56 protein-coding genes (2 of these 56 running past the window's edge) are annotated in these 57,671 nt (G+C 39.4%); 32 read left to right on the top strand and 24 right to left on the bottom strand.

Features of this window, described 5'->3' with window-relative positions:
- From GJ691_RS08620 to GJ691_RS08575, 10 genes are all read left to right on the top strand, one after another.
- Positions 1-29, top strand: the 3' end of a protein-coding gene (locus GJ691_RS08620; protein ID WP_154365877.1) for a HesB/IscA family protein. The gene continues 301 nt to the left of window position 1, outside the view; the window shows 29 of its 330 coding nt (coding positions 302-330); its start codon lies beyond the left edge, outside the window; it ends in the stop codon at positions 27-29.
- 57 nt (positions 30-86) lie between these two features.
- A complete protein-coding gene (locus GJ691_RS08615; protein ID WP_154365875.1) occupies positions 87-455 on the top strand; it encodes a four helix bundle protein in 369 nt (122 codons plus the stop codon).
- A 76-nt stretch (positions 456-531) separates the two neighbouring features.
- A complete protein-coding gene (gene sufB / locus GJ691_RS08610; protein ID WP_154365873.1) occupies positions 532-1,977 on the top strand; it encodes a Fe-S cluster assembly protein SufB in 1,446 nt (481 codons plus the stop codon).
- An 18-nt stretch (positions 1,978-1,995) separates the two neighbouring features.
- Positions 1,996-2,748 carry a Fe-S cluster assembly ATPase SufC gene (gene sufC, locus GJ691_RS08605; protein ID WP_154365871.1) on the top strand — a complete coding sequence of 251 codons (753 nt, stop codon included), beginning with the start codon at positions 1,996-1,998 and terminating at the stop codon, positions 2,746-2,748.
- A gap of 71 nt (positions 2,749-2,819) precedes the next feature.
- Positions 2,820-4,136, top strand: coding sequence for a Fe-S cluster assembly protein SufD (sufD, locus tag GJ691_RS08600; RefSeq protein WP_154365868.1), 1,317 nt, complete (start codon positions 2,820-2,822; stop codon positions 4,134-4,136).
- Between the two features lies 1 nt (position 4,137).
- Positions 4,138-5,364 (top strand): aminotransferase class V-fold PLP-dependent enzyme, encoded by a 1,227-nt coding sequence (locus tag GJ691_RS08595; RefSeq protein WP_154365865.1) that lies wholly within the window; start codon positions 4,138-4,140, stop codon positions 5,362-5,364.
- Positions 5,365-5,434: 70 nt separating this feature from the next.
- Positions 5,435-5,857 carry a SufE family protein gene (locus GJ691_RS08590; protein WP_154365863.1) on the top strand — a complete coding sequence of 141 codons (423 nt, stop codon included), beginning with the start codon at positions 5,435-5,437 and terminating at the stop codon, positions 5,855-5,857.
- 11 nt (positions 5,858-5,868) lie between these two features.
- On the top strand, positions 5,869-6,195 hold the full coding sequence (locus tag GJ691_RS08585; protein ID WP_154365861.1) for a DUF59 domain-containing protein: 327 nt from the start codon (positions 5,869-5,871) through the stop codon (positions 6,193-6,195).
- A 97-nt stretch (positions 6,196-6,292) separates the two neighbouring features.
- Positions 6,293-6,799, top strand: coding sequence for a DUF2480 family protein (locus GJ691_RS08580; protein WP_154365859.1), 507 nt, complete (start codon positions 6,293-6,295; stop codon positions 6,797-6,799).
- Positions 6,800-6,875: 76 nt separating this feature from the next.
- Positions 6,876-7,805 (top strand): DUF3078 domain-containing protein, encoded by a 930-nt coding sequence (locus GJ691_RS08575; protein ID WP_154365857.1) that lies wholly within the window; start codon positions 6,876-6,878, stop codon positions 7,803-7,805.
- 917 nt (positions 7,806-8,722) lie between these two features.
- On the opposite strand, the gene hflX is transcribed toward GJ691_RS08575, so the two are convergent.
- A complete protein-coding gene (hflX, locus tag GJ691_RS08570; RefSeq protein WP_154365855.1) occupies positions 8,723-9,934 on the bottom strand; it encodes a GTPase HflX in 1,212 nt (403 codons plus the stop codon).
- Between the two features lie 77 nt (positions 9,935-10,011).
- Between hflX and GJ691_RS08565 the strand changes: the two genes are divergently transcribed.
- The gene (locus tag GJ691_RS08565) at positions 10,012-10,986 is read left to right on the top strand and encodes an endonuclease/exonuclease/phosphatase family protein (RefSeq protein WP_154365853.1); all 975 of its coding nucleotides are present in this window, start codon (positions 10,012-10,014) and stop codon (positions 10,984-10,986) included.
- Here GJ691_RS08565 and GJ691_RS08560 read toward each other — a convergent pair.
- The 5 genes from GJ691_RS08560 to hemB all read right to left on the bottom strand — a co-directional run bounded on the left by GJ691_RS08560 (position 10,983) and on the right by hemB (position 15,964).
- Positions 10,983-11,696 carry a 3'-5' exonuclease gene (locus GJ691_RS08560; protein WP_154365851.1) on the bottom strand — a complete coding sequence of 238 codons (714 nt, stop codon included), beginning with the start codon at positions 11,694-11,696 and terminating at the stop codon, positions 10,983-10,985. The genes GJ691_RS08565 and GJ691_RS08560 overlap by 4 nt on opposite strands.
- 249 nt (positions 11,697-11,945) lie before the next feature.
- Positions 11,946-12,419: a methylated-DNA--[protein]-cysteine S-methyltransferase gene (locus GJ691_RS08555; protein ID WP_154365849.1), complete on the bottom strand. Its 474-nt coding sequence runs from the start codon at positions 12,417-12,419 to the stop codon at positions 11,946-11,948.
- Positions 12,419-13,540, bottom strand: a complete 1,122-nt coding sequence (locus GJ691_RS08550) for a CNNM domain-containing protein (protein WP_154365847.1) — start codon at positions 13,538-13,540, stop codon at positions 12,419-12,421. The genes GJ691_RS08555 and GJ691_RS08550 overlap by 1 nt, the downstream gene beginning before the upstream one ends.
- A 39-nt stretch (positions 13,541-13,579) precedes the next feature.
- Positions 13,580-14,908, bottom strand: a complete 1,329-nt coding sequence (locus GJ691_RS08545) for a serine hydrolase domain-containing protein (protein ID WP_343033470.1) — start codon at positions 14,906-14,908, stop codon at positions 13,580-13,582.
- Positions 14,909-14,974: 66 nt separating this feature from the next.
- The gene (gene hemB / locus GJ691_RS08540; RefSeq protein ID WP_154365845.1) at positions 14,975-15,964 is read right to left on the bottom strand and encodes a porphobilinogen synthase; all 990 of its coding nucleotides are present in this window, start codon (positions 15,962-15,964) and stop codon (positions 14,975-14,977) included.
- 180 nt (positions 15,965-16,144) lie between these two features.
- Between hemB and GJ691_RS08535 the strand changes: the two genes are divergently transcribed.
- Both GJ691_RS08535 and GJ691_RS08530 read left to right on the top strand, forming a co-directional pair.
- The gene (locus tag GJ691_RS08535; RefSeq protein ID WP_154365843.1) at positions 16,145-16,519 is read left to right on the top strand and encodes a DEAD/DEAH box helicase family protein; all 375 of its coding nucleotides are present in this window, start codon (positions 16,145-16,147) and stop codon (positions 16,517-16,519) included.
- A gap of 22 nt (positions 16,520-16,541) precedes the next feature.
- Positions 16,542-18,782, top strand: coding sequence for a hypothetical protein (locus tag GJ691_RS08530; RefSeq protein ID WP_154365841.1), 2,241 nt, complete (start codon positions 16,542-16,544; stop codon positions 18,780-18,782).
- Here the strand turns inward: GJ691_RS08530 and GJ691_RS08525 are convergent.
- From GJ691_RS08525 to hemA, 9 genes are read right to left on the bottom strand one after another with little or no spacing between them, the layout of a single operon-like run.
- Positions 18,779-19,567, bottom strand: coding sequence for a PhzF family phenazine biosynthesis protein (locus GJ691_RS08525; protein WP_154365839.1), 789 nt, complete (start codon positions 19,565-19,567; stop codon positions 18,779-18,781). The two genes, GJ691_RS08530 and GJ691_RS08525, sit on opposite strands and share 4 nt — an antisense overlap.
- A gap of 39 nt (positions 19,568-19,606) precedes the next feature.
- Positions 19,607-20,206: a hypothetical protein gene (locus GJ691_RS08520; protein WP_154365837.1), complete on the bottom strand. Its 600-nt coding sequence runs from the start codon at positions 20,204-20,206 to the stop codon at positions 19,607-19,609.
- 1 nt (position 20,207) lies between these two features.
- Complete coding sequence (locus GJ691_RS19500) at positions 20,208-20,366, bottom strand: hypothetical protein (protein ID WP_179955068.1); 159 nt, start codon at positions 20,364-20,366, stop codon at positions 20,208-20,210.
- Between the two features lie 9 nt (positions 20,367-20,375).
- Entirely contained in the window at positions 20,376-21,278 is a 903-nt protein-coding gene (gene hemF, locus GJ691_RS08515) for an oxygen-dependent coproporphyrinogen oxidase (RefSeq protein WP_154365835.1), read from the bottom strand.
- A complete protein-coding gene (locus GJ691_RS08510) occupies positions 21,268-22,119 on the bottom strand; it encodes a sulfurtransferase (protein ID WP_154365834.1) in 852 nt (283 codons plus the stop codon). The genes hemF and GJ691_RS08510 overlap by 11 nt, the downstream gene beginning before the upstream one ends.
- Positions 22,120-22,123: 4 nt before the next feature.
- Entirely contained in the window at positions 22,124-22,669 is a 546-nt protein-coding gene (locus GJ691_RS08505) for a GNAT family N-acetyltransferase (protein ID WP_154365832.1), read from the bottom strand.
- Positions 22,670-22,690: 21 nt separating this feature from the next.
- On the bottom strand, positions 22,691-23,722 hold the full coding sequence (gene hemE / locus GJ691_RS08500) for a uroporphyrinogen decarboxylase (protein WP_154365829.1): 1,032 nt from the start codon (positions 23,720-23,722) through the stop codon (positions 22,691-22,693).
- Positions 23,723-23,758: 36 nt separating this feature from the next.
- The gene (hemC, locus tag GJ691_RS08495) at positions 23,759-25,339 is read right to left on the bottom strand and encodes a hydroxymethylbilane synthase (RefSeq protein ID WP_154365827.1); all 1,581 of its coding nucleotides are present in this window, start codon (positions 25,337-25,339) and stop codon (positions 23,759-23,761) included.
- Positions 25,336-26,592, bottom strand: coding sequence for a glutamyl-tRNA reductase (hemA, locus tag GJ691_RS08490; protein ID WP_154365825.1), 1,257 nt, complete (start codon positions 26,590-26,592; stop codon positions 25,336-25,338). Before hemA ends, hemC begins: the two co-directional genes overlap by 4 nt.
- 200 nt (positions 26,593-26,792) lie before the next feature.
- On the opposite strand from hemA, the gene GJ691_RS08485 reads away from it, so the two are divergent.
- Positions 26,793-27,683, top strand: coding sequence for an AraC family transcriptional regulator (locus GJ691_RS08485; protein ID WP_154365823.1), 891 nt, complete (start codon positions 26,793-26,795; stop codon positions 27,681-27,683).
- A 209-nt stretch (positions 27,684-27,892) separates the two neighbouring features.
- On the opposite strand, the gene GJ691_RS08480 is transcribed toward GJ691_RS08485, so the two are convergent.
- Positions 27,893-28,738 carry an N-acetylmuramoyl-L-alanine amidase-like domain-containing protein gene (locus tag GJ691_RS08480; protein ID WP_154365821.1) on the bottom strand — a complete coding sequence of 282 codons (846 nt, stop codon included), beginning with the start codon at positions 28,736-28,738 and terminating at the stop codon, positions 27,893-27,895.
- Positions 28,739-28,779: 41 nt separating this feature from the next.
- The gene (locus GJ691_RS08475; RefSeq protein ID WP_154365819.1) at positions 28,780-29,853 is read right to left on the bottom strand and encodes a mechanosensitive ion channel family protein; all 1,074 of its coding nucleotides are present in this window, start codon (positions 29,851-29,853) and stop codon (positions 28,780-28,782) included.
- Between the two features lie 282 nt (positions 29,854-30,135).
- Here GJ691_RS08475 and hemH point away from each other — a divergent pair, with 282 nt between their 5' ends.
- From hemH to GJ691_RS08425, 10 genes are all read left to right on the top strand, one after another.
- On the top strand, positions 30,136-31,167 hold the full coding sequence (gene hemH / locus GJ691_RS08470) for a ferrochelatase (RefSeq protein ID WP_154365817.1): 1,032 nt from the start codon (positions 30,136-30,138) through the stop codon (positions 31,165-31,167).
- A gap of 150 nt (positions 31,168-31,317) precedes the next feature.
- Positions 31,318-32,697 carry an MATE family efflux transporter gene (locus GJ691_RS08465; protein ID WP_154365815.1) on the top strand — a complete coding sequence of 460 codons (1,380 nt, stop codon included), beginning with the start codon at positions 31,318-31,320 and terminating at the stop codon, positions 32,695-32,697.
- 52 nt (positions 32,698-32,749) lie between these two features.
- Positions 32,750-33,853 carry a lactonase family protein gene (locus GJ691_RS08460; RefSeq protein ID WP_154365813.1) on the top strand — a complete coding sequence of 368 codons (1,104 nt, stop codon included), beginning with the start codon at positions 32,750-32,752 and terminating at the stop codon, positions 33,851-33,853.
- Between the two features lie 103 nt (positions 33,854-33,956).
- Entirely contained in the window at positions 33,957-37,097 is a 3,141-nt protein-coding gene (locus tag GJ691_RS08455) for a WD40/YVTN/BNR-like repeat-containing protein (protein WP_154365811.1), read from the top strand.
- A 63-nt stretch (positions 37,098-37,160) separates the two neighbouring features.
- Positions 37,161-40,289 carry a WD40/YVTN/BNR-like repeat-containing protein gene (locus GJ691_RS08450; RefSeq protein WP_154365808.1) on the top strand — a complete coding sequence of 1,043 codons (3,129 nt, stop codon included), beginning with the start codon at positions 37,161-37,163 and terminating at the stop codon, positions 40,287-40,289.
- Entirely contained in the window at positions 40,290-40,838 is a 549-nt protein-coding gene (locus GJ691_RS08445; RefSeq protein ID WP_154365807.1) for a CopD family protein, read from the top strand.
- A gap of 174 nt (positions 40,839-41,012) precedes the next feature.
- The gene (locus GJ691_RS08440) at positions 41,013-42,452 is read left to right on the top strand and encodes a sensor histidine kinase (protein ID WP_154366196.1); all 1,440 of its coding nucleotides are present in this window, start codon (positions 41,013-41,015) and stop codon (positions 42,450-42,452) included.
- Positions 42,449-43,231, top strand: coding sequence for an enoyl-CoA hydratase/isomerase family protein (locus GJ691_RS08435; protein WP_154365804.1), 783 nt, complete (start codon positions 42,449-42,451; stop codon positions 43,229-43,231). Before GJ691_RS08440 ends, GJ691_RS08435 begins: the two co-directional genes overlap by 4 nt.
- Positions 43,232-43,249: 18 nt before the next feature.
- A complete protein-coding gene (locus tag GJ691_RS08430) occupies positions 43,250-44,806 on the top strand; it encodes a hypothetical protein (RefSeq protein ID WP_246200150.1) in 1,557 nt (518 codons plus the stop codon).
- Positions 44,807-45,000: 194 nt separating this feature from the next.
- Positions 45,001-46,074, top strand: coding sequence for a PA0069 family radical SAM protein (locus GJ691_RS08425; RefSeq protein WP_154365802.1), 1,074 nt, complete (start codon positions 45,001-45,003; stop codon positions 46,072-46,074).
- 22 nt (positions 46,075-46,096) lie between these two features.
- Here the strand turns inward: GJ691_RS08425 and GJ691_RS08420 are convergent, their stop codons facing one another.
- The 3 genes from GJ691_RS08420 to GJ691_RS08410 form a co-directional block, all read right to left on the bottom strand.
- A complete protein-coding gene (locus GJ691_RS08420) occupies positions 46,097-46,759 on the bottom strand; it encodes an HD domain-containing protein (RefSeq protein WP_154365800.1) in 663 nt (220 codons plus the stop codon).
- Entirely contained in the window at positions 46,756-47,493 is a 738-nt protein-coding gene (locus GJ691_RS08415) for a lysophospholipid acyltransferase family protein (RefSeq protein ID WP_154365798.1), read from the bottom strand. The genes GJ691_RS08420 and GJ691_RS08415 overlap by 4 nt, the downstream gene beginning before the upstream one ends.
- Positions 47,494-47,599: 106 nt before the next feature.
- Complete coding sequence (locus GJ691_RS08410; RefSeq protein ID WP_154365796.1) at positions 47,600-48,010, bottom strand: BrxA/BrxB family bacilliredoxin; 411 nt, start codon at positions 48,008-48,010, stop codon at positions 47,600-47,602.
- Between the two features lie 131 nt (positions 48,011-48,141).
- On the opposite strand from GJ691_RS08410, the gene GJ691_RS08405 reads away from it, so the two are divergent.
- The 4 genes from GJ691_RS08405 (at position 48,142) to GJ691_RS08390 (ending at position 51,645) form a co-directional block, all read left to right on the top strand.
- Positions 48,142-48,876 (top strand): TerB family tellurite resistance protein, encoded by a 735-nt coding sequence (locus GJ691_RS08405; protein ID WP_154365794.1) that lies wholly within the window; start codon positions 48,142-48,144, stop codon positions 48,874-48,876.
- A 12-nt stretch (positions 48,877-48,888) separates the two neighbouring features.
- Positions 48,889-49,473, top strand: a complete 585-nt coding sequence (locus tag GJ691_RS08400) for a HupE/UreJ family protein (RefSeq protein WP_154365791.1) — start codon at positions 48,889-48,891, stop codon at positions 49,471-49,473.
- An 89-nt stretch (positions 49,474-49,562) separates the two neighbouring features.
- The gene (locus GJ691_RS08395; protein WP_154365789.1) at positions 49,563-50,003 is read left to right on the top strand and encodes a deoxycytidylate deaminase; all 441 of its coding nucleotides are present in this window, start codon (positions 49,563-49,565) and stop codon (positions 50,001-50,003) included.
- 16 nt (positions 50,004-50,019) lie between these two features.
- Positions 50,020-51,645: a S41 family peptidase gene (locus GJ691_RS08390; RefSeq protein ID WP_154366192.1), complete on the top strand. Its 1,626-nt coding sequence runs from the start codon at positions 50,020-50,022 to the stop codon at positions 51,643-51,645.
- Here GJ691_RS08390 and GJ691_RS08385 read toward each other — a convergent pair.
- Both GJ691_RS08385 and GJ691_RS08380 read right to left on the bottom strand, forming a co-directional pair.
- Complete coding sequence (locus GJ691_RS08385) at positions 51,642-51,845, bottom strand: hypothetical protein (RefSeq protein WP_154365788.1); 204 nt, start codon at positions 51,843-51,845, stop codon at positions 51,642-51,644. The two genes, GJ691_RS08390 and GJ691_RS08385, sit on opposite strands and share 4 nt — an antisense overlap.
- A gap of 2 nt (positions 51,846-51,847) precedes the next feature.
- Positions 51,848-52,426 (bottom strand): MarC family protein, encoded by a 579-nt coding sequence (locus tag GJ691_RS08380; RefSeq protein WP_154365785.1) that lies wholly within the window; start codon positions 52,424-52,426, stop codon positions 51,848-51,850.
- A gap of 122 nt (positions 52,427-52,548) precedes the next feature.
- On the opposite strand from GJ691_RS08380, the gene GJ691_RS08375 reads away from it, so the two are divergent.
- On the top strand, positions 52,549-53,121 hold the full coding sequence (locus GJ691_RS08375; protein WP_154365783.1) for a DUF3109 family protein: 573 nt from the start codon (positions 52,549-52,551) through the stop codon (positions 53,119-53,121).
- On the opposite strand, the gene GJ691_RS08370 is transcribed toward GJ691_RS08375, so the two are convergent.
- Together GJ691_RS08370 and GJ691_RS08365 are read right to left on the bottom strand one after the other, a co-directional pair.
- Positions 53,111-55,036, bottom strand: coding sequence for a tetratricopeptide repeat protein (locus GJ691_RS08370; protein WP_154365780.1), 1,926 nt, complete (start codon positions 55,034-55,036; stop codon positions 53,111-53,113). The genes GJ691_RS08375 and GJ691_RS08370 overlap by 11 nt on opposite strands.
- 51 nt (positions 55,037-55,087) lie before the next feature.
- Positions 55,088-55,822, bottom strand: coding sequence for a LytR/AlgR family response regulator transcription factor (locus GJ691_RS08365; RefSeq protein WP_154365778.1), 735 nt, complete (start codon positions 55,820-55,822; stop codon positions 55,088-55,090).
- A 329-nt stretch (positions 55,823-56,151) separates the two neighbouring features.
- Here GJ691_RS08365 and GJ691_RS08360 point away from each other — a divergent pair, with 329 nt between their 5' ends.
- From GJ691_RS08360 to GJ691_RS08350, 3 genes are all read left to right on the top strand, one after another.
- Entirely contained in the window at positions 56,152-56,292 is a 141-nt protein-coding gene (locus tag GJ691_RS08360; RefSeq protein ID WP_154365776.1) for a hypothetical protein, read from the top strand.
- A gap of 60 nt (positions 56,293-56,352) precedes the next feature.
- Entirely contained in the window at positions 56,353-56,883 is a 531-nt protein-coding gene (locus tag GJ691_RS08355; protein WP_154365774.1) for a hypothetical protein, read from the top strand.
- Positions 56,884-57,602: 719 nt separating this feature from the next.
- A protein-coding gene (locus GJ691_RS08350; RefSeq protein WP_154365772.1) for a ribonucleotide-diphosphate reductase subunit beta crosses the window boundary here: on the top strand, positions 57,603-57,671 show its beginning. It continues 918 nt past the right edge of the window; the window shows 69 of its 987 coding nt (coding positions 1-69); it begins with the start codon at positions 57,603-57,605; the stop codon falls past the right edge of the window.

Below are 57,671 nucleotides of genomic sequence, written 5' to 3'. Positions count from 1 at the left end.
GTGGGTGCGGTGAGAGCTTTTCACTATAAGGGAATTGGGGTTGCGAAAAAAAGCTAAAAAGTAAAAAAGAAAAGGGTTAAGCAAAAATGGGCAAATTCACTTCATTTGAAGATTTGGAAGTCTATAAATTAACCTTAAGTTTTACTATAAAGATTTTTAGATTATTGAATGAAGCACAATTGAGTAGGGAATTTGCCTTTGCAGATCAGTTAAAAAGGGCAACTCTCTCAATTTCTAATAATATTGCTGAAGGTTTTGAAAGGGAAACGGACAATGAGTTATTACGTTTCTTATATTTTTCAAAAGGTTCTGCAGGAGAGGTGAGAAATATATTAAACGTATTGGAAGCTGTAAAGTTGATTGAAGCTGAGAAGTATAGTGAGTTAAAGAATGATGTAGTAATTATTTCAAAACAGCTTTCGAATTATATTAAATATGTTAAAAAGAGAAGTTGAATTATGCTTTGGTTTTGGGTATTCATTTGAATTTCCAACCTTACCTTTTTTCTTTTTAACTAATTAACCAAGTAGTATGGCATATACCGAAGAGGAATTAAAAAAGGAACTTGAGAACAAGGAGTATGAGTACGGGTTCTATACGGATATTGAATCGGATACCTTCCCTGTCGGATTGAATGAGGAAATCGTTATTGCAATTTCCAAAAAGAAAGAAGAACCGGCTTGGATGACCGAATGGCGTTTGGAGGCTTTTAAAGCTTGGAAACAAATGGAGGAGCCAGATTGGGCCAATATAACCTATAAGAAGCCTGATTTTCAGGCAATATCCTATTATTCGGCACCGAACAGTAAGCCCAAATACGATAGTTTGGATGAAGTTGACCCAGAATTGTTGGATACCTTCAAAAAACTGGGAATATCCTTGGATGAACAAAAGAAATTGGCAGGTGTTGCCGTGGATATTGTTATGGACTCTGTTTCGGTGGCGACGACCTTTAAAAAGACGTTGGCCGAAAAAGGAATCATTTTCTGTTCCATTTCAGAAGCGATTAAAGAACATCCTGAATTGGTACGAAAGTATATTGGCACTGTTGTTCCGCAAAAAGATAACTTTTATGCAGCTTTGAATTCTGCCGTTTTTTCCGATGGCTCTTTCTGCTATATTCCAAAAGGCGTTCGCTGCCCCATGGAATTGTCAACCTATTTTAGGATAAACCAAGCAGGTACAGGTCAGTTCGAAAGAACATTGGTCATTGCGGACGAGGGTAGTTATGTTAGTTATTTGGAAGGTTGTACGGCCCCTTCAAGGGATGAGAACCAGCTTCATGCAGCGGTAGTAGAGCTTATTGCTTTGGATGATGCCGAGATAAAATACTCAACGGTACAAAATTGGTTCCCTGGTGATAAAGAAGGTAAAGGCGGGGTTTTCAACTTCGTTACCAAAAGGGGGATTTGCCACAAGAATTCAAAAATATCATGGACACAGGTTGAGACTGGATCCGCCGTTACCTGGAAATACCCTTCCTGTATTTTAAAAGGGGATAACTCTATCGGCGAGTTTTATTCCATAGCCGTAACCAACAATTACCAACAGGCCGATACCGGGACTAAAATGGTCCATATTGGTAAAAACACCAGAAGTACCATCATATCAAAAGGGATCTCTGCCGGTAAATCGCAGAATAGTTATCGCGGACTGGTACAGGTGAACAGTAGGGCCGAGAATGCCAGGAACTTTTCACAATGCGATTCTTTGTTAATGGGGAACGAATGTGGGGCACATACATTTCCGTATATCGAAGCCAAGAATAAATCGGCTCAAATTGAGCACGAGGCTACTACCAGTAAAATTGGTGAAGATCAGATTTTTTACTGTAATCAACGAGGTATCGATACAGAAAAGGCGATTGCTTTAATCGTAAACGGATTCAGTAAAGAGGTATTGAACAAATTGCCTATGGAATTTGCCGTAGAAGCACAAAAACTATTGGAAATAAGCCTTGAAGGCTCAGTCGGATAATATTTTAAAAAACATAAGATGTTAAAAATTAGCAACCTGCATGCAGGTATAGAAAATAACGAAATACTCAAAGGAATAAATCTTGAGGTAAAAGCTGGTGAAGTACATGCCATTATGGGTCCAAATGGATCTGGTAAGAGTACCTTGGCCTCTGTTATTGCAGGTAAAGAGGAATATGAGGTAACGGAAGGCAGTGTGGTTCTCGATGGTGAGGACCTAGAAGATGCCGCACCTGAAGAAAGGGCCCACAAGGGTATCTTCCTTTCTTTTCAATATCCCGTTGAAATTCCCGGGGTATCTGTTACCAATTTCATGAAAACAGCCATTAATGAAGGGCGAAAAGCCAGAGGTCTTGAGGATATGCCGGCCAAGGATATGTTGAAATTGATACGGGAAAAAGCCGAGTTATTGGAAATTGACCGTAAGTTTTTATCGCGTTCCCTGAATGAAGGTTTTTCAGGTGGTGAAAAGAAAAGGAACGAGATTTTTCAAATGGCAATGTTAGAGCCTAAATTGGCTATTTTGGATGAAACCGATTCTGGTTTGGATATTGATGCACTTCGTATCGTGGCCAATGGGGTGAATAAATTAAAGAGTAAGGATAATGCGGTTATCGTAATTACCCACTATCAGCGTTTACTTGATTATATAGTTCCTGATTTTGTACATGTATTGCATCAAGGGAAAATCGTGAAATCCGGTACCAAGGAATTGGCCCACGAACTAGAGGACAAGGGCTACGATTGGATCAAGCAAGAAACGGCGATATAAATACAGTGAACAGTAGCGGTTGGGCAGTAAAAATTGCCAACTGAAAACTGTTGACTACCAACAGAATTAATATGGATTTAAAAGATAAATTGATTTCTTCTTTCATGGCATTCGAGAACAAAATCGATGTCGAACATCCGGTACATGATATTCGTTCAGAGGCCTTTAAGAATTTTGAGGAAAAAGGGTTTCCTACCAAGAAAGAGGAAGCTTGGAAATATACTTCATTGAAGGCTCTTCAGAAGATCGATTTCAGTATTTTTCCAAAAGAGGTAGATGCCCTGGAAAACAAACAGGTAAAGAAATATTTTTTACAGGAAATAGATACGTACAAAATTGTCTTTGTCGATGGTATTTATTCTTCATTTCTTTCTGAAACCACCCATGATGGGGTAGATATTTGTTTAATGAGCGCGGCTTTGACCAAACCCATGTACAAACAGTATATAGATGTATATTTTAATAAAGTGGCTTCCAAGGATGATTCTTTGACCACTTTGAACACTGCATTCAGTAGGGAAGGGGCCTTTATTTATATCCCAAAGAACAAAATGCCCAAAAAACCGGTAGAAATAGTACATTTTTCCACTGGGAATGAGGCATCCTTGATGTTGCAGCCTAGAAACCTTATCGTGGCGGAGGAAAATGCCGAGCTTCAGGTTATAGAAAGGCATCAAAGTTTAACCTCACATGAGGTTCTGACCAATGTGGTGACCGAGATATTTGCCGCTGAAAGTGCCATTGTAGATTATTATAAAATTCAAAATGATGAGAAAACCGCTTCTTTGATCGACAATACCTACATCAATCAAAAAAGCAAAAGTGTGGTTAAGGTCCATACCTTTTCATTCGGCGGAAAACTTATAAGGAATAACTTGAATTTCTACCAAAATGGAGAATATATAGACTCTACGATGAAAGGGGTCACCATTTTAGGCGATAAACAACATGTAGACCATCATACTTTGGTTCACCATATTGAACCTAATTGTGAAAGCCACCAGGATTATAAAGGCATTTATGGGGAGAATTCAACAGGGGTGTTCAATGGTAAGATCATTGTAGAAAAGATCGCGCAGAAGACCAATGCCTTTCAACAGAACAATAATATCCTGATCAGTGATAAGGCAACTATAAACACTAAACCGCAATTGGAGATTTTTGCTGATGATGTTAAGTGTTCCCATGGCTGTACCATTGGTCAATTGGATGAAGATGCATTGTTTTATCTTCAATCACGGGGTATTCCTAAAAAAGAAGCCCGGGCTTTGTTGATGTATGCTTTTGCCAATAATGTTTTGGAAAGTGTTCGAATTTCCGAATTGAAAACAAGCATAAACCGTCTTATAGCGGAAAAGCTTGGGGTTCGTTTGGGTTTTGATCTTTAAAATGGAGAAAACTACCTTCAATCCAACAGTTATCCGAAAAGATTTTCCAATACTCAATCGTGAGGTCAATGGTAAGCCATTGGTCTATTTCGATAATGCCGCTACTTCGCAGACACCACGGCAAGTTATAGATGTCATAGTAGATTATTACAGTAATTATAATGCCAATATACATCGTGGTGTTCATACACTTTCACAAGAGGCAACCGATAAATATGAGCAGGCTCGTATAAAGATCCAAAAGCATTTTAATGCAGCAAAGTCCCACGAGATCATTTTCACTTCTGGGACAACCCATAGTATAAATCTTGTGGCTAATGGTTTCACATCTATTTTAAAGGCTGGTGATGAACTTATAGTTTCGGCCATGGAACATCATTCCAACATTGTGCCCTGGCAAATGTTGTGCGAGCGTACCGGGGCAACCTTAAAGGTTATCCCTATGAATGAGGAAGGGGAATTGATTTTGGAAGAATACCTGGAATTATTATCCGATAAGACAAAATTGGTGTTCTGTAACCATGTGTCCAACGCTTTGGGAACGGTAAACCCGGTTAAAACGATAATCGATGCTGCGCATAAAGTAGGGGCTGCGGTATTGATAGACGGGGCTCAAGCTGCCCCACATATAAAAGCGGATGTACAAGAATTGAATGTTGACTTTTATACGGTTTCTGCACATAAAATGTGTGGCCCTACTGGAGTAGGCATGTTATACGGCAAGGAAGAATGGCTGAACATATTGCCACCCTATCAAGGTGGAGGTGAAATGATCGCCGAAGTTACTTTTGAAAAAACCACATATGCTGATTTACCGCATAAGTTTGAGGCAGGAACACCGAATATTTGTGGTGGAATAGCTTTTGGTGCTGCCTTGGATTATATGAATGCCATAGGTTTTGATGAAATTGCAGCTTATGAAAATGAGCTTCTTGAATATGCAACCGAAAGATTGTTGGCCATAGAGGGGTTACGTATTTATGGCACCTCGGAAAATAAAACATCCGTTATTTCCTTTAATATAGAGGGGGTCCACCCTTATGATATGGGTTCTATCCTCGATAAATTGGGAATAGCCGTACGTACAGGTCACCATTGTGCCCAACCGATCATGGACTTCTATAAGATTCCCGGAACGGTAAGAGCCAGTTTTAGTTTTTACAATACCAAGGAGGAAATCGATATTTTGGTGGAAGGTGTAGAAAAGGCCAAAGCAATGCTTCTTTGAGCTTTTCAACCCCAAATCCAATAAATTGAAAACCTATGATACTTATTGTATTTTTGTATAAAATGAGTTTATGGGAATAAAAGAGATTCAGGAGGAAATCGTTGATGAGTTCTCAATGTTCGAGGATTGGATGCAACGTTATGAATATATGATAGAGTTGGGTAAATCACTTCCGTTAATAGATGAGAAGTACAAAACCGATGATAACATCATAAAAGGTTGCCAAAGTAAAGTATGGGTACATGCTGAATTAGATGGGGATAAATTGGTATTTACGGCAGACAGTGATGCCATAATCACTAAAGGGATCATTGCTATTTTAATTCGTACGTTCAGCAACCAGAAACCCCAGGATATTATTGATGCGGATACCGATTTTATAGATGAGATCGGGTTAAAGGAACATTTGTCGCCGACCCGGGCCAATGGTTTGGTAAGTATGGTGAAACAATTGAAGATGTATGCTATTGCATACCAGACACAATTGAACTAAAGCTAAGAAAAATGAGTGAAGAAGTTATAAATACGCAAGAATTAGGCGAAAAGATAGTACAGGTCCTAAAGACGATATATGATCCTGAGATTCCTGTAGATATCTATGAACTGGGATTGATCTATGATGTTTTTGTCAATGAAGTAAGGGATGTGAAGATTTTAATGACCCTAACATCTCCTAATTGCCCTGTTGCGGAAACCCTACCGGTTGAGGTAGAAGAGAAGGTGAAATCTTTGAACGCCGTTAAAGATGCCATCGTAGAAATCACTTTTGACCCACCTTGGACGCAAGATCTAATGAGTGAGGAGGCAAAACTGGAATTGGGCATGCTTTAGCTGTTCAATGATGTTATTCCCTAGCTTTTATGAACCCTCATAGTAAATAGGTCAACGGCGATTATCCATTTACATTTAATCAGATATCTTTTACTTTATGCAAAACGAAATCATAAACCGTGTAGCCCAAAGTCAATTGAAAACCATTGATTTGGAAGATTTTTATCCTAACGGGGAGCGTGTTTTCTTGGATATCAAAGATTGGCTTTTTGAAGGTTTTGTTCTTAGGGAAAAGGAATTCAGGACAACCATAGCAGCGCATGATTGGAGTCAATATCAAGATAAATATGTAGCAGTCGATTGTACAACGGATGCCATCATCCCAGGATGGGCCTTCATGCTTATTAGTACTAAATTACAGCCTTATGCCAAAAAAGTGGTTCAGGGTAATATGGAGGTTATGGAGACTTCACTCTATCAATCCATTATAGAAGACCTTGACGTTTCAGAGTTTAAGGATAAACCTGTTATAATCAAAGGATGCGGTAACAAACCCGTTCCGCAAAATGCATATTTGTGGATAACTATCAAATTGTTGCCCGTCGCAAAGAGCGTAATGTACGGCGAAGCATGCTCCTCCGTGCCATTATACAAAAAAGTATAATTGTTGATAACTGTAATTGTTTATAGTTAACAATACTTACTTTTGCACTTCATAACAAAATTTAAACACTAACATTATGAGAAATTTAGTTTTAACAGTTACTGCGTTTTTGGCACTATCAGCTACATACGCACAGACCGCGGATGAATTGAAGGCCTTACAAGGTCCTAAGAAAGATTCGATTGCGGCCATTCAAGGTAGGGTAGATGCCCTACAAGCACAAATTGATGCCCTTCCAGGATGGAAGAAAGGGGCGTTCGGTACCATTGGGGCCAACTTATCCGGTTTCGATAATTGGTATTCAAAAGATGCAGCTAATTCCAGTGCAGGTAATATTGGGGTTACTGTAAATGGATTTGCCAACCTTAATCAAGAAAAGTTTTTCTGGAGAAACTCGGGAAACATCAACCTTGGTTGGGTAAAGTTCGATGACAAGGATGATCCAACAGATGACGATAGCTTTCAACAGGCTACGGATGTTTTCTCCATTTCATCGCTTTATGGGCGTAAAATAAGTGAGAAGTTCGCTATATCTGCCTTAGGGGAATATAGGACTACGATATTGAGCAACTTCAACGATCCAGGTTATTTGGATTTAGGTATTGGTGCCACATGGACACCAATTACAGATTTGGTTGTAGTCATCCACCCTTTGAACTATAACTTTGTTTTCAGTAGTGAGGATGATATTTTTGAATCCTCAATGGGTGCAAAGATCGTAGCCGATTATACCCGTAAAATCGGTAAGGTTAATTTTAAGACCAACCTTTCGATGTTCCAAAGTTATAAATCTTCAGACCTGTCGAATTGGACATGGATCAACTCTTTTGGATATACGATCTGGAAAGGTATTGGGCTTGGCTTTGAATTTGGTTTAAGGGATAATAAGCAAGAAGCGCTTAATTACGCGTTGAACGGACCAACACCTGATGCCACCGCCACTTTCGATAATATTGACAATGATTTACAGACCTATTGGTTATTTGGCCTTAACTATGCCTTCTAAACCAATTTTAATTATAAAAAAAAGCCCTGTCAGTCATGCCAGGGCTTTTTTATTTATTGAATTAGTCAGTTATGTATTGTGTCCAAGTTTTCAATTTTGAACTGAGTAATTCCAAATACTTATCCGTAGGTTAATTTATGATTCTTTTGGGATTCAATACTAAATCATAAATACAGGACTAAGGTAATCTTAGGCAGCATAAATTGTAAATATTTGTTGTGTATAACAGACTTTTTGTGGTGTAAATGGTAAAAAAATATAGGGATGTTACGAACCTCTTCTTTTATTAAAGTTCGGTATAGGTCATTAAAAAAGGCCCTTTTGGGAAAGGGCCTTTTTTTAAGTAGGTTTAAATTACAGTCCTGATAAAATTCAGGTAGCTTTTTATAGGTTTAGTGCTCGTTTGGGGCTTGCACTATTATAGGTTAAGTTCATGATAAGATTTGGGGTCTATACGATCACTTAATTACAATGTAAAGATAAGGTGGAACAGAGGAAAGGTCACAAAATATGTTGTGAACCCATCCTTAATTGTGGTGTAAAAATTAACGGTACGATTTTCCCGATGAACGGCATACTTTATATCGGCTGAAGGGTTCTGAACGATATAGGAAAATAAAAAACGCCCTTTGAAAAAAGAGCGTTTTTTAGTTCAGTAGGTTTTGTAAAATTTGGTCCGAAAAGAATTCGGATAGCATTATTTGGTTAAGTAAAGGTTTTGGGGAAACCTTTAGTTTTTTTGGTCAAGTTCATGAATTGATTTGGGGTCAATACGATCACTTAATTACAAGGTAAAGATAAGTTGTACCAGAGGAAAGATCACAAAATATGTTGTGAACGCATCCTTAATTGTGGTGAAAAAATTAACGGTATGGTTTTCCCGATGAACGGCACATTTTCTTCCTGTTTTAGACCAATTAATATTGGTCTAAATGTTCAGGATACAGGAAGTTGTTATAAGGAAAACGGGTTACATGTATATCTCTGACAACATCATAGACCCTTTTACGGAATTCATCAAGGTTTTCTTTGTTCAATGCGGATATGAACAAGGCATTTTCGCCCATCCGTTGCATCCAGGTGCGTTTCCAATCTTCGATGGTAAAATGTATCGAAGATCTTTCGGTAACCAAGTCGTCTTCATCAATGGTTTGATGGTGGTATTGGTCTATTTTATTGAAAACCATGATCGTTTTCTTATCGGCACTGTCTATTTCATCCAATATTTTGTTGACCGATGCTATATGCTCTTCAAAATTAGGATGGGAAATATCAACTACATGCAATAATAGGTCTGCTTCACGAACTTCATCTAGTGTGCTTTTAAAGCTCTCTACCAATTGTGTAGGTAGTTTACGAATGAAACCTACGGTATCACTGAGTAAAAAAGGAAGGTTTCCTATTACGACTTTGCGAACGGTTGTGTCAAGGGTAGCGAAAAGCTTGTTTTCTGCGAAGACATCACTTTTACTGATGACATTCATCAGGGTTGACTTCCCAACATTGGTGTATCCTACGAGTGCTACCCGCACAAGTGCTCCCCTATTTCCTCTTTGGGTTTCCATTTGCCGATCTATCTTCAAAAGTTTTTTCTTCAACAATGAAATACGGTCACGCACGATACGTCTATCGGTTTCAATCTCGGTTTCACCGGGTCCGCGCATACCAATACCCCCTTTTTGTCGCTCTAAGTGTGTCCATAACCCTGTAAGCCTGGGTAGAAGATATTCGTACTGGGCCAATTCCACTTGGGTTCGGGAATAACTGGTCTGTGCACGTTGGGCGAATATATCGAGGATAAGACTCGTTCGGTCCAAAATCTTACATCGCAATTGTTTTTCAATGTTACGTTGTTGTCCTGGGGAAAGCTCATCATCGAAGATAACCGACCCGACCTCGTGTTCTTCCACAAAACTTTCTACCTCTTGCATCTTTCCACTGCCGATCAAGGTTTTAGGGTTGGGTACATCTACACGCTGTACGAAACGTTTTACCACTTCACCACCTGCGGTGTAGGTCAGAAACTCCAGTTCATCAAGGTATTCGTTCACCTTTTCCTGATCCTGTTCCTTATTGATAACACCAATTAGGACGACTTTTTCGTATTCTATGGCTTTCTTTTCTAACATAGTCTTGTTTAATATGCAAATTTACACAATACTGGCCAAGCTATTTTTGTAAATTTGTATCCTTCTAAACTAATTACATGGTATTTTCATTTTTCAAGAAAAAAAAGAAAAAAAGTCTTCACACAATTGCCTTCTACAATCTTGAGAATCTTTTTGATACCGTTGATGATCCAGACACCTTGGATGATGATTTTACACCTAAAGGTTTCAAAAAATGGACCCCAAAGCGATATAAGAAGAAAATCTTTAAACTGGCGAACACCATCTCTAAGATCGGTCTTGAATCTGCCGAACGTGCCCCTGCACTTGTAGGTATTGCAGAAGTGGAAAATGCCTCGGTAATAGAGGACCTGATAAATGCAGACCCTTTAAAAGATACCGATTATGGTTATGTGCATTACGATTCCCCTGATGAGCGGGGAATAGATACCGGATTATTGTACCAAAAGGAGTTTTTCGAGGTTCTTTTTTCCGAACCTATACCTTTATTGGTTTATAACGAAGAAGGAATCAGGGATACAACGAGGGATATTTTATATGTATACGGAAAACTTAACGGAGAAACTGTTCATGTTTTTGTTAATCATTGGCCGTCGCGTAGGGACGGGGAAGTTAAAACCGATTATAAGAGGATAGAGGCAGCCAAGACCATAAGGTTAAAAATGGCCGAGATCGAAAAGGAATACCATGACCCCAATTACATTATAATGGGCGATTTTAATGACAACCCCGATTCCAAAAGTATTCAAAGCTTAATCAATGATTCCGGTTTGTATAATCCTATGGAAAAATTGAGGTCCCCCCAAAGGGGAAGTGCCAATTACAGGAGAAGCTGGAGTATGTTCGACCAGATCATTGTTTCCCATAACTTCTTTAATTATGAAAAAGGGACGCATAGTTTCGCACATGCCAATATATTTGATGCGCATTTATTGACCGAATGGAAGGGAAAATATAAGGGCACACCTTATAGAACTTATTTGGGCCGAAAGTATGTCGGGGGATATAGCGATCACTTTCCCGTATATATACAATTGAAGTATATTGATTAAACCTTCTTGATCTCGTTATTTTGTAATAGATCGTCATTACGCAGTCGAAGAAGTACTTGCGCAGTGGTGACCACATCCAATTCACAATAGGTCACGATACGGTCTAAATTCCCTTCCTTATAATATACGTCACGAACCATACTGCCGTCTATATCCTCTTTAGGAGAAGGAATGCCTAGAATATGGGACATAAGTTTTAAGGAAGTGTAATGTTTGTAATCCCCGAATTTCCAAAGTTCCAAAGTATCCAAATGAGGTACTTCCCAAGGTTTTTTCCCAAAAAGGTCCAATTTATAAGGTAAGCTTATCCCATTGATAATCATACGCCTTGCTATATAGGGGAAATCGAATTCTTTTCCATTGTGGGCACAAAGTAAATTCTTTGGGTATTTAAAATGCGTGTTCAATAAGGTTTTGAAATCTTTGAGCAATTTAGGTTCCTCACCATAAAAACTGGTGACCCGAAATTCCCTTATATCCCCTTTTGTGTGAAAATACCCTACGGAAATACATATGATCTTCCCGAATTCGGCCCAGATGCCCGCCCGGTCATAAAATTCCTCTGCCGTAATTTCATCTTTACGCTGGTACTGCGTTTTATGTTCCCAGAGTTCTTTGGTCACATCATCCAATTCCTCGTAATCGGCTGCTTCGGGAACCGTTTCTATATCCAAAAAAAGGATGTTTTCTAAATGGAGTTTGTAAAGCATAAACTAAATATACGAACAAAATGGAATATGGATTTTGATGTAAACGCATTGATTGTGGTAAAATCCTTGGATATAAGAAGAAAAAGGTAGATTAGTCAAGAACCGACCGATCAGTTTGTGATTGGGGGCATTTTAAGGCCCTGTGAAGCGCTTTAATCACATTTAAGGCGTAGATAGTTCGATGAAATGCACAAATTGCCAAGATTCGCTTGTAAAAAAAAGTATAACAGACCGGTTGGTCGGTAATGTTCAAAATAAAGATTGTTGTTTTGCCGGGCTCTCATGGGCTAACAACCATTTTTTACGATGGATTCCGCCCGCATAGCCTGTTAAGGAACCATCACTCCCGATAACCCTATGACAAGGGATTACGATCCATAACGGATTTTTTCCATTGGCGGAGGCTACCGCCCTTATGGCTTTGGGATCCCCCAATGTTTTCGACAATTGTAAATAAGAAATGGTTTTTCCAAAGGGGATCTGCAATAACGCATCCCAGACTTTTTTCTGAAAATCGGTTCCTTCAGGGTTCAACGTTAAACTGAAAGCTTGCCGTTTTCCTTCAAAATATTCTTGTAGCTGATAAACGGCATCATCAAGTACTTCGGGAATCACATCACTTGGTGGAATATCCCCATCAATAACCGTGATAGAGGAAACACCATTTTCATCACCTTCCAGTTTTGCAATGCCCAAGGGAGTATGTAGAAACGCCGATTCCATTATTCAAATGGGACATTATCATCGATCAATCCAAGGCGTTTTGCCCGTACTTTCCAATTTTCTCGGGCCAAGTGTTGAAGATCGTCCACATTATCGCTTTCATCCATTATTTCGAGCCCTAGAAGGGTTTCAATAACATCTTCCATCGAAACCAAACCACTAACAGAGCCATATTCATCTACGACAAGGGCAATATGTTGTTTTTTAGATATGAATGTTTCAAAGAGATCAGGTATCGGTTTGTCGCGATTTACTACTAGAATTTCCCTCTTTATGGTCGATAAAGGACAATCCCCGTTTTCATTGATCATTTCTTCGAGTACGGTATCCTTCAGAACAAAGCCAGTGATATTATCGACCTTATCTTTATATATCGGAATCCGTGAAAAACGAAGTTTGGGGTTTTCATCAAAAAACTCCTTGATCGTTTTATTCTCCGGGGCGATTTTCATGACCGTTCTTGGGGTCATCACATCCTTGGCAAGAATCTCATCGAATTTCAATAGGTTTTTGATTACGATGGATTCCGACTCCTGAAAAACGCCTTCTTCATGGGCAATATCCGCCATGGCCGTAAAATCTTCCCTGCTAAGTACACTGCCATGATGCCCTTTACCCCCAACCAATTTGGTGAAAAGTTGAAGAATCCATAATAACCCGGTCCACTTTAATGCCAAGACCATTATATTAAGGGCTTTGGCCGTAAAATTTGATAATTTCTTCCAATAGGTGGCACCGATGGTCTTCGGTATAATCTCCGAGGCAACCAATATTAATATGGTCATAATGGTCGAAACGACGCCGACCATAAGGTCTTCGGTAAATTCAATTCCCAGAATGGACCGTTGTGTGCTCCCGTAAAGTTCAGAATAGGCGACTTTTGCCTGCACACCCACCAATATTGCCCCTACCGTATGGGCAATCGTATTTAGGGTTAGTATCGCGATCAATGGCTTATCCACATCCTTTTTAAGGGTTTCCAAGGTTTCGGCATACGACTTACCCTCTTTTTTCTTAAGATTGATGAATGTTGGTGTAATACTCAACAATACCGCCTCGAGTATAGAGCAGAGAAAGGAGAAGAAAATAGATACAAAAGCGTAAAATATCAGTAATCCCATAGGTTTTGTTTATCTGACTAAAATAGTAATAATTGTATGTTAATCGGACATAATCGATTGATAAAACACTTCTTGCAAGGCGCCCCTGATATTTAAGGTGTATAGATTCCTATTTTCCCTTGTTGGAAAAACACGGTTACTCATAAAAATAAATACCAATTGGTTTTCAGGATCTGCCCACACGAAAGTGCCTGTAAATCCCGCATGTCCGAAACTTTTTGGACTAACTTCAGGGGCGGGGTATGCGGCTGCTATGTCCAAGGTGTCATTTCCTAGCAATGGTTTGTCAAAGCCTAAACCACGACGGTTATCATTATCCGGATATTGTACTTGGGTAAATTCCCTTATCGTTTTTTCAGAGATGTATCTATGGCCATTCAGCATGCCGTAGTTTTGATACATCTGCATTAGAATGGCTAAGTCGGTGGCCGTACCGAACAATCCTGCATTGCCTGAAATTCCGCCTAAAAGAGAAGCATTCTCGTCATGTACCCAACCTTGGGTAAGGGCATGCCTAAAGATCGTATCCATTTCAGTAGGTACGATTTTATTTGGAAAATGCTTTGTTTTGGGTTTAAAGCCCAAAGTAGTTGTCCCCAAAGGCCGGTAAAATTCATCGGTTACATATTCCTCATAGGTTTTACCGGTCAATCGTTTTATGAGTTCTGGAAAAATCAGAAAGGTAAGACCGGAATATTTATATTTTTTTTCATTACTGACCTTTGACCTCTTGATTATGCGATATATTTTGCGATTAAAACGATTTTTTACGTATAAACCGTCAAAGGCTTGCTCGTTGAACCTTGAATTTGATTCGGTATGGATGAATCGTTTTTTCAAATGACCATTTTTCTTTATCACTTTCCCTAGAAAAACAATATAAGGTGTTAGTCCGGCCTGGTGGGTCAATATTTCCCTAAGGGTAAGGTCCTTTTTGTCCTTTCTATGTTTCCAATTGGTCCAATAGGTACTAAAAGGAATATCCAAATCAAGTTTACCTTCATCTACCAATTTCATTATGGCAGGTAAAGGCCCCGTGATTTTGGTTACCGAAGCCAGATCATAGATGTCATTTTTTGAAACGGGTTGAATACTGTCGTAGGTGTGAAAACCATAGGCCTCATGAAATACGATATTACCGTTTTTGGCCACCAATACTTGTGCCCCTGGAAAGGCATTATTTTTTATACCGTTTGTTATTATTGAATCGATTCTCGGGTAAACAAAGGCCGAATCCATTCCCATTTCATTAATGGGTCTTTGAGGCAGTCCTTTTTCAATATTTATGCGCAAAGGAACGTCCGAACCCTCTTGTGCTTGGGTAATGGCAATGAATAAACCAATTAATATAAATATGGACTTTTTCACTGGGTTTTAAATCAAATCTATTATTAAGGTATTTATTTTTAATACATATTACAGGAAATTAAGGGGCTAATTGATCAGCCTAATGACATCTTTGGCAAAATAACTGGCAATGATATTGGCCCCCGCCCTTTTTATGGCCAAAAGTTGTTCCATCATTACCGCATCATGGTCTAACCAACCTTTTTCAGCGGCTGCTTTTACCATGGCATATTCACCGGAAACTTGATACACGGCCACGGGCACTTCAACTTCATTTCGTATTTCACGTACAATATCCAAATAAGCGAGTCCCGGTTTTACCATTACGATATCGGCACCCTCATCAATATCCAGTTGGGTTTCACGAATGGCCTCAAACCTATTGGCGAAGTCCATCTGATATGTTTTTTTGTCCTTGGGCACGTCTTTTATGTCTACAGGAGCAGAATCCAAAGCATCTCTGAACGGACCATAAAAAGCACTGGCATATTTGGCACTGTAACTCATGATCCCAGTATTGAAAAAGCCTTCATCTTCCAATGCTTCCCGCATAGAAAGAATACGGCCGTCCATCATATCACTAGGGGCGAGGAAATCCGCACCGGCCTGGGCATGGGATAGACCCATCTCGGTCAAAATCTCCACACTTTCGTCGTTCAAAATCTGTCCGTCCGTAACCACTCCATCATGACCATAGGAGGAATAGGGGTCAAGGGCCACATCGGTCATAACCAACATTTCGGGTACGGCATTTTTGATGGTTTTTATCGCACGTTGCATCAGTCCTTCAGGATTTATGGCCTCAGTCCCTTTATTATCCTTTAAATTATCGGGGACCTTAACGAAAAGTAGCACCGAGCACAGTCCCATTTTCCAAAGTTCTTTTACTTCCTTTTCAAGATTGTCCAAACTATAACGAAAGTAATTGGGCATAGAAGGAATTTCCTCTTTTACGTTCTTACCCTCGACCACGAATAAAGGAACCAGAAAATCATCAGGGGTAATTATCGTTTCACGAACCAATCTTCTGATAGATTCCGATGCGCGCAGTCTTCTATTTCTAATAATAGGATACATAATCAGTTTTTTGAAATAAAATTAATCGAATAGTGTATTGCGAATGAGGCCATTTGTAACTATATGGCCTAAATATTATACAAAGTAAAGAAAATGTGTTTTAGAAAACGCCCTTACTCCAATAAAATAAATGCTTCCACGTTGAATTATTACCTTTATCAAAATTAATATCCCGGTTATTTGGTAACAAGTTTCAGCAATTTAAAATTCAGGTTTCCCTGGCGGAGTTATCAAGGACGTTTCTTAGTGAATCTTCCCGTTCATATGGCCGACAACCACCTTCATGTGATTGCCCCACCTGGATCGGGTAAAACCCTATTGGGATTGGAGATTTTAAGGCAGATTGGTAATAAAACCTTGGTTTTGGCACCGACACTGACCATTAGAAACCAGTGGGAAGAAAGACTGCAGCAATATTTTACCGAAAACATGAACTTCGGAAAAATATCATTTGCAATTGACAATCCCTCGGACATTACATTAAGTACCTATCAAGGGTTGCACGCTTTTTATAAACGACAAACCTCTGAATCGGAATTTCTAGTTTTTTTTTAAAAATAACGGAATCAAGACCATTGTGCTTGATGAAGCGCATCACCTAAAAAATGAATGGTGGAAATGTTTGTTCGCCCTAAAACAAGAGCAAGAGCTTACCGTTGTGGCATTAACGGCCACACCTCCTTTTGATAGTAGCAAGGCCGAGGTAAAAAGATATTTCGACCTTTGTGGAGAAGTAGATGATGAAATAGCTATTCCCAATTTAGTTAAGGAAGGCGATTTATGCCCCCATCAAGATTTTGTGCACTTTTCACTTCCCGATCAGCTGACCATTGATCATATCGTAGCCTTTAGGCTCAAGGTTGCCGAATTGATTCGAAATTTGAAAAGCGATATCTGGTTTATTGATTTGCTTAGGAACCATCGGTTTTATACAGAGACAGAAACTTCTTTGGAAGAAATATACCAACACCCTTCATTTTTTTCGGCTTTATTGATATTCTTAAATGCCTGTGATATTAAAATCCCAAGGGAAAAATTGGAAGTATTGGGTTTTGATAAGAGGGATAGGATTGAATTCCCGTCTTTCACCCATGATTGGGCAACGGTACTTTTAAACCATATGCTATTCGAGGGACGGGATCAATTAATCACAAGTGAAACGGAGGTTAAAATATTTGAAAAGAGACTGAGAAAAATAGGTGTTCTAAAAACCCATCGGGTAGATCTTATCGGTAATGATTCTTTTTATCGAACGCTTTCGAACAGCCCTGGCAAGTTAAATAGTATTGTACAGGTTTTAACCGCTGCCGAAATAGAATTGGAGAAGCAATTACGGGCAGTGGTATTAACCGATTACATCCGGAAAGAGTATCTCGACACTCCGGACAACAAGATCTCAGGGATTGGCAAATTAGGTGTTCTGCCCATATTTCATCGATTAAGGACCACTCTTCAAGATTCTTCCTCACTTGCGGTTCTTACAGGTAGTTTGGTTATTGTAAATGTTGCAGTGTATGATTTGGTTTGTGATAAATTCGGTGCCACTAATTTTACATATGAAGACATTCCTTCGGCTACAGATTTTGTAGTGTTAAAAACTAAGAATAGAATATCACCTTCATTGGTTGAGGTCATTACCGATTGTTTTCAAAATGGTACCATTCGAACATTGATAGGTACGAAATCCCTTTTAGGGGAAGGTTGGGACGCCCCGGCAATCAATACCTTGGTTCTAGCGTCTGCAGTTGGGTCATTTGTAACCTCAAACCAGATGCGGGGAAGGGCAATAAGAAGTTTTGCGCCAAACCCGGATAAAACGGCCGTTATCTGGCATTTGGTTTGTTTGGATCCCACGGATGAAGGGGGAGGAAAAGACCTTGAAACTTTAAACAGAAGATTTTCCGCCTTTATGGGTATTACCAATGCAGAGCCATTGCGAATAGAAAATGGTATGGATCGGTTGCGTATAACTATTCCAACGAATAATACGGAAGTCGAAAAAATAAATCAGGAAAGTGCTGATGGCGCTAAGAATAGGGTCAGCATAAGGGAGAACTGGAAAAAGGCAATCGGCGGAGGAACTGGATTGGTTAAAGAACTAAAATCATTTTACCAAGGACATATTCCGTATCAAGCACAAAAAAGATTGCATTATCGTGATATGGTCTTGTTCGGATGTATAGAGTTGTCAATGGTTTTAGCCTATTTTGTGCCGGAATTCATCTTAAAGAACCTGAATATCTTACTACAAGGTGGATGGGTAAATTTTATGTATTTATTTATTTCCGCCTTGGTATTCGGTTTTGGTGTTAAGTCCTTTAAAGTGTTTAAATTATACGTTAACCATGGTCGTTTACATAAAGATGTTCAAAAAATGGGATGGACAGTCCTTTACACCATGAAGGACCTTGGGTTTTTAGGTGGTAACATGACCGATATGGATATTGTTGTTTCTATTGATGGAAGGGGAACCGTTTCTTGTGTACCTAAGGGTTTGTCAAATTATGAAAGTACCGTTTTCATCAATGCATTGGAACAGATTATCGCACCCGTAGAAAACCCTCGTTATTTACTATTGAGAAAAGAATGGTTCAGGAAATTGATTGGGGTACAACGCTATTTGGTGGTCCCTGATCGTTTCGGGGAAAACAAGAAACACGCCTTGATATTCTTAAAACACTGGAAAAACAATGTTGGGAATGCTAAATTGCTTTACACTAGACATTTAGTAGGCAGAAAAGCCCTGCTAAAGGCACGTATGTTTCATGTCTCCAATACGGATGAAGAAAGGACGAAAAAAAGGGTGGTATGGAATTAAACTTCGATTTCCCCTATTAAATAAGAAACTGCTTTTCCCTTTATTTTTATACGTTCCCCAAGGTTTTCACATATAAGTTCTCCCCCTCTTTTAGATAATTGTTTGGCAGTTAATCTGTCCTTGCCTAAAATTTTTGACCAATAGGGGGTAAGGCTCGTATGGGCCGATCCCGTGACCGGATCTTCATTGATTCCCGCTTGGGGAGCAAAAAAGCGTGATACGAAATCTACATCCTCACCTTTTGCCGTAACGATTATGCCTCTAGCTTCTACTTGGTTCAATAAGAAGAAATTGGGACTAATTTGTATAATTTCATCTTGATTTTTATAAACCAATAGGTAATCGGTTTTTCCTTTAAAGATATGTTCAGGGGTTGAGCCCAGTGCTTCATATAATTTTGGCATTGGGTTGCAAAGTGCCAAATCATCGACCGGAAAGTTCAAGGTAAGATACCCTTCATCTTCTTTCTCGACCCATAAAGAACCACTTCGGGAGGAAAAGAACGCTATATTTTTTTCGTTGGGGATATAATAAGTGAATAAAACAAAGGCAGTGGCCAAGGTTGCGTGCCCGCAAAGATCTACTTCAATCTCTGGGGTAAACCATCGAATATCATACTGATTGTTATTTTTTACGACAAATGCGGTCTCAGCTAGATTGTTCTCAGCGGCTATTTGTTGCATTACCGCATCCTTTAACCAGAAATCAAGAACACAAACAGCAGCGGGGTTGCCCGAAAATACGCGCTCAGCAAAGGCGTCAATCTGATACATTTTTAGTTTCATAGTTGAGGTGTTTATAAACTAAAAATACTATTATTTATGCTATTTTGATTCTTTGGCACATTCAATAATTTGGCTCAGGTTTTCATCCAAGCCGACTTTTTCCCAAAGTTGTAGGTCCTTTGTCAGTTTTAATGCGTTTTGATCAGCATCAATGTATTTTTTAATAGAACTTATTAGAGGGTCGTCAAATGAATCAATTTTTAAAATTGATTTGTCTCCGGGAATACTTAGGTCATTTTCATAATCGTAACAGATAACAAGTACTTGGTCATCTTTCTTTAAATCTAATCCATCGAAACAATCGGAAACAAAGAATTGTTGATTGGCATAGGTGTTATGTGCCAAGTCTTTTATTTTATAGACTTGGTTAATTTGGATGTATCCTTTTTGTGAATTATATAGAGGTCCGGCCTCATCCGTAGTAGGTAAAATATCTGTAATGGTGCCACTGAAAACCAATGCCAGTTCTTCTCCACACTGTCCAACAAAAGGCCCTGATTCCGGCCACCAATAGGTGTATCCTACTTCCAATGTGTCTTGGGTGAATTCGATGTCTATATCGCTTTTTGTGTTCTTCTTGTTGTTACAGGCAGAACAGGTAAATAGTAAACTTATTATGATGGGATAATATTTGTTCAAATTAGTCTGACTTTTTACTTTCTTGATATAATTTAACAATTGCCTTTAATCTTTCTTTACGAGTCTCTTTCTCTTTTTTAAGCTTGTTCTTTTTTCTATTCAAAAGCTTGGTATGTTTAGCCTTATTTACTGTATTTTTCTCTTTTCCTTTTTTTGCCATACCAATGTTTTAGACCCATTCTTTCGGGTGTTGTAAAACGTAGATTAACCTTTCTTCATCACTACCTTTCTCAGGGTGATGGTCGTATCGCCATTGTACATGAGGAGGTAAGCTCATCAGTATACTTTCAATTCGCCCGTTGGTCTTTAAGCCAAAAAGAGTGCCTTTGTCATGTACCAAATTGAATTCTACATAGCGTCCCCGTCGAATTTCCTGCCAATCTCGTTGTGCCTTACTGTAATCTAGGTCTTTTCTTTTTGTAACGATAGGTATATAAGCATCTAGAAAGCTGTCACCTACCTCTGAAACAAAATTATACCAATCGTTCATGCCCATGTCCCCATCTGCTTTACAATAATCGAAAAAGAGTCCGCCAATACCACGGGCTTCTTTCCTATGGGTATTCCAAAAGTAATCATCGCATTTCTTTTTATACCTTGGATAAAACTCTGGATTGTGTTGATCACAAGCTTTTTTACATACCGAATGAAAATGGGTGGCATCTTCTTCAAATAGATAATATGGAGTAAGATCTTGGCCACCACCAAACCATTGATCCACGATCTTCCCATTTTTATCATACATTTCAAAATAGCGCCAATTAGCGTGCACGGTCGGTACCATGGGGCTTTTGGGATGAAGGACCAAACTCAGGCCGCAGGCGAAAAAATCGGCATCTTTTACCCCGAAATAGTTTTGCATGCTCTCTGGTAGTGCGCCATGGACAGCGGATATATTAACGCCTCCTTTTTCAAAAACAGCACCATTTTCGATGACACGGGTACGTCCGCCACCTCCTTCAGGGCGGTTCCATAGATCTTCCTGAAATTTCGCGACCCCATCAATGTCCTCCAATTTTGAGGTGATGGTATCCTGGAGTTGAAGTATGTATTTGTAGAATTTATCTTTCATTGGTCTTTATCGGTTTGTCATTTCGGCTCCATTCACTCCATGATCCCACATAAAGTTTGGGAATCGGTAATCCTGCATAGCTGATGGCCAATAGGGTATGACAGGCCGTAACACCGGAACCGCAATGTACTATGGTATGTTCCTGATCGGTATTTCCCAAAGCTTTTATATATTTCTCGCGTAATTTCACTGGAGGAAGGAAAGAGCCGTTTGCATCCAGATTGGTGGTAAGGGGTATGTTCAAGGCCCCGGGAATATGTCCGGCAATTAAATCAATAGGTTCATATTCCCCTAGATAACGGGCCGGTTCCCGAACATCAATAATCAGGTAATCTTTGTTTTCAGTTGCTTTTTCAACCTCTTCCATTGTTGCTATGGGCAGTTTCCAATCTTCAACAGGGTATACCTTAACCGGTTCTGTTTTTTCAAAACCTGAGGCCATTGGAAAATTTATTTTTTTGGCCTCTTGAATCCCTCCGTTAAGGACTTGTATCTTATCATGGCCCATTGATTTCATCATCCACCAAAAACGGGAGGCGGAATTGGCGCATTTGTTATTATCATAGACAATAACATGACTTTGGGGAGAAATACCCATTTCGGACAATGTTTTTGAAAAATCCTCTATTTTAGGTAATGGATGCCTTCCTCCTTTGGCTACATCCTCTTCTATATGGGACAGTTGGGAATTTAAGTCAATATGTAGGGCACCTTTTATATGTTCTTTAATGTAATTCGATTTTGCATTTGGCCCATTGGTAGCGTCGATCAATAGTACACTTTTGGATTTGACCAAAGGTAGGGCCTCTTCAACCTGAATAATGGGGACGATATTTTTCATAAACTTATCTGGTTTTTTGCTTTGATAATACATATAGTTCCATGTCCAATGCCTCTTCACCGGGTGGGGTATGTTCTTTTGGCAATGTTTTTTGCCATGTATAACCGTTGTTCCTAGCAACTTTTACACTTCCCAAGTTAGTTTTATGAGCGATGATTTGCAAGCTCAATAAGCCTAAATGTTCAAAAGCGTAGGCTGAAAGTGCCTTGATGGATTGTGTAATATAACCTTTTCCTTCGTGTTGATATCCAATACAATAAGCTAATTCGGCCCGTTTATTATTCCAATCGGTTTCTTTAATGTAAACCAGTCCTATGATTGTACGATTTTCCTTTTCCTTTAGTTTGAACAGGAATTCTTCCTTGCCCGAATATTGCTTTATTTTCTTATCCACGAAAACCTGGGAAAGGGTCGGGTTTAGATTTTGTTCAAGGGTTTTAGGGAAATATCTTTTTAGTCGTTCGGCATTGGAAACAACAAAGTCACAGAGCTTCCAAGCATCATTAGCAGCTATGGGTTCTATGTAATAATTGCCAAAATCAAAAAGCATTAAACCAAATAGTATATTTTGTTATACAGGACTTTTATATTCCTTTACCGCGTCGATAAAGGCCTTGGCATTTTCCAAAGGTATGTTGGGTAGAATGCCATGTCCAAGATTGGCAATGTACCTGTCCTTGCCAAATTCATTGATCATTTGGGTTACCATTTTTTTGATTTCGGAAGGAGGTGATAATAATCTTGCCGGATCAAAATTTCCTTGAAGGGTGATGTTCCCTCCAGTCAGATAACGTGCATTTTTCGGAGAGCATGTCCAATCAACACCTAAGGCTGCAGCTCCTGATTTTGCCATATCCCCTAGTGCAAACCAACATCCTTTACCAAATACGATAACCGGTGCTTCATCTTTCAGGGCATCGATAATCTGTTGAATGTATTTCCATGAGAACTCTTGGTAATCGGTAGGTGAAAGCATGCCTCCCCAAGAATCGAAAACCTGAACCGCGTTAACACCGGCTTTCACCTTTGCCTTCAGATAGGCGATGGTCGTATCGGTTATTTTTTGCAGAAGCTGATGGGCGGCAAGGGGTTGTGTAAAACAGAATTCCTTGGCCTTATCAAAAGTTTTACTGCCTTGTCCTTGAACACAATAACAAAGTATGGTCCATGGGGAACCAGCGAACCCGATTAAAGGTACCTCATTGTTCAATTTTTCCTTGGTCATGGTAATGGCTTGCATTACATAGTCAAGTTCAATAGCCACATCAGGGACAATCACGTTATCAACGGCCTCTTGGGATTGTATAGGGTTGGGTAAATAAGGTCCGAAATTGGGTTTCATCTGCACTTCAATGTTCATGGCCTGCGGAATGACCAGAATATCGCTGAACAATATTGCGGCATCCATTCCGTACCTGCGAATGGGTTGAACCGTTATTTCCGAGGCTAGTTCAGGGGTTTGACAGCGAGTGAAGAAATCGTATTTCTTTCGAATCTCGATAAATTCGGGTAAATAACGCCCTGCTTGGCGCATCATCCATACCGGTGGTCTGTCAACGGTTTCGCCTTTTAAAGCTCTAAGGAATAGGTCGTTTTTCAACATATCTGTTCTTTTGGGATTCCAGTAAAAATAGGAATGCTAATTTTTATAATTGTCATTTACCAAATCAACAACACTTTCAACACTCGGTATTTTGGCTACCAGTACCTGAGAAAAATGTTTTCTAGCCTCTTTTGCGGTACTTTCCCCAATGCAATAGGCTTGTTTGTCGGGTGTGTTCAGTTCTAGATAGCTTTCTATGGTAGACGGACTGAAAAACAGCACGGCTTTTACATTTTCAGGAACCGCTACAGGAGTGAATTTGGTTTTGTAAGCTTCTATTTCGTTGACAGTGATTCCGCTATTGGTTAAAATATCCGGCACATCGTCCATACGCATATTACTGCAGAAAAAGGTCACTTCGGTCCCTTCCAAATGGTCCACCATATGTTCGGCCAGTTTTTTAGCATTTTTTTCAAAATGTTTCACTTTGCCTATACGGTCTTCGATCAATCGTCTGGTTCGTCTGCCCACACAATATATATTTTCGAATTGAAGTTCCTGTGCGCTTACATTGGTCAACAAGGCTTCAACGGCATTTTGACTTGTAATGATGACATTTTGCATTTTGGCCTTCAATACCTTGGCCGGAATGCGGTTTGGACTCGTTTTAACGAAATCCTCCGAATCTACTTGAAGTTCATTTTTAAATAAGAAACGCTGATCTTGGGTCAGTTTTTTTGTAGAGAAAATCTCGATACTCGCTGAATCCCGTTGTATTTCACCCATCAGGTTTTTACCGCCCCTACTTAAAATACTATTGGCGCAATCCCGCCCTAGGTTTTCATGTTGCCCAAGAGGTGCCGAAAATTCAGCTTCTAACTTCTTGGTTCCGTCAATGGCCAATAATACACCTTTCATAGTAACCTCGTCCTCATTGTTGATATATGCCAAGGCTCCTATCGGGGCACTACATCCACCTTCCAATAATCTAAGGAACTCCCGCTCCAGTTGGGTACAAGTTGCAGTGGGTTCATGGTTTAATTCCGCACAAGCTTCACGCACAAAGTCGTCATCTTCCAAAGCAACCACCATGATTGCACCCTGTGCCGGTGCAGGTAGCATCCAAGTAAGGCCGATCGTATGCTCATGTTCCAGTCCAATCCGATCTAAACCGGCTGCGGCGAAAATCGCCCCGTTCCAATCATTATCGTTCAACTTTTGCATGCGACTGTTCACGTTGCCACGTATATCCACGACGGTATGTGTCGGATATCTATTCAGCCATTGTGCTTTTCTTCTTAGACTACCGGTGGCTATTACGGCATCCCTACTTCCAAGAAATTCCTCATTGTCTTTAAAGGCAAGGATATCAAGATAATTGGCCCTTTTCAATACTGCGGCTTGTACAATGCCTTTAGGTAAGGCTGTCGGTACATCTTTCATCGAATGTACCGCAATATCTATGTCACCGTTAAGCATGGCCACATCAAGGGTCTTGGTGAAAATGCCCGTAATCCCCATTTCATAAAGGGGCTTGTTCAGTACTAGGTCGCCTGTGGATTTAACAGGTACAAGTGCGGTTTGGTAGCCTAATTCTTCTAATTTGTCCTTAACGGTATTTGCCTGCCATAATGCCAATTCACTATCGCGGGTACCTATTCTTATGATTTTGCTCATTGGGAATTTATTTCTAGCTGAAAAACTTTTTGGATCAGCTCAAGACTATCGTCGGCATCCCCATTTGCATCTTTAAGATGATTGGCAAACTGTTTGGTTATTTTTTGAATGATACGATCGGAAATAACATCGGCCTGCTCGGTATTGAAGTCGGATATTTTTTTGGACTGATAATCCAACTCCTCTTCTTTCATGGTGTTCAATCTCTTTTTTAAGGCCTTGATTACAGGAGCGAATTTTCGTGTTTCCAGCCATTTTACGAAATCCCTCTTAATTTCTTCGATAATATGTTCAGCTTGTGGAATAAACTCTTTTCTGCGTTCCAAGGTCTTATCGGTAATCTGGGATAAATGATCCAAATGGATCACTGTAACATGCTCTAATTCGGAAACATTGTCAGAAACATTCTTTGGAATGGACAGGTCCAAGATCAATAATGGTTTCTTGTTGTGAATCAATTCTTTGGAGATAGTTGGGGATTGGGCCCCAGTTGCAACGACCAAAACATCGGTATTCCGTATTTCGGTCTGTAAATCGCCATGATCCTTAACCACAAGATTAAATTTGCCGGCAATTTTTTCGGCCTTAGTCTTTGTTCGGTTGATCAAGGTTATTTTTGAATTCTGTGTGTGCTTAATCAGATTTTCACAGGTGTTCCTTCCAATTTTACCAGTGCCGAAAAGCAAAACACTTTTATTGGAAATATCGTCAACGTTCTGAAGTATATATTGGACCGATGCGAATGCTACGGAGGTAGCTCCTGAGGAGAGCTCCGTTTCATTTTTAATGCGCTTACTGGCCTGAATCACTGAATTGGTAAGTCTTTCAATAAACGGATTGGCGATATCAAGCTTCTTGGAACGGTTGAAACTTTGCCGTAATTGGCTAATGATTTCAAAATCACCCAAAATCTGGCTGTCCAGACCGGTCCCTACGCGAAACAAGTGTGAAATAGCATCGTTGTTTTTGTAAACATACGCCACATCTTGAAATTCTTCAATCGTACCCTGGGTATTGTCGCACAACAACTTTATCAACTGAAAAGGATGTTGGGCGAAACCGTGCAATTCCGTTCGGTTACAGGTAGAGGTAACCAATAGGCCATCAAGATCTTGGCTTTTGGCTTGCACTAAAAGGTTTTCCATGGCGGTATCATCAAGGCTGAATTTACCTCGTATATGCGCATCTGCCTTTTTATAATTAAGGCCAATGGTATAGAATGAACTATGTTTGGAAATGTTGTACGCTTTCATAAAACTGATCGAACGGGCACAAAAGTAAAGGCAACATTTAAATAAATATAACGCTAGAGGAACAAATAGTATCGAATTTCGGGATTTTAATATTATTTCGTCGTAAATTGCCGTTAAACCTCGTTTTTATAGGTGGTTTGTGAAGAAATCACTAAATTTATTTAGAATGAATATAAATAAAAACGAATTATTTGATTCATATGGAAAAAGAAAATGTCGCTCAAGGATCCTATACCGAAGTATTGATCGAAGACGGGTTTTATGTATTGAAAGTTCAGAACGATTCCCTTGTAAAACAAAGGGTTATTCGTGAAATCGATAGTACTTTCATACAATTTCATTTTTGCTTAAAAGGTCATGCAAAGTTCATTTTCAATGAGGGTATGTATGCCTTGGAGGTCTCCGAGGAAAATTCATTATTGTTGTATAATACGCAGGTTGATCTGCCGATGAATATGGAAATGGCCCCTAATTCCTGGATCGTATCCGTTGTCATGACCATTCGCAAGTTTCACTCCCTATTTTCAAATGAGGCAGATTATATTCCGTTTTTAAGTAATGAGAACAAAGAGAAAAAGTATTATGCCCAAGAAGAAGTTTCCCCGGCCATTGCCGTGGTGTTGAGCCAGATCATGAATTATAACCTACATCCATCGATTAAGGAATTGTATATCATGGGGAAGGTTTATGAATTGATTTCGCTCTATTTCAATAAAAGTACCGATGCCGATTTGGAACAATGTCCGTTTTTGGTCGATGAGGATAATGTAAAACGTATTCGACAGGCGAAGGAAATCATGATCGCCCATATGGCCGAACCTCCTTCCTTACCGGAATTGGCCAAACAGATCGGGCTGAGCCTTAAAAAATTGAAAGAAGGCTTTAAACAAATTTATGGGGATTCGGTATACAGTTTTCTTTTCGATTATAAAATGGAGTACGCCAGGCGATTATTGGAAACTGGTCAGAATAATGTGAATGAGGTAGGCATTAGGGTTGGTTACAGTACATCAAGTCATTTTATTGCGGCCTTTAAGAAAAAATACGGCACAACTCCCAAGAAATATGTCATGTCCTTATCTAAATCGTAGCTAAGATTGAAGTGGTTTTTGGCTGATTGGCCTTTTCAAGGTTTTAGACCGATCGGTCGGTAGAGCTTATTTTTACAAGCTATTTTGATATACTGGTATAGGCGAGCTTTTTAAAAATATCGTTGAATTGCAAAGTTCAATGCTTTTTGGCCATTTCGTGTTTGATGAACAGACCGATGGGTTTGTTTCTTAAGGTATTGATTGTTGGTTCAATTGACCCTGGCCACCATAATACCTGTATTCTTGCTTATCTTTTTCAGGTAATCGACTAGCGGTAGTTCGGAAACTTTTACCTCCCCAGAAGAGGAAGCGTGTAAAAGATGAATTCGGCCATCTGCCTCCATAGTCGCAATTCCGGTATGGGTAATATCAAGTCCTTTTATGGATGTGGTCAAAGCGATAATGTCGCCCGATTGTATCATCGGTTCATTGGCCTCGATTTCTTCTTGCGGTAAAATGCAGATAGCTTGATCGTTCAAGAAGTTTTCCGAAGCTTTTATTTTTTCGAAATTAGTATCATCCTTCAAGAAAGGATATAAATCTCGGTGCCCGCTCATAAAATTGATTTCCTTGGTTATTTCCCTACCACCTATTACAGCGGTAATATCCTGTATTAAACCCTTCTTCTCATTATTGGCGATCCATTCGGAAAAATAATGAAGCCGAGAGGCGTAACCATCTAGTCTTCCATCTTTATACCGAATGGTTTTTAATTTATTGGTAAAAGAATCAAAATCGGTCTTTTCTTCTTTCAATAACAACGAAAAGGCAAGCACGTTTTCAACGAAGGTCGTACAATCGAGTCCATGAAGGTTTACAACAAGGGTCTCGGTTTCTCCAATTTCCAAGGTTTTGGCTACGTAAGGCGTTCCGATGAAGGTTTTACCTACTGCTACTATGGTTTGTCCTAAATCTTTTTCTAATAGGCCATCGATTTCAATGATCTTATCCTCAAAAGCCTCCTTGTCCTGGGGCGAACATGTGATTTGTTGGGCTAGCCCATTGGTGACCATAGATAGGGAAAGGAGTAAAAAGTAATATATGTGATTTTGCATTTTCTATTCGTTAGTATACAAAAATAACAAAAAGGGTGCCATTAATCCGCTTTTTCCAAGGCTTCCGTCTGGTTCATATAAACTCGGGTGCGTGCAAGGCTCTCAGGGTAATTTTGTTGTAGAAAAGCTATCAATTTTTCACGAACGAGTACCCGGAGTTCCCAGGCCAGCGAAGAATCCTTTGCACTCATCATGGCCCTAAGTTCTACGTAATTGGCTTTAGTGTCGGTAACCTGCACATTGTTGGCTTCCCCGTCCCATAGATCGGTCGATTCCAGGATTCGAGTCAATTCTTTACGGATGGCATCAACAGGAACATTGTAATCGGTATAAAGAAAAACGGTTCCAAGGATATCCGCTGAGGTTTTGGTCCAGTTTTGAAAGGAATTCTCTATAAAAAAGGTCGAAGGCACCACCAATCTTCGTTTGTCCCAAATTTTGACAACGACATAGGTTAAGGTAATTTCCTCAATACGGCCCCATTCACCATCAACGATAACTACATCATCGATTTTAATGGGTTGTGTAATGGCTATCTGTATCCCGGCCAAAATGGTACCGATCATTTTTTGGGCAGAAAAACCAATGATAATTCCTGCAACCCCTGCCGAGGCAAAGATGCTCACCCCGATTTCTCGGATGCTCTCAAAACTCATTAACGCGATGCCTATGGCGAGGATGATAATGACAAAAACCACGATTCGTTCCAAAATATTGAACTGCGTTCTTATTTTACGGGCCTTTAGATTGTCTGAAGTATGTATGTCATATTTTTCAACAACCCTATTCTTAATGATTTTTATGACGTTCAATATTAACCAAGTCGCACCGAAAATGAACATTAACGTACTTGTTTTCCTAAATACATAGGCGTAATCATGCAGTCCGAGTACATCACGAAGTGATTCCATACGAACAAGGAATGAAAATAAAATAATGAATAATGGAAAGGTTACCTTTTTAAAGGCGTGCCTTGGAATAATATAATCCGGGTTTTTGCCAAACCTTCGCAGAAGTTGAACCGTAGTGAAATATACTGCGAGAATTAGAATAAAAGCAATAATCACATAAAGCAGTGATGGGTTGGCTGTATTTTTCAAAAATGAATCTAACATTATCCAGTGTTTTTTGGTTACTTGTAGGAACTTAAAAAAAATGGATATAAAAGGTGTTAAAACCATGTGAAAAATAGATTTTCCCCATAGCAGCATAAGAAAGTTATAGGCGTAGAATGGGTTTAGTTTTTTTACAACACCTATTTTTGTCGTGTTCATTGCCATTATCATTAAATTATATTCATGAAAGGGTCCAAGCCATTCGGAATTTCAGGGATATTGGTAAGATGTAATGAGGAAATGGGGACTTATGTCCGCTAAAAATCATAAAATCAACAGAGTATGAAAGGAGTTTTATTGGTAAATCTAGGTTCCCCGGATAGCCCCACGGCAAAGGATGTAAAACCTTATTTGGATGAATTTTTGATGGACCCACGTGTCATTGACGTTCCCAATTGGTTGCGGAACATTATCGTACGTGGAATCATCTTGCAGACAAGACCCAAAAAATCAGCCGAGGCCTATCAAAAAATATGGTGGGAAGATGGTTCCCCGTTGATTGTAATTTCCGAACGCTTTTCCGAAAAGGTGGGTAAGCAGATTGAAATACCTGTGGCCTTGGGTATGCGTTATGGGAGCATGACCATAAAAAATGCCCTTCAGGAATTGAACGATAAAGGTGTCGATGAGGTATTATTGGTGCCATTGTACCCGCAATACGCCATGTCTTCCTTTGAGACCGTTGTGGTAAAAACCATGGAGGAACAAGAAAAGTATTTTCCGAATATGCATTTGACCACCTTGCCAGCATTTTACAAGAATGAAGAATACATCAAGGTGCTCTCCGAGAGTATAGCTGAAGGTTTAAAAGGTTTTGAGTACGACCATGTATTGTTCTCGTACCATGGCATACCGGAAAGGCATATCCGAAAATCGGATCCTACCAAATTCCATTGTAAGATCGATGGTAAGTGTTGTACCACCAATTCCGTAGCCCATAATACCTGTTATCGGCATCAATGTTATGATACCACGAGGCGGGTTACTGAATATTTAGGATTGGATCAGGATAAATTCAGTGTATCATTTCAATCAAGATTGCCTAATGACCCATGGTTAAAGCCCTTTACCGATTTCGAATTTGAACGTTTGGCCAAAGAAGGTAAAAAACGGTTGGCCGTTGTAACTCCGGCTTTTGTTGCCGACTGTCTCGAAACTTTAGAAGAGATTGCCATGGAAGGAAAGAATCAATTTGAAGAGGCTGGTGGGGAATCTTATAAGCATATAGGATGTTTGAACGATAGTGATGATTGGGTAAAGGTCATGGCCGGTTGGATTGAAGCTTGGCAAAATACAGAGGCTTTACCGGCATAGGGATTTACTTGCGAGGTTTCCTATGATTGTGGTGGTAGGTTCTCTAAGGTTTAATAAAAAATACTAGTTCAGGATTAAATAATTTTAAGATTTGGGACCTACAAGGAATGCGCACTTCGTGTTTTTTTGTAGGTCTTAACGGTGTTTAAAATGGCAAAAGTAACATCAGACCAACTCGGTACCGAACCCATAGGAAAACTCCTTGTGCGACAAGCTGTACCTGCTTCTATTGGTATTTTGGTCATGTCCCTGAACGTTTTGGTCGATTCCATTTTTGTGGGTAATTGGATCGGTTCCATTGCAATTGCCGCGATCAATGTGGTTTTACCCGTATCTTTTTTTATTGGTGCTTTGGGGATGGCGATTGGTATCGGGGGATCGAGTATTATTTCTAGGGCCTTGGGGGCCGATGACAAAGAAAAAGCCCTACAGACCTTTGGGAACCAGATTACCCTGACCCTTTTGGTTACCACTGTAATGGTTTCGCTGGGATTGTTTTATGTTGATGGATTGATTCCCGCTTTTGGGGGTAAGGGCGCCATTTTTGATCCTGCGAAAATTTATTATATCATCGTTGTTTGTGGAGTGCCTTTTTTGGCCCTATGTATGATGGGCAATACCGTAATCCGTGCCGAGGGAAAACCTAAATTCGCCATGATCGCCATGATCATACCTTCTGTTGGGAATTTGGTGATGGACTATTTTTTTATCAATGTCTTTGATTGGGGAATGGAAGGTGCCGCTTGGGCCACGACCATAGGGTATGTCCTTTGTTTTGCATATGTCCTGTACTTTTTTGTTTCTAAAAATTCAGAACTAAAAGTGGTTTGGCATCATTTTAGGTTGAAATCGCATATCCTTAAGGAAATTAGCTCTTTGGGCTTTGTTACCCTATCAAGACAGGCCGTAGTGAGTGTCATTTACCTGTTAATGAACAATATTCTGTTCGATTTGGGTGGTGAGGCTATGGTAGCGGTCTATGCCATCATTGGTCGCATGCTCATGTTTGCACTTTTTCCGGTCTTTGGGGTTACCCAAGGCTTTTTACCCATTGCAGGTTATAATTATGGAGCCCATAAGTATGAACGTGTCAAGGAATCGATATTTACGGCCATTAAATACGCGGCCCTTATGGCAACATTGGTTTTTGTGGGACTTATGGTTTTTCCAGCCGAGATAGCTTCCTTGTTTTTGAGTAATAAACCCGATATGTCCGCTTTTGAACTGGCCACCAATGCCTTTGTTTTGGAACATGCGCCCTCGGCCATGCGATTGGTCTTTGCAGCTACCCCGATTATTGCCCTGCAATTGATCGGTGCGGCCTATTTCCAGGCCATTGGCAAGGCGGTACCGGCTTTATTGTTGACATTGACCCGACAAGGATTCTTTTTTATTCCGTTAATATTGATATTACCTAATTATTTAGGTGAATTTGGGGTATGGATTGCCTTTCCGATATCCGATGTCCTTGCCACATTGGTCACAGGTTTTTATTTACGTAGGGAAGTAAAGAGGGATTTGGATAGATAAGGGTCATTCTCAAATTAAGTTGTTACTTTTAAGGTCTAAACCATTCCTACCCATGAAGAAGTACCACGTTTTGCTTTTAAGCATTTTTCTATTCGTCATCGGATGTAAAAACGAACAAATCCAAAAAACACATACTCTTTTTGTGGGCACCTATACCGAGAATGGTAGCGAAGGTATCTATAGTTATCATTTCAATCCCAAAACAGGGGATTTTGGCCATAAGAAATTGGCTGCTGAAATAGGGAACCCATCCTTTGTAAAGGTCTCACCGGATAAAAAATATTTATATGCCGTAGAAGAAACCGATAGGTATGAAAACTCCAGCGGAGGCGTGGCCGCTTTTCGTATTGATGGGGATAGCTTGGTGAAAATCAATTCCAATGCCACGGTTGGGGCACACCCTTGCCATATAGGATTGTCTGAAGATGGGCGATTTTTGGCCGCTTCAAGCTATACAGGTGGGAGTCTAACCCTGTTTGATTTAGGTGATGGTGGTGAACTACATCCCAGCCCCCAATTCATGAACCATAAGGTATTGGATACTGTTAAAACTTCCCATGTACATTCTGCCCAATTTACGGAAGACGGACTCTTTGTTGCCGATTTAGGACTCGATGCCGTTAAAAGATACCAATGGGTAGGTAATGAATTTGTTCTTGCAGCACAGCCCTCATTGGATATGGCCTCAGGTGCGGGTCCAAGACATTTTACCTTTGGGCAGGGCGGGCAATACCTATATGTCATCAATGAGCTGAATTCGACCATTACCACACTACAAAGAAACGAGGATAGTACGTATCAAGAGGTTGAATCCCTTTCAACTTTGGCCAAGGATTTTACAGGGGAAAGCTTTTGTGCCGATATCCATCTTTCCCAAGATGGCAAATTCCTTTATGGTTCCAATCGGGGGGAGAATACGATCGTGATTTTTAAGGTGGACCCATCCTCGGGTAAATTGAGTTTGGTCGGGCGAGAAAGCGTAAAGGGCGATTGGCCCCGTAATTTCGCGCTGGACCCCAGCGGTGATTTTCTTTTGGTGGCCAACCAACGCAGTAACAATATCGTTGTGTTCAAACGGGATAAAACAGAAGGTACATTGCAATTTCTTAATGAAATAGCATTACCAAGTCCGGTTTGTTTGGAGTTTTTGGAGTAGAATAGGATTTAATGCGATCAAAAGGCTAATTTGATTGATGAATCCTCAAAGGAGTTTTATTTATTCCTTACTTTTAGTCTTGACTAATCAGAACCTTCAAAATATGAAAACTTTCTACGCTTGGGCGAGCATCGTTATGCTGGCCTTTTTCCTATTTCCATCAACAAGTCTTGCCCAAAGAAAAAAAAAGTCGCCTACCACAACTCCAGAATATCCTGAAGAACTCTATTCCAGTTTGAACTACCGTTTGATCGGACCATTCCGAGGAGGGCGTTCCGCTGCCGTAACAGGTGTACCGGGAGAACCCAACCTTTTCTATTTTGGGGCCACTGGAGGTGGTGTCTGGAAAACCACGGATGGCGGTCGTAGCTGGAGCAATATCTCCGATGGCTATTTTGGGGGAAGTATAGGTGCCGTGGAAGTGGCCAAAAGTGACCCCAATGTCATTTATGTAGGTGGGGGAGAAAAAACCTTACGGGGTAATGTGTCTTCCGGTTACGGTGTTTGGAAAACCGTAGACGCCGGTAAAACATGGACTTCGGCCGGATTGAAAAATAGTCGGCATGTGCCCAGAATACGAATACATCCTACGGATTATAATACGGTATACGCCGCTGTTCTAGGGAATATCTATACACCAACCCAAGACCGAGGAATTTATAAAAGTACCGATGGAGGCAAGACCTGGGAGAAAAAGTTATTTGTCAACGACCAAGCAGGAGCTGTTGATCTGACCTTTGATCCCAACAATCCACGTATTTTGTATGCCTCTACTTGGCGGGCCAAACGTACCCCATATAGTTTAAGTAGTGGTGGTGATGGTTCTGCCCTATGGAAAAGTACCGATAGTGGCGAAACTTGGAAAGAAATCTCTAAAAATGAAGGTTTCCCAAAAGATACCTTGGGAATTATAGGCGTAACGGTCTCTCCCAAAAATTCCGATCGGGTTTGGGCCATAGTGGAGAATAAGGAAAAAGGTGGGTTATACCGATCTGATGATGGAGGTAACAAATGGACACAGGTCAATAGTGAACGAAAATTACGCCAACGTGCATGGTATTATACACGTGTTTATGCCGATACCGAAGATGCCGATGTAGTATATGTGCTCAATGTAAATTACCATAAATCGACCGATGGAGGTAAGACCTTTAAAACTTTTAATGCTCCCCATGGGGATCACCACGACCTATGGATAGCGCCCGAGAATGGCCAGCGAATGATCATTGGTGATGATGGGGGTGCACAAATCTCTTATGATGGGGGTCAAACCTGGAGCACGTATTACAATCAACCTACCGCCCAATTTTATAGGGTTACGACTGATAATTCTTTTCCTTACCGTATCTATGCCGCCCAACAGGATAATTCCACCGTACGGATCAAGCATCGTAGTGATAGCCGAAGTATTGGCGACGGGGATTGGGAATCGACCGCTGGAGGTGAGTCGGCCCATATCGCAGTGGACCCTTTGAACAACGATATTGTTTATGGCGGTAGTTATGATGGTTTTTTAACCCGTGTGAACCATGCAAGGAAAACAGCACGGGGCATCAATGTTTGGCCAGACAATCCTATGGGTCATGGTGCCGAAGGAATGAAATACCGTTTTCAATGGAATTTTCCGATTATGTTCAGTAAGCACAATCCGAAAAAATTATATGCCTTTTCGAACCATGTACATGTTACTGAAAATGAAGGCCAAAGTTGGAAATTGTTAAGCGGTGATCTTACAAGAAATGATCCTACCAAATTGGTTTCAAGCGGAGGTCCTATTACCCAAGACAATACCAGTGTTGAATATTACTGTACTATTTTCGCAGCGAATGAAAGCCCCTTAAAAGAAGGTTTGTTATGGGTAGGCAGTGATGATGGACTCGTTCATGTTTCCAAGGACAGTGGTGTTAATTGGGAGAATGTTACCCCATCTAATATGCCCGAATGGAACATGATCAATAGCATTGAACCCTCCGCCTTTGATGAGGGTACGTGTTACGTAGCTGCAACGCGATATAAATTGGGCGATTTTCAACCCTATCTCTATAAAACCACGGACTACGGTAAGAACTGGTCAAAAATAACGAATGGGATAAATCAGGAGCATTTTACCAGAGTGGTCCGTGAAGACCCTAAACGTAAGGGGTTGTTGTATGCGGGCACTGAAACCGGCATGTATATTTCCTTTGATGATGGAGCACATTGGAATCCTTTCCAATTAAATTTACCCATTGTACCGATTACCGATTTAACCATTAAGGATGACAATTTGATAGTGGCCACACAAGGTCGAAGTTTGTGGATCATTGATGACTTAACGGTATTGCATCAATTGGATTCGAGTAAAAAGTCTGCATCCTCAATCTTGTATAAACCCAAGGATTCTTACCGTACAAAAGGTGGAACGTTAAAAACCCCTTCAAAAACCGCAGGGACCAACCACCCTAATGGGGTTATTACCCATTTTTATTTGAAAGATCTGTCCGAGAAAGATAGTATCAACCTCACTTTTACAACAATGTCCGGGGATACGTTGGCAAATTACAGCAATACCGCCAAGGAGAAAGATAAAAAGCTCGAGGTCAAGAAAGGGGGCAATACGTTTGTTTGGGATACCCGAGGTAAGGGAGCCAAGAAATTGGAAGGTATGATCCTTTGGTGGGCCAGTTTGGATGGGGCCAAAGCCGTACCGGGGGATTATAAAGTGAATTTGAACGTGAATGGTGTATCTACTACCGAAACCTTTAAGATACTTCCCGATCCAAGGGCAGAGGTTTCGGTAGCCGATATGCAAAAGCAGTTCGATTTTATTACGGATATCAATACGACAATCGAAAAAGCGCATCAATCCATTGAAAAAATAAGGAACATTACAAAGCAACTGGATGCTTTTACCAATCAGTATAAAGACAATGATGCCACAAAAGAATTGATAGAGAAAGCCAGAAAGATGAAGGAAAGTTTGGGAACCGTTGAAAAAGCCCTTTATCAAACCAAAAATAGAAGTGGTCAAGATCCTTTGAATTTTCCTATTAGATTGAACAATAAATTAGGACATTTGAACAGTCTGGTGGCTATTGACGATTTTCCACCAACGGATCAGGATATTGCAGTGAAAAATGAATTGACAGCACAGATCAATGAACAGCTTAAGGCCTTTGACGCCGTGGTCGATAAAGAACTTAAAGAGTTTAATGCGGCCTTTAATGAACTGAAGTTAAATTATCTTTTTATTGAAGAAGAATAGGGAGTGATGGAATTTGACCTATTGAGCGAATATTGAGCATAAAACGAACAACATATCATATAGATGAGAAAAATTATTTTAATACTACTGGTTTTAGTAACAACTGAGGGTTTCTCCCAAAAAGTAGGAGACTATTTCAAACCTCTAAAATATCGGAACATTGGTCCTTTTCGTGGCGGTCGGTCAGTTACTGCAACGGGTGTTGTGGGTGATCCCTTAACGTATTATATGGGTACGACCGGCGGAGGCCTTTGGAAAACCTCTGATGCCGGACAACGTTGGGAAAATATTTCCGACGGTTTTTTTGAAATGGGTTCGGTAGGTGCGGTAGCCGTGTCAGCTTCCAATCCAAATATCGTTTATTGCGGTATGGGAGAACATGCTCCAAGAGGGGTAATGACTTCCTATGGAGATGGGGTGTATAAATCAACGGATGCAGGAAAGACCTGGAAAAAAATCGGGTTGGAAGCTACCCAACATATTGCTAGGGTCGTAATTCATCCTACAAATCCTGATATCGTTTATGTAGCTGCACAAGGTGCACTTTATGGCCCTAATAAGCATCGTGGTATTTATAAGTCAGTTGACGGGGGAAAGACCTGGAAAAACACCTTGTTCGTTAATGAATTAACTGGATGCTCAGAGTTGTCCATGGATGCCAACTATCCGGAAATCATGTACGCCACGATGTGGCATCATCAACGTAAACCCAATATCGTTATCAGTGGTGGCGAAGGCAGTGGGGTTTATAAATCTATCGATGGTGGGGAAACTTGGTTCAAGATAGAAAAAGGCCTTCCTGAGGAAAAAGGGAAAATGGCGATATCGGTTAGTCCGGCAAACTCCGATAAGGTATATGCCCTTATCGAAAGTGATTCCAATAAAGATAAAGGCGGGTTGTTCGTCTCCAATAATGGCGGTGATAGCTGGAGCATGGTCAGTGGTGATAATCGATTAACACAGCGGGCCTGGTATTATACTGAAGTATTTACCGACCCTAATGATGAAAACACGGTTTATGTCATGAGTGCCCCTGCATTACGTTCCATAGATGGCGGAAAATCTTGGGAGACTTTATCGGGTACGCATGGTGATTACCATGACCTATGGGTCAATCCCAATAATTCGAATAACATGGTCATTGCCAATGATGGGGGTGCCGCTATTAGTTTTAATTTTGGCAAGACTTGGTCAACACAGGATATTATGCCAACGGCCCAGTTTTACAGAATCAGTGTCGATAATCTGTTCCCGTATAATATTTATGCCGGACAGCAAGATAATACCTCGGTAAAAATTGCCAGTCTTTCCTTGGGAAGAAGTGGAATCACCGAACAGGATTGGACTTATGCTGCAGGTGGGGAGAGTGCGTTTTTGGCCTTTGACCCTAATAATCCCCGATATGTTCTAGGAGGAAGTTATTTGGGTACCATTGAGGCGTTGGATATGGAATCCAAGGCTTCTACCCAAATCATGGCAGCTCCCATACAGTATCTAGGAAGGGAAGCCAGGAATATGAAATATCTTTATAATTGGAACGCACCTATCATTCGATCACAACATGAACCGAATACCTTTTATCATTGCGCACAGTTAGTACTTCGTACTCGGGACATGGGAGTTACTTGGGAAGAAATGTCTCCCGATTTAACGCGTAATATGGATGATAAACAAGGGAATGGTGGCGGACCGTATACCAATGAGGCCGTAGGTGCCGAAAATTACGGAACCATAGCCTATATGATAGAATCTCCCCATGAAAAGGGAGTGTTTTGGACAGGGAGCGATGACGGGTTTGTGCAACTAACGAGGGATAATGGCATTACTTGGCAGAATGTGACTCCAAAAGGATTAAAAGAGTGCTTGGTCAATGCGATTGAAGTATCCCCTCACGATCCTGCTACCGCATATGTTGCTACCACTCGGTATAAATTCAATGATTATACTCCGGCTATTTATAAAACAACTGATTACGGTAAAAGTTGGACAAATATAAGTACAGGCATACCTTATGGGGCTTTCACAAGGGTTGTTCGGGAAGACGAGGTTCGTAAAGGCTTACTTTATGCGGGAACGGAAAAAGGAATGTACATTTCTTGGAATGATGGTAAATCGTGGGAACCCTTACAACTGAATCTACCGAAAACACCTATTACGGACTTGAAGGTACATCAAGGTAGCCTAATCGTGGCGACCTCCGGACGTGCTTTTTGGATCTTGGATGATTTAACCGTTTTACAACAACATCAATCTTCTAAAAACGGATTGAAATTGCTTCAACCTAGCGATGCCTTAAACGGTTCTTGGAGAAGTCCAATGAGTCGTAATACCACTAAATTCAAAGGAACCGATGCTTATGACGGCGTAAATCCTGCCAACGGTATGGTCATTTATTATGAGCTTCCCAAGCTTGCGGATAGCACCCATATTTCTTTGGATATATTAGATAGTCAGAATAGATTGGTACGTACTTTTACTTCCAAAAAGGATAAAGATGCCATTACCTATAATGGGGGCGGACCTTCAGTAGATCCTCTTTTGGATAAAAACGAAGGCTTGAACCGATTTGTATGGAATATGCAATACCCTTCACTTCCCGGAATACCGGGCGTTTATATTGAGGCCGGATTTAGGGGGCATAAGGCATCACCAGGAAAGTACACCTTAAAGCTGAAAATGGGCGATGAGGTCGTCTCCACCGCTGGAAATATCATAGAAATGCCCACTTATGAAACAAAAGAGGGTCAGTATAAGGAGTATGATGAAATCATGACCGAAATGGAACGGAAACTGACGGTTATGCACAATAAATTGAATGCTTTATACAAAACCCAACAACAATTGAAGGCGGTCATAAAAGGCCTTAAAAACGAAACTTTGAAGACTGAAGGGCAAAAGTTGCTCGATGCATTGGATACTTGGGACAAGAAGATGGTTCAAAGAAAGTCCAAGGCTTATGATGATGTTGAGAATTTTCCCAATAAATTTACAGCGGAGTACTTATTTTTGATCGATGCCACCAATAGTAGCATTCCAAAGGTAAACCAAGCCTCAAAAGATCGTAAAGTCGAGCTCGATGCACAATGGAATGTATTGGAAAAGGAGGCCGAAATGTTTTTGAAAACCAGTATACCGGAATTCAATAAAAAACTTTGGGAAGAGGGAATAGGAGCGCTTCAAATAGAAGAATAAATGGAATATTACAACTATATAAAATCGTTACACCTGATTTTTGTCGTAACATGGTTTGCCGGACTCTTTTATATACCCAGATTGTTCATTTACCATATTGAAGCATCTGAAAAACCGTCACCGGATAAAGAAATCCTGACCACGCAATTGAAGTTGATGACCAAACGATTATGGAAGATCATTACATGGCCTTCGGCCATTTTATGTACCATTTTTGCTGTTTGGTTGCTACTATTGCAGCCGGTATGGCTGCAACAACCATGGATGCACGTAAAATTGCTGTTTGTAGTGCTTTTGTTTATTTATCATTTAAAATGCCACCAGATCTTTAAACAATTACAGCGTGATGAGATAAAATATACCTCACGGTTTATGCGCATCTGGAATGAAGGTGCTACGTTAATTTTATTCGCTGTGGTTTTTTTGGTAATTCTAAAGAGTGCCTTTAATTGGATTTTCGGTGTAATCGGGATTATTTTATTAGGGATATTACTTATGTTGGGTATTAAGCTCTACAGAAGTATTCAGCGTAAGAATCCGGAAGCATAGGGCTTTAGTCCAAAAAAAGTCGGAAACCTGTGTTTACCATTTAAAATGGTGCCTACTTGCTTCTAATTGAAACTGTATAGGTAATCGATAATGGCCTGATATTTGCTATCTTTATGTTCAAATTAAAGCTACTTGGTCAGAAATATTTCGCTACGTTCAAGGATATTCGCCACCATGATCTTATTGGTGCTCATTGCATCGATATTGATTTCGGGGGTAACCATCTATCAATACCGTGAAACCTTAAAGGATTATCATGCGCATCGCTTGGAACGTAAAGAAGAACAGGTAAAGCAAAGTGTTCAGAATACCCTAAAAAACACCACTTATGCTTTAACTACCGAAAACCTTCATCTTATTTTTAAGGATGATATTTATGAAATTGCCGATGTACTGAATGCCCCTTTCAACATTTATGATCTAGAAGGGCAATTAATCAAAAGCTCAAGACCTCGTTTTGAAATTGATCCACAATCCAATTGTTTGGATACCGAGGTGCTCAATAATTTGGCAATGAGCGTTACCAGACGGTACTTGGAGAAGACTTCTACGGCCGGTGATAAATACCAAGCTTCGTACACCTATATCAATGACAAAAAATTTAAACCAATTGGTATATTGAATTTGCCCTATTATGAGAACAATGCCCTTAATGATATGGAATTAAGGCAATCATTGATGCAATTGGGGTGGGTTTACTTTTTAATGTTATTGATAGCCATAGGATTGGCGTACTTCATCACCAAGTATATTACACGATCGTTGCATACGGTTTCTGATATGATGTTCAAAACCGATCTTACCAAGCGTAACAAGAAAATCATTATTGATGACCTGGATACCGAAATAGGTAAATTGGTAGCGGCCTATAACGCAATGATCGATGAATTGGAACAAAGTGCGGTAAAATTGGCTCGCAGTGAACGGGAACAGGCATGGCGTGAGATGGCCAAACAAGTGGCACATGAAATCAAAAATCCCTTGACACCCATGCGATTGAGCGTTCAAAGTTTTCAACGTAGGTTCGATCCCACAGACCCTGATATTAAGAAAAAAGTTGATGAATATTCGAACACCTTGATTCAGCAAATTGATACGATGAGCAGTATAGCCTCGGCATTTTCCAATTTCGCCAAAATGCCTGCCCAGCAAAATGAGACCTTGGATGTGGTTAAGATCGTACGTTTGGCTTTGGATATTTTCAATGAACCCTATATACATTTTATCAGTGATGAAGATGAGATTATTGCAAAATGGGATAGGACTCAACTTATAAGAGTAGTTACCAATTTGGTAAAAAATGCCACTCAGGCGATGATCGATCAACCGTCCCCTAGGATTTTGGTAACAGTGGCTTCAGAAGGTGATAACGTTAAGATTTCCGTTGCCGATAATGGTATCGGTATTGCAGATGAATTCACCGAAAAGATCTTTGAACCTAAATTCACAACAAAATCCAGCGGCATGGGACTTGGTCTGGGTATGGTAAAAAATATGGTCGAAACGTATAACGGGAGCATCAATGTTACGTCCCAACCGGGAAAAGGAACCGTTTTTACGGTAATTTTCCCTAAGAATCAACCCGATGAAGATACTAAAAAAGCAATTACATGAAATATAAGAACATTTTAGTAGAAAAAGAGGATAGAACCGCATGGATTACCATAAACCGTCCGAACAAATTGAATGCCTTAAATAAGGATACGATAAAGGAGTTGCATGAGGTATTCTCAAAATTGGAAAAGGATAAAGGTGTATTAGTGATCATTCTTACCGGTAGCGGGGAAAAGGCGTTCGTTGCCGGGGCCGATATTGCTGAGTTTGCTGGGTTTTCAGAGAAACAGGGCAAGAAATTGGCGGCCAAAGGGCAAGAAATACTATTTGATTTTGTTGAGAACCTTTCTAAGCCGGTTATCGCTGCAGTGAACGGTTTTGCCTTGGGAGGTGGATTGGAATTGGCGATGGCCTGTCATTTTAGGGTAGCCAGTGAGAATGCTAAAATGGGGCTGCCCGAAGTTTCGCTAGGGGTTATTCCCGGATATGGCGGAACCCAGCGTTTGCCGCGGTTGGTCGGTAAGGGAAGGGCCATGGAAATGATCATGACGGCCGGGATGATCGATGCTCAAAAGGCGCTGGACTATGGATTGGTCAATTATGTTGTTCCCCAAGAGGGATTGACGGACCTTTGCTCCCAATTGGCAGGTAAGATATCGAATAATTCCCCTGTTGCCATTGGTTATGCAATAAAAGCCATAAATGATTGTTTTAACACTAATGTAAACGGGTTTGCCACAGAAATAGATGCCTTTGGCAAATGTTTTGGTACTGCTGACTTTAAGGAAGGTACCAGTGCATTTCTTGAAAAGAGAAAAGCTGATTTTCCAGGCAAATAAAACCCAAAATTCCTTCATATGAATCTGCGAAGATATATCTCCATGTTCTTTGTCCTGTTTGTTACCTGTATGGTTTCCGCTCAGGATATTCCCCTTGACTTCTCAATCGGGGAAAAATATAATGATAGGTATAAATACTCCAATCTTTTGACCATTTCCAATGATGGCAAAGGAGGGACTTTTTTAGTAAGGTCTTATTATACGGGGGTTATCCTAAAGCCTAAAGGATATATGATCGAGCATTATGATGCCAATATGCAGTTGATCAATGAGTATAATTATAAACTCAAGAATGCAAATCTTGTTGATGGGTATGTAGCCAATGGACAGATTTACCTTATTTTCCTTGATTATGATTACGATGCTCTGGCCTATGAGTATTCAGTACATCGGAGTCCACTTTCAGATATGAATTTCACAAAGGAAACTTTATTGACAGTGGCTTCTAAAGAGGTGAACAATCCGTTGGATAAAAATTATTATAATCGAAACTTTTCTTCTGGTTTCACCACTTCGGTACTTTTCAATGATAAAAAGAATGCTTTTGTGATCAGCACTCATTTTAAGAAGGGCAAGACGAATAAACATTTTATCTATCTGTTCAATTCCGGTTTGCAAAAAGTGGTTGAGCATGATTTTTCAGATGAAGTTGAAGAGAAAAACTATGCCTTCGAGAATGTTGCTTTCTCCAAGGATTTACAGGAAGCTTATATAATTGGTAAGGCCTATTTTAAGAAAAAAAGGTTTTTGGCCAATGAGCGAAAATTCCAGTACGAGTTGATAAAGGTTTCAAGAAGCGGGGCACAGACACAGACTTTTGACGGTCCTGGTAAATTTTCTGAAGCCTTGATACCCATCGTAAATGGAAATGAACTCCTTTGTGTTGGCTTTTATGCAAACAGGAAGGATAACAGGTACAATGGTTTGGCTTATTTCAATATTGATCCAAATACCTTAGAATTGAATACCAAGAAGTATAGTCCGTTTTCTGAACAGTTTATGATGGATAAATTTGGCCGTGAAGAGGATAAGGATATTAAAGATTTGGTGTTCAAGAACGTCAATGTTTCCAACGATGGTTCGATCCACTTTAATGCTGAGGAATATTTTATAACCTCAAGCGTGCAGGCGAATTCTAGTGGTGGGCGATTAAAGGTCACAAGGTATCACCATAATGATATTGTTAGTGCAAAGCTTAGCGCGGACGGTGATATGTTATGGGCAAGGAATATCAACAAAGCAGAGGTTACCCAAGGCGATGGTGCCTATGCCTCATATTGCTCCTATACGAAAGATGACAATACTTACTTTTTCATAAGTACGGCTGCCGAAAATCCTCAATTACTTCCCGGTGATCGTTTACTCTTTAAACAGGGATTAAGTAGAAATAGGAATGTATTTGTCATTAAACTTGATGCACAAGGACATATCAGTTATAAAAAGCTGATTGATGATAAGGAAGCCCGATTACCCTTAATGGTCTCAAAGCCATTGTTCAATGTACATAACAACGAGGTAGTATTCTACGCCAAAAGAGGAAGCAAAAAGCAATTGGTCAGGGTACTTATCCAGTAGTCAATATGTAGTAATCATCAGGCAGTGTACTGTTTCCATTCGATTACCATATATTTAGTTTCTTTTCCGTGAATCCTTTTTGGTTGCCATTTTTACGAAATAATGGTTGTAATGAATTGTTTCAGTATAAAATATTTAACGTTCATATCAATCCAAAATAGGAAATAATCCATAAATTTGGAATAAATCCTAATTTGAAAGATTTAAACTATCGCAAAGGAAGAGGCGCACAGGCATATGTACCCAACAAATTTTTGCAATATGTACATGAATCCCGAGATGAATTCTTGGAGTTCTGTCGTATTGAGGGGGAAGATGCACATCAAAGAAAAACCAGCTATATCCCCATTTTTCCCAAAACCATTGTGAATAAGGTTACGAGTCCGGATGTAGGTATAGGTTACTCATTAAATCCGTATCAAGGTTGTGAACATGGTTGTATTTACTGTTATGCTCGAAATTCCCATGAATATTGGGGTTATGGGGCCGGATTGGATTTTGAACAACGAATTTTAGTTAAAAAAGATGCTCCTTGGTTGCTGGAGCAAAAATTGAAAAGTAAGGTTTGGAAAGCCGAGACTATTGTTCTCTCCGGGAACACGGACTGCTACCAACCTGCGGAGAGAAAGTTTGAATTGACTAGGGAATGCCTTAAGGTGTTTCTGAAATACAGACATCCCGTGGGAATCATAACCAAAAATGCGTTGATCTTGCGCGATTTGGATATTTTAAGGGAATTGTCGAATAACAGTTTGGTAATGGTAAATGTATCCATTACCTCACTTTCGGAAGAAACGCGCAGTATTTTGGAGCCACGCACCGCTACAATCAAGAAACGATTGGAAACCATTCGTATTTTATCAGAAAACGGTATACCGGTAAATGCGATGTTAGCACCTATAATCCCGGGGATAAACAGTCATGAAATAATGGATTTGGCGAAGGCTTTTTCAGAAAATGGTGCATTATCTTTTGGGTATACTATAGTTCGTTTGAACGGGGCCATAGGCCATATTTTCTCCGATTGGATCAAGAAGGCCTTACCCAATAAAGCCGATAAAGTATTGGCCCAGATTAAATCTTGTCATGGTGGCACCTTAAATGATAGTCGTTTTGGAGTGCGTAGTAAGGGCGAAGGTAAAATAGCGGAGCATATACATAGTCTTTTACGATTGGCACGGAATACCTATTTTAAAGAAAATGAATTGCCTAAATTAAATAAAGGACTGCATGTACAGTTCAAAAACGGTCAATTAAAATTGTTTTGATGGTTCAGAAAAGCCTAAAAGGTTATAAAGTTCCTTTCCATTCATTATAAAATTGTTCTAGGTAGTTGAGCATAAAACCATGTCTCTCTTCAGCCATTTTAGTGCCCATAGGGGTATTCATTTTATCCTTTAGTAAGAGTAGCTTTTCGTAAAAATGATTAATGGTTGGGGCATTTGATTTTTTGTACTCTTCCTTGGTCATATTCAAATTGGGGGCAATATCGGGATTGTACAATTCCCGGTTTTTGAATCCGCCATAATTAAAGGCTCGGGCAATTCCTATGGCTCCTAAGGCATCAAGACGATCAGCGTCTTGGATAATCATTAATTCCGTTGAGAGGAACTGGGCCTCGACTTTTTTTTCTAAACTGTTCTTAAAGGATATGTTGTTGATGATGTTCACCACATGACAAATGGTTTTTTCAGCAACACCAATCGATTTTAAAAAATCTTGTGCAATTCTCGGGCCTATGGATTCATCCCCATCATGAAATTTTGCATCTGCAATATCATGAAGCAGGGCCCCAAGGGAAACAACAAGCAAATCAACTTCTTGGTCCTGGGCTATTCGCTGGGCGTTTAAATATACCCTCTCAATATGAAACCAATCGTGGCCTCCTTCTGCTTCTTTAAGGGTTTCTTTTACAAAAGCGATGGTTTTTGAAATAATTTCAGAATCTTTCATTGTGGGGAATGTATACCTGATTTTATACTTTCTTCAACTTGTTCGAACAATGTATTGAATTCGCCTTTGTTCTCGATCGGTTTTTGAATATCAAAAGTGATATGGTTGCCTATACCATATGGGAATTTGCCATATCTGAGCATTTTCCACGAATTGTTGATGCTTATGGGAACGATCAAAGCCGATGGCGCATTTTTCATCAATATTTTAAGTCCGGTAGGCTGAAAACTCTTTGGATGACCGTTCCTACTCCTTGTTCCTTCAGGGAATATTACGGCACTTCGATTATGCTTCTCGATGTATTTACCCAATTTAGCAATCTGTACCAAGGCCTGTTTGCTGTCTTTCCTATCTATTAAAACGGAACCTCCATGTCTAAGGTTGTAAGAAACGCTGGGGATACCTTTCCCTAATTCGATCTTACTAACGAATTTAGGGTGATATTTTCGCATAAACCAGATAATCGGGGGAATATCGTTCATACTCTGATGGTTAGAAACGATGATCAAGGGCCGATCTGTTGGCAATTTGTATGGATTATTGAATTTATAGGTAGTGCCTAAGAAATGTGTGCAACGTAAAAGACATAGGTTAAGGATGCTCACACTGGCTTTGTGGGCATTGTAACCAAAGAGGTTAAAACACAGCCATTGAATGGGATGGAATATGGCAAGGGCCAATCCAAAAAACAGGAAATAAACAACGGTAAGCGGATATGCCAAGATCTTTTGCATAAGACAAAAATAAACGAGACCTCCCATGTTTTCAAAACTTGAGAGGTCTTTTTGCAATTTATTCTTGCGTTTATGCTATTTCGATCCTAATTAAAGGGAAGGAGGCTTAGCAAAATTCGTTGTAGGCTTCGGTTAAATTCTCTGCAATAAGTTCTGCAGGTCGGCCTTCAATATGATGGCGCTCGACCATATGAACCAATTCCCCATCCTTGAACAAAGCTATACTTGGCGATGAGGGTGGAAAAGGAATCATAAGATTTCTTGCTGCATTCACTGCTTCAGTATCAACACCTGCAAATACCGTAACGCAATGGTCGGGTTTCTTGGCGTTCATTAAACTTATTTTGGCAGCAGGCCTAGCATTTGCCGCGGCACACCCACAAACAGAATTTACAACAACCAACGTTGTACCTTCTTTCTTAATGGCGTTTTCTACTGCATCTGCCGTAAACAATTCTTCAAACCCGGCATTAGCCAAGTCGTCTCTCATAGGTTTTACCAATTCTGCTGGATACATAATCTGTTTTTTATCGATTTATAAAGTGGTCAAATATAACCAATTTGTCGTAGTACACCTGATTACTTAACTTTTCGTTACAAGTTGTATTGGTCGGTATTATTATATCTTTGCAAAAATTATTATGTACTATGATTAAATGGTTAGCGGCCGTAGTCGGTTTTGCCATTCGAGGTTTTTCTGGAGCAATTTTAGGTTTTTTATTTGGCAGTTTTATCGATAGCCTTAGCGGTAGTGGCAGGTCCAACACCGTTTTTAAGGATATGACCCGTCAAAAAGTTTCTCCTGCTGATTTTGAATTGAACCTACTTTCACTTTGTTCCATTGTTATTAAGGCCGATGGTTCGGTTAACCAAAGGGAGCTTGATTATGTGCGCCAATATTTTGTTGCGACTTATGGTAAGGATAAGGCGAATGCCATTTTCAGGACATTCAACGATATCAATAAAAAACATGAAATATCGGCACAACGTATTTGCACTTTTTTAAACCAAAGGACCCGTTATGAAGTGAGATTGCAGCTATTGCATTTTTTGTTCGGTATTGCCCAGGCAGATGGCTCAATAAGAACCCCCGAAGTAAATAAAATACGTGAAATATCAGGTTATTTGATGGTTTCGATGCGCGATTTTGAAAGTATTATGGCGATGTTCGTAAAATCGGGTGATGATGCATATAAAATTCTGGAAATAGATAAAACGGCCACTAACGATGAAATTAAAAAGGCATATAGGACTATGGCGAAAAAATACCATCCGGATAGGGTGAATACGGAAAATGAAGCCATAAAAAAAGGGGCTGAAGAGAAATTCAAAGAGGTTCAGAAGGCCTATGAGCAACTACAACAGGAAAGAGGTATTATTTAAATAGCTTTAAACATGGAGAATTTTTGGTTTTATATTGAACTGGGCCTTAATCATGTTCTCGACTTTTCGGCCTATGACCACATTCTGTTCTTGACCGCATTGAGCCTACCGTTTACGTTCAAAAGTTGGAAGAAAGTCTTAATCCTGGCGACTGTATTTACCATTGCCCATTGTTTTTCTTTGGGTTTATCCGTTTATGAAGTCGTGGTTATGGATATCGGTTTGATCGAGTTTCTTATTCCGGTAACCATATTGTTAACGGCAATATTCAATTTGGTATACTTAAAATCCAAGGCCAAGGAAAAAAGTATTTTGTTACATATTTTGGCTACTGCGTTTTTTGGGCTTATCCACGGTTTCGGATTCAGTAATTATTTTAAAATGCTCATGTCGGGAGAAGAGGAAAAACTGTCCCCGTTATTGGGTTTTGCTGCGGGGATAGAGCTGTCACAAGTGCTTATTGTATTGAGCGTACTGGCCTTAGCCTTCATAATCCAGTCTGTTTTTAAGTTAAAACAAGGATATTTTGTCAAAGGGGCATCAATATTGGTCATTTTGATTACAATACCCATGCTAATTGAAACGTTCCCTTGGTAGTTAATGTTAATTTTACCCCATAGTTTTGTCAGGCTTTTATAAAGCAGGTATATTAGTCTTTCAGCAACAAATGAGTTGACCGAGCCTTTATGAAAAAATCCAAGCAAGAAAAATACGATAGGGCCTATTTAAGAATGGCCGCGGAATGGGGTAAACTTTCTTATTGCAAGCGTAAACAGGTTGGGGCCATAGTGGTCAAGGACCGTATGATCATCTCCGATGGGTATAATGGTACACCAACAGGATTCGAGAATTTTTGTGAAGACGAAGAGGGATATACCAAATGGTATGTACTTCATGCAGAGGCCAATGCCATTTCAAAAGTGGCATCTTCGACACAATCTTGTGAAGGTGCTACGCTTTATATTACTCTTTCCCCATGTCGGGAATGCAGTAAATTGATACATCAATCTGGCATAAAACGTGTGGTATATAAAGTCGCTTATAAAGACGTTTCCGGATTGGAGTTTTTGGAAAAGGCGGGTGTTGAATTAGTACATATGCCTATAATTGAGGAACCTGTAATTTAAAAGATCTATATTGAGTTTGAAAGGAAAATACAGTTACATATTACCTACGATCATCGCAGCGGCTTTAGCTGTTGGTGTTTTTGTTGGTGGAAAGCTCCATTTCAATGATTCACCTGAAAAATTATTCACCACCAATTCTAAAAAAGACAAACTCAATAGGTTGATCGACTATATTGATTATGAGTATGTAGATGATATTGATACGGATAGTATTGTAGATGTTACGGTAAACAATATTCTTGAAAAATTAGATCCTCATTCGGTGTATATCCCTAAACGTCAAATGGAGGAGGTTTCGGAGAATATGAAAGGTGATTTTGTTGGTATCGGCATTAATTTCTATCCTTATAAAGACACTATAGCGGTAATTAGGACCATTGATAAGGGGCCAAGCTTTCTTAAAGGAATCTTGCCCGGTGATCGCATTTTAATGGCAGACAATGATACATTGTACGGCAAGAACTTGGCCAGTGAAAACATAGTGGAAAAATTAAAGGGTGAAAAAGGTTCTTACGTTGAGCTAACCGTTTTTCGTAAGAGTGAGGACAAGACCTTTAAAGTAAACGTAAGAAGGGATGTTGTGCCCATTAAAAGTGTAGAGTCTTATTTTATGATGACCCCGAAGATGGGCTACATAAAAGTGAACCGCTTCGCCGAATCTACTTTCCGCGAATTCAAGGATGCCCTAAGTGCCTTAAGAAAGCAGGGAGCAGAAAGACTTACCTTGGACTTAAGGGATAATCCAGGAGGTTATTTGGGTATTGCCGAACAGATGGCCGATGAATTTTTAGAAGATGGTAAATTGATTCTTTTTACTAAAAACAAGAAAGGTAAGATCGATAAAATATATGCAACCGATAAAGGTAGTTTTGAAGACAAACCCATTTATGTGCTTATAAACGAACGATCGGCCTCGGCAAGTGAGATTGTAGCCGGTGCCCTGCAGGACAATGATATTGGTACCATCGTTGGGCGACGCTCTTTCGGCAAAGGCTTGGTACAAAGGGAAATGGACCTAGGTGATGGTTCTGCAGTACGGTTAACGGTTTCCAGATATTATACGCCTACTGGTCGTAGTATTCAACGAACCTATAAAAATGGGAACAAGGATTATTATAAGCGGTTTACAGATAGGTATCACAATGGGGAGTTGGTGTCCGTAGACAGTATTAAAGTAGCCGATTCCCTAAAATACACTACACCAAAAGGTAGGGTTGTTTATGGTGGTGGCGGAATAATCCCCGATGTTTTCGTGCCCATAGGTTCCAATGAGGAAGAGGCTGTGGAAAGTATGGATAACCTTGGATTTCTCTCCTTCTTCGTTTTCGAATATTTGGATGAGGATCGAAGCAGGTTTTCAGATATTTCCAAAGAGGAATTTATAAATGAATATCATGTAGATGATATCCTTTTTGAAAGGTTTGTTGATTATTCAGTGAATAGAGGTCTTAAGATGGAATTCTATGATTATGAAGATCAGATTAAACTATATATAAAAGCGGCTTTGGCAGATCAATTGTTCGGCCCCAACAGCCATGCAAAAATAAAAAGTACCGCAGATGCTATGCTAAAAACGGTAATGGAATTAGATGCCCCAATGGTGAAACAGGCCGATGCCGATAGCATAGAAGAAAACAATTAATCCTCGTCTATTTTCTTCTGTATTTTCTTGGATGTCAAGAAAATCAATAAAATGACTATGGCACAAAGTGCCGCTAGAATTCCAATAAGTGCGATCACACTGTTACCTTCAAGTGGATTGTTGAAATCTATCAATGTCACATTATAACCCACCAAGGCAATAGCCAAAAAAATTAAGATAATCGTTAATATTTTATTCATTTTTAAAACAATGCGTTAATATTTGCAGTGAAAAGTTTCACGGCAATGGCCAATAATATTACACCAAAAACCTTACGGATAATATTGATGCCATTTGCACCTAGAATCTTTTCAATTCGTTTTGATGCCTTCAAGACTATATATACAAAGATAATGTTTACGAGTATGGCAACAATGATATTTTCTACATGATATTCAGCTCGTAATGATAACAAGGAAGTCATTGTTCCCGCCCCGGCAATCAAGGGGAAGGCAATGGGCACTATCGATGCACTTTCAGGTTCATCATCTTTATATAGGGTTATGCCCAAGATCATTTCAATGGCCAAGAAAAAAATTATCAATGAACCGGCAACGGCAAAGGAATACACATCAATACCGATCAAGGTGAGAATCTCTTTGCCCACAAAAAGAAATGCGATCATGATCAGTGCGGCCACTAAAGAGGCTTTTTCTGACTGTATATGCCCAACTTTCTTTCGTAAACCTATGATAATGGGGATACTTCCTATAATATCGATTACCGCAAAAAGCACCATGCTAGAAGTAGCGATTTCCTTAAAGTCTAAATTCAATTCCATTAAAACTGTTTTTAAAAGTTGACAAATCTACGTTAAGTCATTTGTTTTTAGATCTCATTAATGATTTTTTATAGAATTCAATCTAGGCACAATGTACTATCTTTGACCGCAAAATGTAGCGTATGTTCCAATTGGGTAAGACCATTGTGTCGGAGGAGATTATTGAGAATGACTTTGTTTGTAATCTTAATGCCTGCAAAGGGGCGTGTTGTATAGACGGGACAGCAGGTGCACCTGTAGAAGATCATGAAACCGAGATTCTTGTTGATATTTATAAGGACGTAAAGCCTTTTTTACGCCCTGAAGGTATTGCGGCCATCGAGGAGCAAGGGGCATTTGTAAAGGGTGAAGATGGTGAATGGGAGACTACTTTGGTTAACAATAGTGAATGTGCCTATGTTATTTATACCGATGACCAAATTGCCAAATGTGGTATAGAAGAAGCCTATAATCAAGGTGTTATTTCATGGAAAAAACCGGTTTCGTGCCATTTGTACCCGATTCGCTTAAGGGAATATACCGAGTTTACTGCTGTTAATTACCATAAATGGGAAATTTGTGATGCTGCCTGTGAACTTGGGGCTTCGCTTAAGGTTCCTGTCTATAAATTCGTAAAAGAGGCATTGATACGAAAATTCGGGGAAGATTGGTATGTCGAATTAGAGGAGGTTGCTGCCGAACATTCTAAATCGTAGGTAAGTGTAATACGACCTTGGTTCCTATGGCGTTTTTGTCATCATCATAAAGATCTATAATGGTAACATCGAAGGTGTTTTGATAATCCCTCGCAAAATTCGCCAATCGTTCTTTGGTTATTTCGATGCCGACCGATTTACGCTTTAGAACCTTACTTTGTTTGATTACTTCTGCGGCATCCCTACCTACACCATTGTCAGTAATGCTAATATCTATAAAGTTATTGTTGCCCTTGCTTACATGAAGGTCGATGTTTTTTTCACCTTCCTTTGAAGAAAGACCGTGCCAAAGTGCGTTTTCAAGAAAAGGCTGGAGTATTAAGGATGGAATTTTTATGGTATGTATATCAATATCCTCATCAATGCTGATCTTGAAATTGATCTCATTTGAAAAACGGATATTTTCAATATTCATATAGAGTTCAACGGTCTCCAATTCCTCGGCCAAGGGAATCTCTTTCAAGGATGAGGCCTCAAGGATCTTTCGTACTAATTTCGAGAATTTATTCAGGTAATGTACTGCATTTTTTTTGTCGTTGTTAATGATATATAACTTAATGGAATTCAATGAATTGAACAAAAAATGTGGATTCATTTGACTACGTAGCATCGATTGCTCCAGTGTCAATAGTTTTTTATCGTTCTTAAGTTGGTATTGACGATAAAGTATGTAAAATATCCCGGATAAAAGTATGAGCGCAAAACCTCCGATCAGTAATCGGGTCTGGTTCTTTCGTAGTTTTAATTTTACGATTTCATAGTCTTTATTGATAATCTCTATTTCATTGTTTTTCTTTTCAATATTGTAGCGGCTTATCAAATCGCCAACATATCGTAAATTTCGCTCATTAACGGTTTTTTCGTCAAATTCTTTGGCCAGTTTATAATGGTTTATGGCCTTTTTGTAATTTCCTTGTTTTTCTGCTAGAACCGACAAATATGAATTCGCTAATGATATGTTCGAGGGCAGATTATGTTTTTCGGCTATGTTTAGACCGGTTTCTAAATTGAGTTTGGCCTTTTTTAGATTTTCTTTTAATAGATAGGCCCAACCTAGATTTAGATGGATACCGGAAGTAAGGTACTTGTCGCCAATCTCTTGTGATGCCAATAAAGTGGGTTCCAGGATTTCTATGGCTTGATCTAATTTATCCTGGATAATATACACATGGGCAATACTGTTTTTACAGATTACCTTTCCTTTGTCACTATCTATCTCTTCGTTATAGGCCAAGGAAGTTCTATAACTTTTAAGGGCCTCATCTAATTTGCCTTGCATTTCTTGGCATTCTCCAATGTTCTGATGGTTTATGGCAAGGCCTAGTTTATTGCCCAGTTCATTTTCGAGTATTAGTGATTTTTGAAATTGGTCAATGGCCAGATCATATTGTTCCAAGGTTTGGTAGATATTGCCTATACCATTTAAGGATACGTTAATACTTCTTTTGAGTCCTTCAGAAGGCTTTTTCACCGTTTCTGCCAAGGAAAGGGCCTCTTGGCTATAATCCAACGCCGACTTTATGGCATCCCTTCTACGATGGATCACACTTAACATATTTAGGCTATATACCTCGAATTCAAGATTATTCCCGGCTTTTGAGGCATCCAATGCTGCCTGGTGCAGGTTTATGGCTTGGGTAAACTGTGATATATCCCTATATCTTCGGCCTAATTGGTTTAAGGCATATGCCTGTCCACTATAATAATTTTTGTTGTTCGCTTCTTGCGCCAAAAAGCGCATTAAAGTAGTGTCTTTTCGTGTTGGCCTTAGAACAGCATCGATTTCGGCATACGTTCTTGGGGCGCCATTAATGAGACTATCCACGGTTTTTTTATAGGCATCGGGTATTTTTTGGGAATGCCCAAGTAGGGAAAACAGAGAGATAAATAGAAAAATACTTTGCCATCTACCCATAAAATAAGGTCTATAATTCGTATTTAAAAGATTGTGGAAGAACATTAAAATTTATATCATATCCAGAAAATCTGACTTCTTTTGTCTGGAGACCGGAATTTTATGGTTAGAATTAAGGATCACATAACCGTCTGTCTTCAAGAATTCTTTTATTTTATGAAGATTGATGATATATGAATTGTGAATCCTGAAAAATGAATCGGATGGCAAAAGTTCATTCACCTCCTTTAGTTTCTTGGTCAAGAGTATTTTTTGTCCGTCAGTAAGGTATATTGTACTGTAATTACCATCGGATTCGGCGTAAAGTATTTCGTCACTTTCCAAAAACAATAATTTACCATCGGTATTGAAGGTTATCTTTTTGTGAAGGGCATTGTCGTTGAAGTTGAGAAGTATCTTTTCAAGTCGTTCAGAGGTAAAGTTTTTGGCATTGAATTTTTTGATCTTTACGATCGTATCCTTCAAATCATCTGTATCAATGGGTTTCAGCAGATAATCAATCGCTTCATTTTTCAATGCTTTTATGGCATATTGGTTGTAAGCCGTGGTTATGACCACCGGAAAATTCTTGTTGGTAAGTTTTTGAATAAACTGAAAGCCATCCATAGTTGGCATTTCAATATCAAGAAACAAACAGTCAGGAGTGGTTTTGTTCAGATATTCCAAGGCCTCGAAAGGATCAGTGAACGATGCACTGACCTTTATTTCATCACTAAAATTGGTAAGCTCCCAAGAAAGACTCTGGAGTGCTTTTATTTCGTCATCGACAATTATGGCTTCAAGCATAGTAAAAAAGTCTTATTGTAAGGTAATCAAATTTAAAATTAAGTTCGTACTTAACAAGTGAATTTGTATCAATGGAGGTATTTTGAGTGTGGTTGACGGTTATTTTATATAAAGGTGTTACACATCAAATATCGGTGTAAATTCCTACAAACAGGCATAAAAAGGCAATTATGGGATTTTTTCCTTGCAAATTATACATGTTTTGTGGCCATTTATACATAATGTTAATTGCAGTCAGTTGGCATCTGATAATTTAGGGCATGAATATTGTTTTTGTTTCCCCATGTAAGTATGACTAACAATCCTAAAAAAGGAATTAAAACAGACTCATGAAAAAATGTATTATAATGTTCGCTTTATTGGTTTCTGCACTTATCGTTGCAGTAATTGTTGAAAAAAACAAGGTAGATGTACCTAGTTCAGATTTGCTTATAAGTGAGAACTATACTGATGAAAAAAGATTAGATTAAATAGGTCTCAATTGTACAATTGAATATGAATTGACAAAAGCCCAATAAATGAATCACTATATGCTCAAATTTTTTAAAGTTGGATTTTGGTTTTTAATACCGTTCTTCTTTATTTCCAATACGGATTCGGAAACCATACGTTTTCAGTTCAAAGAACAAACAGGTATTGGAATGGATGCCGATAAGGTATTCGAAGAATTATTGAAAGGGAAAGTAATCTTTGAAACGAATAAGGGATTAACGATCCAAGGAGAGCCTTTTACATCGGTTTCTTTGAAATTCATGAAAGGAGATCGGCAAATGGAATTTCTGATAAAAGAAAAAGACGACCCAATAGGATTAAGAACAGGGGAGTACCAATTGCCCTCTCATTTTAATGGGCTTTTGAACAATTATGACGGTGTTTTTGGTTATGCCGATATTAAGGTTTTGGGAGAAGAGCCTTTGTTCGCTAAAAAAGGAAAATTGGTTTTTACCCAAATTGATGACAAAAATATCAAAGGCTATATGAACGTTGTGTTCAAAGACAATAACAGTAGGGAATTATTCGTTAATGGTGATTTTCATGCTGTAAACACAAAAGATAATTGATATAATTAATTGGAAAATAGAGGTTTAATAATAATTGTGTATTTTTAAAAGTTCTAATTTTCCGATGTTTGATAAAAGATTAATTAAAGTAATAAGTTCATACAAATAAGAATAACTGCCAATCAAAAATGTACGGCTCAAAGGGTAAGTTGAAAAAAGACACAACTGCTTTAACAACAACCTAACTGATGACAGCTACATATTGACCATTGATCATATTGTTTGATTTTATGGTTGCTCGATTATAGGTTTCGGGGGAACTACCTGGATCAGCACAATTTGTAGTCAAATTGATTTTGATTTATCAGAGGGCCGTACAATTTGGCGTTATTTTTTTTATACAATACATTCCCAGGTTGCCATAACCTTGTATATTCCCTTTGTTTTATTTCTGCCAACATCTATTGGGATGTGATTGGTTTGCTACTGTTTTATAATTTAACTTGTTGTCATATCTAATTGATATTAAACCGAATAGTATTAATTTTTATACTTTCTGGTTTATTGTATTTCTCCATATTTTTATCAAAATGTCCGGTTTTAAAAAAGGCAATGAATATAACGAGTAGACACACATTTCAACATTTTCTGTTAAAAACTTTGTCCCTATTATCAAGAATCAGCCCTAAAAAATAGATTCCTATTTTACATCTTTGTCATTCCCGGCGGTAGGATAATTGTCATCCTGATCCATTAACATTTAAAAAATAGAAAGTATTATGTCAGAAGCCTTAGAGCCAATTTTACAGGAGAATAAAGATCGTTTTGTTATTTTTCCCATTCAACAC

This window comes from Maribacter luteus (assembly GCF_009674825.1).
GTDB lineage: Bacteria > Bacteroidota > Bacteroidia > Flavobacteriales > Flavobacteriaceae > Maribacter_A > Maribacter_A luteus.
This window is presented reverse-complemented; position numbering and strand designations above follow the sequence as displayed.

Coding starts and splice junctions, on each gene's coding strand:
- GJ691_RS08555 (WP_154365849.1), bottom strand. CDS start 12,419: ATGGAATCGGCGTTTCTACATACTCCCTTGGGCATTGCAAAACTGGAA.
- hemB (WP_154365845.1), bottom strand. CDS start 15,964: ATGTATCCTATTATTAGAAATAGAAGACTGCGCGCATCGGAATCTATC.
- GJ691_RS08370 (WP_154365780.1), bottom strand. CDS start 55,036: ATGGGTAGATGGCAAAGTATTTTTCTATTTATCTCTCTGTTTTCCCTA.
- GJ691_RS08420 (WP_154365800.1), bottom strand. CDS start 46,759: ATGAAAGATTCTGAAATTATTTCAAAAACCATCGCTTTTGTAAAAGAA.
- GJ691_RS08585 (WP_154365861.1), top strand. CDS start 5,869: ATGAGTGAAGAAGTTATAAATACGCAAGAATTAGGCGAAAAGATAGTA.
- GJ691_RS08480 (WP_154365821.1), bottom strand. CDS start 28,738: ATGCAAAATCACATATATTACTTTTTACTCCTTTCCCTATCTATGGTC.
- GJ691_RS08560 (WP_154365851.1), bottom strand. CDS start 11,696: ATGCTTTACAAACTCCATTTAGAAAACATCCTTTTTTTGGATATAGAA.
- GJ691_RS08465 (WP_154365815.1), top strand. CDS start 31,318: ATGGCAAAAGTAACATCAGACCAACTCGGTACCGAACCCATAGGAAAA.
- GJ691_RS08415 (WP_154365798.1), bottom strand. CDS start 47,493: ATGCAAAAGATCTTGGCATATCCGCTTACCGTTGTTTATTTCCTGTTT.
- sufD (WP_154365868.1), top strand. CDS start 2,820: ATGGATTTAAAAGATAAATTGATTTCTTCTTTCATGGCATTCGAGAAC.
- GJ691_RS08580 (WP_154365859.1), top strand. CDS start 6,293: ATGCAAAACGAAATCATAAACCGTGTAGCCCAAAGTCAATTGAAAACC.
- GJ691_RS08595 (WP_154365865.1), top strand. CDS start 4,138: ATGGAGAAAACTACCTTCAATCCAACAGTTATCCGAAAAGATTTTCCA.
- hemF (WP_154365835.1), bottom strand. CDS start 21,278: ATGAAAGATAAATTCTACAAATACATACTTCAACTCCAGGATACCATC.
- GJ691_RS08505 (WP_154365832.1), bottom strand. CDS start 22,669: ATGCTTTTTGATTTTGGCAATTATTACATAGAACCCATAGCTGCTAAT.
- GJ691_RS08375 (WP_154365783.1), top strand. CDS start 52,549: ATGTTCCAATTGGGTAAGACCATTGTGTCGGAGGAGATTATTGAGAAT.
- GJ691_RS08575 (WP_154365857.1), top strand. CDS start 6,876: ATGAGAAATTTAGTTTTAACAGTTACTGCGTTTTTGGCACTATCAGCT.
- sufB (WP_154365873.1), top strand. CDS start 532: ATGGCATATACCGAAGAGGAATTAAAAAAGGAACTTGAGAACAAGGAG.
- hemC (WP_154365827.1), bottom strand. CDS start 25,339: ATGAGCAAAATCATAAGAATAGGTACCCGCGATAGTGAATTGGCATTA.
- GJ691_RS08615 (WP_154365875.1), top strand. CDS start 87: ATGGGCAAATTCACTTCATTTGAAGATTTGGAAGTCTATAAATTAACC.
- hflX (WP_154365855.1), bottom strand. CDS start 9,934: ATGTTAGAAAAGAAAGCCATAGAATACGAAAAAGTCGTCCTAATTGGT.
- GJ691_RS08475 (WP_154365819.1), bottom strand. CDS start 29,853: ATGTTAGATTCATTTTTGAAAAATACAGCCAACCCATCACTGCTTTAT.
- hemA (WP_154365825.1), bottom strand. CDS start 26,592: ATGAAAGCGTACAACATTTCCAAACATAGTTCATTCTATACCATTGGC.
- GJ691_RS08355 (WP_154365774.1), top strand. CDS start 56,353: ATGCTCAAATTTTTTAAAGTTGGATTTTGGTTTTTAATACCGTTCTTC.
- GJ691_RS08410 (WP_154365796.1), bottom strand. CDS start 48,010: ATGTATCCAGCAGAATTGGTAAAACCTATGAGAGACGACTTGGCTAAT.
- GJ691_RS08455 (WP_154365811.1), top strand. CDS start 33,957: ATGAAAACTTTCTACGCTTGGGCGAGCATCGTTATGCTGGCCTTTTTC.
- GJ691_RS08395 (WP_154365789.1), top strand. CDS start 49,563: ATGAAAAAATCCAAGCAAGAAAAATACGATAGGGCCTATTTAAGAATG.
- GJ691_RS08445 (WP_154365807.1), top strand. CDS start 40,290: ATGGAATATTACAACTATATAAAATCGTTACACCTGATTTTTGTCGTA.
- hemH (WP_154365817.1), top strand. CDS start 30,136: ATGAAAGGAGTTTTATTGGTAAATCTAGGTTCCCCGGATAGCCCCACG.
- GJ691_RS08430 (WP_246200150.1), top strand. CDS start 43,250: ATGAATCTGCGAAGATATATCTCCATGTTCTTTGTCCTGTTTGTTACC.
- GJ691_RS08400 (WP_154365791.1), top strand. CDS start 48,889: ATGGAGAATTTTTGGTTTTATATTGAACTGGGCCTTAATCATGTTCTC.
- GJ691_RS08590 (WP_154365863.1), top strand. CDS start 5,435: ATGGGAATAAAAGAGATTCAGGAGGAAATCGTTGATGAGTTCTCAATG.
- GJ691_RS08525 (WP_154365839.1), bottom strand. CDS start 19,567: ATGAAACTAAAAATGTATCAGATTGACGCCTTTGCTGAGCGCGTATTT.
- GJ691_RS08440 (WP_154366196.1), top strand. CDS start 41,013: ATGATCTTATTGGTGCTCATTGCATCGATATTGATTTCGGGGGTAACC.
- GJ691_RS08365 (WP_154365778.1), bottom strand. CDS start 55,822: ATGCTTGAAGCCATAATTGTCGATGACGAAATAAAAGCACTCCAGAGT.
- GJ691_RS08380 (WP_154365785.1), bottom strand. CDS start 52,426: ATGGAATTGAATTTAGACTTTAAGGAAATCGCTACTTCTAGCATGGTG.
- GJ691_RS08435 (WP_154365804.1), top strand. CDS start 42,449: ATGAAATATAAGAACATTTTAGTAGAAAAAGAGGATAGAACCGCATGG.
- GJ691_RS08450 (WP_154365808.1), top strand. CDS start 37,161: ATGAGAAAAATTATTTTAATACTACTGGTTTTAGTAACAACTGAGGGT.
- GJ691_RS08405 (WP_154365794.1), top strand. CDS start 48,142: ATGATTAAATGGTTAGCGGCCGTAGTCGGTTTTGCCATTCGAGGTTTT.
- GJ691_RS08565 (WP_154365853.1), top strand. CDS start 10,012: ATGGTATTTTCATTTTTCAAGAAAAAAAAGAAAAAAAGTCTTCACACA.
- hemE (WP_154365829.1), bottom strand. CDS start 23,722: ATGTTGAAAAACGACCTATTCCTTAGAGCTTTAAAAGGCGAAACCGTT.
- GJ691_RS08550 (WP_154365847.1), bottom strand. CDS start 13,540: ATGGGATTACTGATATTTTACGCTTTTGTATCTATTTTCTTCTCCTTT.
- GJ691_RS08385 (WP_154365788.1), bottom strand. CDS start 51,845: ATGAATAAAATATTAACGATTATCTTAATTTTTTTGGCTATTGCCTTG.
- GJ691_RS08510 (WP_154365834.1), bottom strand. CDS start 22,119: ATGAAAAATATCGTCCCCATTATTCAGGTTGAAGAGGCCCTACCTTTG.
- sufC (WP_154365871.1), top strand. CDS start 1,996: ATGTTAAAAATTAGCAACCTGCATGCAGGTATAGAAAATAACGAAATA.
- GJ691_RS08485 (WP_154365823.1), top strand. CDS start 26,793: ATGGAAAAAGAAAATGTCGCTCAAGGATCCTATACCGAAGTATTGATC.
- GJ691_RS08460 (WP_154365813.1), top strand. CDS start 32,750: ATGAAGAAGTACCACGTTTTGCTTTTAAGCATTTTTCTATTCGTCATC.
- GJ691_RS19500 (WP_179955068.1), bottom strand. CDS start 20,366: ATGGCAAAAAAAGGAAAAGAGAAAAATACAGTAAATAAGGCTAAACAT.
- GJ691_RS08360 (WP_154365776.1), top strand. CDS start 56,152: ATGAAAAAATGTATTATAATGTTCGCTTTATTGGTTTCTGCACTTATC.